Genomic DNA, 57,671 nt, shown 5'->3' with positions numbered 1-57,671 from the left:
GTAGGGTCGGCGTTGCGCACCCCGCACACGGCGGAGTGCGCAACGCGAATCCCATTGCCGCTCAGATCGCTTCAGGGCCTCAACGTGGCGGTGGCCGCGCGCACAAATCCGTTTGCGCGCTCGAGCAGAACGCGCGCCGCCGGGGCATCCACGCCTGTCAGCTGCATGACGATGGCGGTCTTCGGATGTCCGCCCGCGGCTTCCAGCAGGGCGGCCGCCGCGGCGGCATCGACGCCGGTCGCGTCCGCGACGATGCGCCGGGCCCGGTCCACGAGTTTGGCGTTGGAGGGGTTCACGTCGACCATCAGGTTGCCGTACACCTTGCCGGAGCGGACCATGGCCGCGGTCGAGAGCATATTGCACACCATCTTCTGTGCCGTCCCGGCCTTCAGACGCGTCGATCCGGTGAGAACCTCGGGGCCCGTATCGATTTCGATGCCCACCTCGACCTGCTCGCTCAGCGCGGCACGGACGTTGCAGGACAGGCCGATCGTCGCCGCGCCCACCGAACGGGCGTAGCGCGCCGCCCCGAGCGCATAGGGCGTGCGACCACTGGCGGCCAGGGCGACGACGACATCGGCGGCGGTGAGCCCGATCTCGGCAAGGTCCGCGGCGGCGCGGGGCGGCTCGTCCTCCGCGCCCTCGACCGAATGTGTCAAAGCCGGTGCGCCACCGGCGATCAGGCCGATCACCTCGCCCGGATCGGTACCGAAGGTCGGCGGGCATTCCACCGCGTCCAGCACACCCAGGCGTCCGCTGGTCCCGGCCCCGGCGTAGATCAGCCGGCCGCCCCCTGCGCGCGCGGCGACGATCAGCTCCACCGCCCGCGCGATCCGCGGAATCGCCTGTGCCACCGCCGATGCCACCCCGGCGTCCTCGGCGTTCATCACCCGCAGCAGTTCGGCCGTCGGCATCGAATCCAGCTCGGTCGTCCGCGGATTCGCAGATTCGGTGCGCAGCGCCGCAATGTCGTCCACTTCGCCTCCTCGACTGAGATTCACGGCGCGATCTCGCCGCCCGGTATCGGCCCACGAGCCCGCCGGGAGGTGGTGCCGCCGGACGCCTCGGAGCCGGTCCGCCGGTCCGCGACGGCGTCATAGGTGCGATGCAGCGCCCCGGTCGCGGACGGAGTTCGCTGCAGCACACCGATATACAGCGAATCCACGATCAGCAGCTGGCTCATCCGGCTGGCCAGGGCGGCCGAGCGAAAGCCGTCCTCGCGGCCGGCCACCAGGATCGTGTGCGCGGCCGAACGAGCCAGTGGCGATTGCGATCCGGCCGTCACGGCGACCGTCAGCGCCCGCCGCCCGGCGCGACGCACCGCCTCGACGACGGCGGCGGTCCGGCCCGAATGCGAGAAGGCCACCGCCACGTCGCCGGGCTCGAGCAGGCTGACGTGCACGAGCGCCTCGTCCTCCGATGTGCAGGCGCCACACCACATTCCGATCCTGGTGAGCTTCTGCGCCAAGTCCGCGGCAACCAGGCCCGAGGCGCCGATGCCGATCAGCACCACCCGTCGCGCCGCCGCCAGCGCCTCGGCGACGGCCGCGAGCGTCGCGGGATCGGCCAGCTCGGCGGTGGCCGCCATCGCCTCGGTCTCGAAGGCGGTGAGCTTGTGCAGCACCTTCGACGGTTCGTCGGCCACATCGATGTCGGTGGCGAAGACCGGGGATCGGTCCGCCGCCCCGACCGCCGCCAGGGCCAGCCGCAGCCGTGGATATCCCTCGTAGCCCAATGTTTTCGCCAGCCGGACCACGGCCGAGGTGCTGGTCTGCGCCCGCTCGGCCAGCTGAGTGACACTCAGCCGCGCCGCCGCGGCCGGATCGTCGCGGATCACCTCGGCAACCCGCGCGCCCGCCGGTGTCAGGCGCGGCATCGCCGCCAGCAGCCGCGTGCGCACGTCGTCATCGGGCACGAGTCGCCTCCCGAAATCGCTGCGACACTTCGACTGCCGCCTCGTCGCGGCGCGACACCACGGGCGTCCGAACCCGTTCGCCGCACCGAACACCAGGTGCGGTGGGCGCCGCGCGGCGCCAGGAGGGCGAGCGGAACGGACCACGAGCCGAGCTCAGGACACCGAGGATGAACGCGTCCACCGGCCCGACACCGAGATCAGGCATCGCTCAGCACCTCCAAGCGGCGGGGCGCAGCCGATGGCGTCGGGGACAGCGGTAGTCCGACGGTCCCCGGGGTGATCGAGCCCAGGACCACCGGCCGGGCCGCACCGGTGCGAACCGGATCGTTGCCGGGGAGGCCGTGGACGGTGAGGAAACCCAGGACCGCGAAGGCGGTGGCCTCCTTGGCCGCCGAGGGCAGGCCCAGCTGGTCCGAGGTCAGCAGGCGAGCGGCCGGGAGCCGGTCGGCCAGCATCGACATCAGCACCGGGTTGCGGGTACCGCCGCCGGACGCGATGACCTCGGTGGGCGCGAACGGGGCCAGGGCGTCGGCGATCGTGCGTGCGGTCAGGGCGGTCACGGTGGCGACGATATCGGCGGGCGACATCGTTCGGCCGCGCAACACGCGCTCGAGGTAGCCGCGGTGGAACAGTTCCTTGCCCGTGGTCTTGGGCGGCGGCAGCCGAAAATAGGGCTCGGTGAGCAGGATCCGCAGCAGGTCCTCGTCCACGCGGCCGGCCGCGGCCCGCGCGCCGTCCCGGTCGAGGTGTTCCCGGCCGTCCGTGCACAGCTCCACCGCGGCGTCGATCAGCGCGTTCCCCGGCCCGGTATCGAAGGCCGCCGCGGGTTCGCCGGTGACGGTGACGTTCGCGATGCCGCCGATATTCAGTGCGGCACATCGTTCTTCGCGCCCGGCGAGCCACAGCGCGTCGAACAGGGCGACCAGCGGCGCGCCCTGCCCGCCCGCCGCGATATCGCGGGGCCGGAAATCGCTCACTACCGTCAGCCCGGTGCGCTCCGCGATCCAGGAGGGCTGCCCGAGTTGCAGTGTGCCGCGGACGCTTCCATCCTCCACCCAATGGAAAACCGTCTGACCGTGCGAGGCAACGAGATCGGCTGTCCCGTCGAAGAATTCGCGCACGGCCGCCTCGGCCACGGCCGCGAACTCCTGTCCGACGGCGGTATCGAGGCGGCAGACCATGGCCATGTCCGCTCTCTCCGGTGGCAGCGCGTCCAGCAGGTCGCGGCGCAGCCGGGGCGGATACGAGCGGCTCAGGTGTCCCGCGATGCGCACCCGAATCACACTGTCCCGCAGCGTGACCTCCGCGCCCACCGCATCGATCGCATCGTGCGAGGTGCCCGACATCAACCCGACGACCCGCATCACACCGCCACTTCGACGGCCACCGGCTCCGGCGCGGCATGGAACCGGCTGCTGATCCCGCCGACCAGCAGCGTCACCGCGACACCGATCGGCACCAGCCACTGTGCGGCGATACCGAGCTCGGAGGTCTTGCCCGCGACGGTGACGGAAATCTTCACCCCGCGCACCACGAATGTCATCACCGCCACCGTGACCAGGAACGCGATCACGGCATCGAGCTGATTGGCCCGCGGCACGAGACGCCCCAGCAGGAAGGCCCCCAGCAGCGCGCCGTAGGTGTAGCCGGCGATGGCCAGGGCCGTGAGGTACACATTTCCGGTCGCCGCGCTGAATCCCATGGCGAATACCGCCATCAATACCGCCCAGACCACCGTCATCACCCGCGCGAGGGTCAGCATGGCCGAATCGGAGATTCCGGTGCGGGTGAAACTGCGAACAATATCGGCGACGGTCGAGTTGGACATCGAATTCAGCGCCGAGGACAGCGACCCCATGGCGGCACCGAGGATTCCGGCGACCAGCAGGCCCGAGATCACCACCGGCAGCCCGTGCAGGATGAAGTTCGGATACAGGCTGTCGGAGCTGGCCAGACCCAGCTGTTTCGGCGACTTGCCGCCGTTGTACGACCACAGCAGGGCACCCACCAGGGAGAAGGCAGCGAACTGCACGGCGATGAAGAGGCCCGATCCGATCATCGCCCGCTGGCTGTCGCGCAGCGACTTCGTGGCCAGAATGCGCTGCACGATCAGCTGATCCGAGCCGTGCGAGGCCATCGCGAAGATCGCTCCGCCGATGATCGCCGTCGGGAGCGCGAACGAGCTGGTGAGAATGTGACCGAGCCCGAAATCGGTATCGAAGACACGGAACTTGCCGGCGTGCAGGGCATTCGACCATCCCGCCGCACCGACGTGGCCCCACAGCACGCCGATCGCGATGAGGGCCCCGGCCAGGTACAGGCCCATCTGCAGTGCATCGGTCCAGATGACCGCCTTGATGCCGCCCAGGTAGGTGTAGATCACCGTCAGCAGCGTCAGCACGGCGATGATGACGTCGTAGCCGAAATGCAGCCCGAACTCGTTGAGCAGCAACTCGATCGGAATCGCGGAGGCGAACAGCCGCACGCCCTCGGCAAGCAGCCGGGTGATCACGAAGGTCACGGCCGCGACCCCCTGTAGATAGCGGCCGAAGCGCAGCTCGAGGTACTGGTAGGCGCTGACGAACCCGCCGCGCTTGTACAGCGGGATCAGCAGGGTCGCCACCACGGTACGGCCGATGATGTATCCCAGCGCCAGTTCGACATTGCCGAAGCCCTGGCCGGTGTAGGCGCCGCCGGGCACCGAAATGACGGTCAGCACGCTGGTTTCGGTCGCCACCACCGAGAAACACACCGTCCACCAGGGCATCCGGCCCTCACCGACGAAATAGTCGCTGCTGGACCGCTGCCGCCCCGACAGCCGCAACCCGATCCAGGCCACCGTGACCAGATACACGACGATGACGGCGACATTGAGTGCGTTCATCGCAACTCCCGGATAACGCGGCGAAATATTGCAAACAAGTGCCAGCAGCATCGCACATGTTGACAATCTTTGTCACAGTTTCGGCGACACGCTCCGATCAGGCGAACCGGATCACCAAGGGCTCCACGGCAGTGGCGGTGTCGGCGGCGAGCAGGGCGGCGCCGTCGAGGGGGGCGCCGAGCGCGGGGCGGCGGTCCACCGCGTCGGCAATGGCGAGATCGAGCGGGGCGAGCAACGCAGCGCCGAGATTCGTCAAACCACCGGTGATCGCATAGGGCGCCGGAAGGCGCAGCCCGGATCGGTCGACGGCCGCGAGGACGGTACGGGCCAGGGCGTTCGCGGCATCGGCGACGATCTGCGCGGCGATGCCGTCCGCACCGGCCGCGGCGGCGACCACCGGCGCGAAGCTCGCCGCGATCCGCGCCGGATTATCCGAGTCCCCAAGCAGTCTCGGCAGCTCGTCGAGAACGATCCCGTAGTGCTCACTCGCGCGCGCGGACAGCTCGGTGCCCGGCCCTCGACCGTCGTGGGCACGCAACGCGGCCCGCAACCCCGCCAGCCCGATCCACCCGCCGCTGCCCTCGTCACCGAGCAGCGGCCCCCAGCCATCGACGCGAACAAACCGCCCGGCCGCATCGACCGCGGTCGCCACGACCCCGGTCCCGGCCGCCAGCACCACTCCCGCCTCGCCACCCAGCGCCCCGGCGTGCGCGGTCACCGCATCCGAGGTCACCGCAACCGATTGCACCCCGGCCACATTCGCCAATCGGCGCGCAAGCTCGGCTGCCGCCTCCGGGGCCGCCACCGCCCCCGCCGCCCCGACGCACAGTGCGAAACCCGTTGCCGCGCCGTCGATCCGCTCGACGACGGCACGAATCACCTGCTCCGCCTCGTCGACTCCCCCGGCAGCCGCCAAACCTGCCGTCCCGGCGTCTCGTGCACCGGCCAGTTCCCGCCCGCCCACGCGCAACGACCCGCGACACCCCGTCTTTCCCAGATCGATCGCAAGTACTCGGCTGTCCATGCCCACCATCATGCTCGGTGCCAGGCCGGCGAGGCCGGGTCTACTCGGCCACAGCGAGCCGCCGCAGCAACCACTCGCGCAGCGGCCCCGCATATTCCTCCCGCTGGAGCGCGAAGTCGACAGCGACGCGCAGGTATCCGGCCGGGTTGCCGATATCGTGCCGAATTCCCCTGTGCACCACGACATGTACGGAATGGCCTCGGGAGATCAACAGGGCGATGGCATCGGTGAGCTGGTATTCGCCACCGGCGCCGGGCTCGATGTGGCGCAGAAGCTCGGGATCCTCCGCGAAATGCGCCGCGAGCCCCTGCTTTCCGGGCGAGGTGACGATGACCATGCGATCGGCCCCGGTGTGCGCGGCCTCCTGCGCGACCAGCTCGATCCCGGAGGTGTCCACCACCGGCAGCAGCTCCTTCGCCACGGTCTTGGTGGCGGGCAGGAATCGGGTTCCCAGTCCGGCGGCCGGTACCACGAGCGATCCGGGCCACACCGACAATCTCAGGCGGGATCGGCTACCGCGGAATCGCTCAGCGCGCCGATCACGCTGTCGAGGTGCTTGCGCATGAAGTGCTCCGCCTCGGCCGCGTTGCCGACGGTCACCGCATCGATGATCAGCAGGTGCTCCGCGAGCGAGACCTGCGGGCGGCCCGGCCGCAGTGAGAGCTGGAACTGGTGGCGCACGATCTGCGCGTTCAGGCGGACGAGGAGATCCGCCGCGGTCTCCTGGCCCGCGATCTCACGCAGGGCGGCGTGCAGCTCGTGGTTGAGCGCCGAGTACTTCATCAGCTCACCCCTGCGCACCGCCGCCGCCATCCGTTCGGCATATCCCCGCAGCCGCTCGACATCCTCGTCCGTCGCCCGCTCGGCGGCCTTGGCCGCGATCAGGCCCTCGAGCGCCCTGCGGCACTCGAGGATCTCGACCGCCTGCTCGAGCGAGACCGTGCGCACCCGCGCACCCCGATTGTGGATCCGCTCGATCAGCCCCTCGGCCACCAGTTCGTCGATGGCGGCACGGACGCTGCCGCGGGTAACCTCGAACCGCTCGACGAGTTCGGATTCGACAAGACGCTGCCCGGGTGCGACATCACCCTGCGCAATGGCCCGGCGCAGCCGTTCCACCGCAATCGCCTTACCCTGCGTTCCCCGTTCGAGTCCACTGCTCTGCGACACCGCAACCGTCCTGGCGCTAGGCGGGATACCTCCAATTGTCAGAGATTATGCCAACAATTCGCGGGCCACTCATCGGCGCAGTGTGCCGCCCCGGTCAGGACGGGTGCAGGTGGGTGCGCTGCCCCTCGGGATCCAGGATGGTCAGCAGCTCCGCCGGGCCGCCGAGGGCACCGAACGCGTGCGGGATCATGCAGGAGAATTCGGCGGCCTGACCGGTCTCGATGCGAATTCGCCTGTTCCCCAGCCAGAGCTCGACCGTGCCCGACAGCACGGTGAACCAGTCCCGGCCGGGATGCACGCGCTGCTCACCCGTCGGCGGTTTGGTGAGGCGCATCTTCGCGACCGAGACGCCGTGCGGGCCGTTGTCGCGGGTGAGCATCCAGATGGTGAGACCGCGGGCGCTGTCGGTTTGGGGCCGGATCACCACGTCCTCGTCGCCCACCGGCTCGACGAGCTGATCCAGCGTGGTGCCCAGCGCGCGGGCGATGGGCGCCAGCTGATCCAGCGCGATGCGACGGTGGCCGGTCTCGATGCGGCTGAGCGTGGACGGGCTCAGATAGCAGCGGGCGGCCAGCTCGTCCAGGGACCAGCCGCGCGCCGCGCGCAGACCCCTGATCCGCTTACGCACCACGCTGTCGAGATCTCCATCTTGCTCCATACGCAATATTGTATGCCCTTGACGCAATCCGCCGGTACGGTCGAGACCATGAGCCACGATCACCAGCATCACCACAGCGCCCATCACCCCGGCCACCCGTACGACGGTCACGATCACGGCGACGAGTCCGCCCTGGCCGACATGCTCGACCTGGACGCCGAGGTGCTGCACGAATACCACGCCGAGGTATTCGCCCTGATCCGCGAGCGCGCCGGGGACGGGCCGGTGCGCCGGATCCTGGACATGGGCGCGGGCACCGGCATCGGCGCGCTGGCCCTGGCACAGGGCTTCCCCGGCGCCGAGGTGACGGCCGTCGACCTGTCCCCGTTCATGCTGGCCCATCTCGAGGAGAAGGCCCGTACATCCGGCGTGGCCGACCGCGTCCACGTCCTGCGGGCCGATCTCGACGCCGGCTGGCCCGATCTGGGCGCGGTCGAGCTGGCGTGGGCCTCGAATTCGTTGCACCACATGGCCGATCCGGTCCGCGTGCTGAACGACCTGTTCGACACGATCCGTCCGGGCGGGCTGCTGGCCTTGGCGGAGCTGAATTCGTTGCCGCGCTTCCTGTCCGGCGAACTCGGTGACCTCGAGGAGCGCTGCTACGCCGCGGCGGCCGCCGAAACCGCCGAGCACGTCCCGCATCTGGGCTCGGACTGGGCGCCGATGCTGACCAAGGCCGGTTTCGACATCGAGATCGAGCGCCACTTCGAGATCGACCTGGCTCCACCGCTCCCCGCCGCGACCGGTCGCTACGCGCACAGCATCCTCCAGCGCATGCGCGCAGGCGTCGCCGAGCGTCTGTCCCCGGCCGACCTGACCGCCCTGGACACCCTGATCCTCGAGGGCCCCGACACCTTCGCCACACGCCCCGACCTCACCGTCCGCGCCGATCGCTCGCTCTGGATCGCCCGCCGCCCCTGATCCGGTCGCCCTCCAGGCTGCGATCGCCTCGGTCGAACCGCCGTGGGCTGGAGCCTGATTCCCGGCGAGCCGGCCCGCGGGACAACGCCACCCCGACATCCGCGCATATCCTGGTCGCAATTTTGCTCACGCTGATCGTGACCGGTGGTAGACGGCCCGCGATGGAGCAGAATTCGCGAAAGCTGATGCGCCGGATGCGCCATCGCACCGGAACACGATTACGGGAGGCTGGGTGACGACGTCGCTGCCGATGAAGCTCGAGTACACCAGGGATGTCCATCCCGGTGTCGACGTGCCGCTGCTGCACGAGATCCTGCGGCCCGAGCGTCCGCTCTGGTCGCCGGGAGAACTACATGAGCTCGCCGATACGGTGTCGACCGAATTGGCGCCCCGGCTGCGGGATATCGTCCGTTTCGATACCGAGCGGCGATGGTGGGCCCGGCTCGCCCTGACGATGGGCGTCGAGGTGTGGCTGCTGTCCTGGATGCCGGGCCAGGGCACCGAGCCGCACGACCACGGCGGCGCCTCCGGGGCCTTCACCGTCACCCTCGGCGAACTCGCCGAGGAGTATCGCCACATCGGCGCCCCGGTCCGCGCCGCGCGGTGGCGCCGCGGCGATACGGTTGCCTTCGGCCCCGGCCGCGCCCATCAGCTGCGCAATACCGGCACGGACGCGGCGGCCTCGGTGCACGCCTATTCCCCGCCGCTGCGTCCGGTGCGGGCGTACCGTGCGCTCACGGACTTCGCGGGCGTGGACCATCAGGAAGAGGTGTGAACATTACTGCCGACGATTTGGTTGCCGAAGCCAGGGCACAGTTCGACCGTGTGAACCCCGAGCAGGTGGCGGCACTGCTGGATGACGCCGGCGTCGTAGTCGACATCCGCCCCCATACCAACCGGCTCGCCGAGGGCGAGATCCCCGGCGCGGTCATCGTGGAGCGGATCGTGCTGGAGTGGCGGCTGGATCCCGCGGGAGAGCACCGGCTCCCGGGCCTGACGGCCGAGACGCCCGTTGTGATCGTCTGCAACGAGGGCTACGCCTCGAGCCTCGCCGCCGCCGATGTTCGCGGGCTGGGATTGCGGCGCGCCACCGATCTCATCGGCGGATTCCGCGCCTGGAAGGCCGCCGGGCTGCCGGTAGTTCCCGGCGGATCGCCCGCCATTCCCTAGCCCGCCGGGCTATCGGACGTTCCGGACGAATCGTCAACCGTTCCCTGGACCGCCGAGCTGCCGGTGGTCCCGGGCGAATCGCCAACCATTCCCTTGGACCGCCGGGATATCGGAGGTTCCGGCCGGATCGCCAACGTTTCCCTAGGCCGCCGACCGCCCCTATCCGCGCGCTGCGGCGAGGAATGCGCGGATCAAGTCCGGCGACTTCACACCCCGCTCGCTCTCCACCCCACTGGACACGTCCACCCCCCACGCACCGGTCGCCTCGATCGCCGCGCGCACATTCCCCGGGTACAGCCCGCCCGCCAGCAGCCAGCGCCCGGCCGGAGTGGCGAACTCCGGCGACGCCCAGTTCCACGGCTTACCCGAGCCCGGTTCGGGAGCATCCAACAGCAGCATGTCCTCCCCGAATTCACCACTGCGGGGCGCGATTCGGGCCGCCGCCGTGGCACGGATGAGTACCCGGCCCGGGGCGCGCAGCGCCTCGTAGTACTCCGGCCCCTCGTCACCGTGCAACTGAACCGCGCGAATACCACTGGCCTCGGTCAGCTCCCGGACCTGCGCGACCGGCTGCCCGCGGAACACGCCGACGGTAAGCACGTCGTCGGGCACCCGCTCGGCGAGCCGGCGCGCGGTGTGCGCATCGACGGTCCGCGGACTGGGCGCGAAGACGAACCCGACCGCGTCGGCGCCGGCGGCGACCGCGGTGTCCACATCCTGTTCGGTCCGCAGCCCGCAGATCTTCACGAAGAGCTCGGTCATATTCCGAGTCAACCAAACTCCGACTCCCGGCGCTGACCGGGGGCCGCACGTACCGAATGATTGCCAATGGTTAACTCTGGGTCAGACGGGTACCCAGGATCCGGCAATCGCCGGTCGCCCCGGCAACCGTCCCGCGAAGTTTCACGACAACCCTGTACCCACAGCCGCGCCGCTGAGGAGGAATACCGTGAACAGCATCGTTTCCCGGGTCGGAGGCGGCCAGGCGACGGTCACGCTTGTGGAGGCGAATACGTTCTGCCTGTCCGACCAGCTCGGCGACATCCACCCCGGCACCGCACAGGGACTGTTCTACCGCGATACCCGCGTGATCTCGCGCTGGCAGCTGCGGGTGGAGGGCCACCACGCGGACCAGCTCACGGTGCTGACCCCCGACGCGCTGGAGGCGCAGTTCGTGCTTCGCGTACCGCCACGCCCGGGCGTTGCCGACAGCACGCTGCTGCTGGTGCGCGGCCGCGCGATCGGCGAGGGGCTCACCGAGACGATCACCGTGCACAACCTCGGTCACGAGGACACCGCGCTGCGGCTGACGCTGCATGCCGAGGCCGATTTCGCCGACCTGTTCGCGGTCCGCGAGGAGCGCGGGCACCACGGCGCTGCCGAGGTCGCCGTCGCCGGTGCGGAACTGCGCTTCACCGACCATTCCGATCACGGCCGCGGCGTAATCGTCGGGGCCACAGACGATCCCGTCGTTCTCCCCGGCGCGATCAGCTGGCGGATCGTGGTGCCCGCACACGGCCGGTGGAACACCCGGGTGGTGGTGCAGCCGGTGGCCGGGCATCGCAGGATCCAGGCCACCGGACCGGATCACGACGGCCCCCGCGACCGGATGCAGGCGTGGCACGCGACGGCAACCGGCCTGACCAGCACCAATCCGCTCCTGAGCTATGTTTTCCGGCAGACCGAGAGCGATCTGGGGGCTCTGCGCATCGACGACGGCGACGAACGGACGGCCTACGTAGCGGCCGGCGCGCCCTGGTTCATGCGGCTGTTCGGCCGCGACAGCCTGCTCACCTCCTGGATGGCGTTGCCGCTGGATTCCGCGCTCGGGGTCGGCACTCTCGCCCGGCTCGCGAAACTGCAAGGTACGACGGTGAATCCAATCACCGAGGAGGAACCTGGCCGCATCGTGCACGAGATGCGCCGGGGCTGTGCGGGATTCGAGCACGGCGGAGCCTACTACGGCTCGGTCGACGCCACACCGCTGTTCGTCATGCTGCTCGCCGAGTGCCGCCGTTGGGGCGCACCGGAATCCGAGATCTCCGAACTGCTCCCCGCCGCGGATGCCGCGCTCGACTGGATCGACCACTTCGGCGACTGTGACGGTGACGGATTCGTCGAGTATCGCCGTAAGACGGACCGCGGCCTGGCCAATCAGGGCTGGAAGGACAGCGGCGACGCGATCACCGACGCCGCGGGACGCGCGGCGGACGCGCCAATCGCGCTGTGCGAGGTGCAGGGCTATACCTACGCCGCGCGGCTGGCGCGCGCCGAAATAGCCCGCGCCGGAGGCGATCTGTGCAGGGCAGAACGACTCACCGAGCGCGCCGCGGAGCTGAAGGAACGCTTCGACCAAGCGTTCTGGGCGCCCGAGCACGGCTGGTACGCGCTGGCCCTGGATCAGGGCAAACGCCGCGTCGACGCCCTGACGAGCAACCTCGGGCACTGCCTGTGGACCGGGATCGTGGCGGACGAGCGCGCCGAAGAGGTCATCGCGCGGCTCGCCGATGAGGATATGGACAGCGGATTCGGGCTGCGGACGCTGTCGTCGCGGATGCGCGCCTACAACCCGATGGGCTACCACAGCGGCTCGGTCTGGCCGCACGACACCGCACTCGCGGTCGCCGGTTTGATGCGGTACCGGCATGTGCCCGGTGCGTGTGAGCTGGCCGGACGACTCGCCGAGGGCCTGATCGCCGCGGCGGTGCACTTCCGCGGGCGGCTGCCCGAGCTGTTCTGCGGGTTCGGCCGCGACCAGTTCGGCGCGCCGGTCCCCTACCCGACCTCGTGTTCACCGCAGGCGTGGGCAAGCGCCGCGCCGCTGCTGCTGGTGCGTGCCATGCTCGGCCTGGCCCCCGACGTGCCCAATCGCACCCTGGATGTCGCGCCGCTGCTGCCGCGACGGTGGGGCCGGCTGGCGCTGACGGATCTGCGGCTGGGCTCGGTCACGGTCGAGATCGAAGCCGAGGGCGACACCATGCAGGTGCGGGGTCTGCCCGCCGATTGGACTCTGAACGGCGAGGGCTCCAAGGTCGCGGAACGGGTCCCGGCGGTCGCCGACGCGTGATCCGCCGGGGAGTCGAGGGGCATGTCTCGAAACCGGCTGCACCCGCGACCAATTCGCGGGTCCGGCCGCACCGACGCCGCTCACCCCGTCAAGCGGCCCGTTCCTGGGTAGTGTGCCGATAATCCGCTTGGCGGCGCAGCTCCTCGCGTTGGGTCCGGTGCTCGGGACACAGGTGGCGGTGCCCGCGGCGGATGTAGGCGGGGTCCAGTCGTTGTGCGAAGGTCAGGTGGTCGCGGCGCCAGCAATCGCCGCAGATGGGCTCGTTCATCTCGAACCTCCTCATTCCCCCTCGTTCGGCTGGTGGACCGGGAGTTCCCGGTCCGGATCGGACTCAATCCCCCCTATATCCATACTCATCCACAATGGCGGCGAACCGTTACCAGTGTGACCGTCCGGGACGCGCAAGGCGACCGATGATTCCATCTGGATCTTGTTGCGGGCGGCACGGTGTACGAATCCTCAACGGCGCAGCGCGGTCTCGTGTTCCAGGTGCGACAGCTTCGCGGGATTGCGCACGGCGTACAGCCCGGTGATGAGGCCGTCGTCGATACGCAGCGTCATGACCGTGTCGATCTCGCCGTCCACGCGCAGGATCAACGCCGGGTGACCGTTGATCCGGCTCGGCTCCAGCGCCGCGGCGACGATCCTGACCGGGCGGGAAACCAGCAGCCGGGCCACCGTGGCCGCACCCGAAATCGGCCGCACCGCAGCCTGTTTGACGCCACCCCCGTCACCCAGGAACACCACGTCCGGCGCGAGAATATCCAGCAGGCCCTGCATGTCGCCGGTCGATACCGCCCGCTGGAACGCCTCGAGCGCATCCCGGGTCTGCGCCGCCGAGACCTCCCCGCGCGGCCGGCGCGCGGCAACGTGCGCCCGCGCGCGATGGGCGATCTGGCGGACCGCGGCCGGAGTCTTGTCGACGGCCTCAGCGATCTCGTCGTAGCCCAGGTCGAATACCTCGCGCAGCACGAATACCGCGCGCTCGGTCGGGGCGAGCGTCTCGAGCACCAGCAGCATCGCCATCGAGATGCTGTCGGCGAGCTCGATGTCCTCGGCCACGTCGGGCGCGGTGAGCAGCGGTTCGGGCAGCCAGGGACCGACGTAGGACTCCTTGCGGCGCCCGAGCGTCCGGAGGCGATCCAGCGCCTGGCGGGTGGCGATCCGCACGAGGTAGGCGCGCTGTTCCTGGACGGTGGCAAGATCCACCCGCACCCAGCGCATCCAGGTCTCCTGCAGCACGTCCTCCGCGTCGGCGGCCGAGCCGAGCATTTCGTAGGCAACCGTGAACAGCAGGTTGCGGTGGGTGACGAAGGCCTCGGTCGCGGCGTCCGGGGGTGTACCGGTCATGGGCGGCTCCTGTCTCTGCTCGGCTCCTGCGTTGCTCACCAGACGCCGGTCCCCCTCATTCTGTGACACCCCGTTCGTATGACCGTCGTCACCCTGGCGAGATGTCACAGCAAGCACGGCGCCGCCATCTCATGGGCGACCGATCGCACCCGGCCCACGGGTGCCGCTCCCCGAGGAGGACCCGATGAACATCGCGCTGTGGATCGCCGCCGGACTGCTGGCCACCGTCGCCCTGACCGGTGGCATCACCAAGATGTTCGTGCCCCGGACGAAGCTGGCCGCGATGCCCAGCGCCGGGTGGACCGCGAATACCGACCCCGGACTGATCAAGGCCCTGGGCGTGCTGGAGATCCTCGCCGCGGCCGGGCTGATCCTGCCCGCGGCACTCGGCATCGCCCCGGTCATGGTCCCCGTCACCGCGGCGTGCTGGATCCTGCTGATGATCGGGGCGATCATCACCCACCTTCGGCACGACGAGGCCAAAGTCGTTGTGGTGAACCTGATCTACCTCGCCCTGGCGGTCTTCGTCGCGGTGGGCCGCCTCTGATCTGCGGCGCGGCGAACATGTCGGATGGGCCTGGCAGACTGCCCGATGTGGCAGGGATTATCACGATCGACGACATCCGTGCGGCGGCGGGGCGGCTGGCCGGGGTGGCCCACCGGACGCCGGTGCTCACCTCCCGGGTGCTGAACGAACGGGTCGGCGCCGAGGTGTTTCTCAAGTGCGAGAACTTCCAGCGGGTCGGCGCGTTCAAGTTCCGCGGCGCCTACAACGCGATCTCGCAGCTGACCGGGGAACAGCTCGCACGCGGAGTGGTGGCATGGTCCTCGGGCAATCACGCCCAGGCCGTCGCGCTGTCCGCGCGGTTGCTCGGGACATCCGCGGTCATCGTGATGCCCGAGGACACACCCGCGTCGAAGATGGCCGCCACCAAGGAGTACGGCGCCGAGATCGTCACCTACGACCGCTACACGCAGGACCGGACCGCTATCGGCGAGGCCCTGGCCGCCGAGCGCGGGCTCACCGTCGTTCCGCCGTACGACCACCCCCAGGTGATGGCCGGGCAGGGCACCGCCGCACTCGAGCTGTTCGACAGGACCGGACCGCTGGCCGCCCTGCTCGCCCCCGTCGGCGGTGGCGGTCTGATGGCGGGCTGCGCGACCGCGGCGACCGCACTGTCCCCCGGTATCCGCATCATCGGCGTCGAACCGGACGCCGGTGACGACACCAAGCGCTCGCTGGCGGCCGGTCACCGCGTCCGGATTCCGGTCCCCCGCACCATCGCCGACGCCCAGGCCGCCGACATCCCCGGCGAGCTCACCTTTACCGTCAATCGTGAACTGGTGGACGAGATCTGCCTGGTCACCGACGATCAGCTGGTGGCGGCCATGTCGTTCCTGTTCGACACGATGAAGATCGTCACAGAGCCGACCGGCGCCGCCGCCGTGGCCGCGCTGCTGTCCGGACGGGTCCGGCTGCCCGGCGCCCGGATCGGCGTCATCGTCTCCGGCGGCAATGTCGGCGCGGCGCGGTTCGCCGAACTGGTCGGCGGCTGACCACCGCCGTTACGAGGCGCGATACGCGCTGACATCGAAGGTTCCGTTCCGGTTCCGGAACGATGCCGCCGAGTCCGGCCACAGCAGCGTCACCCGGCCGGTCCGCTCGTCGCGGTACCAGCTGGTGCAGCGGCCCTGCGTCCACACGGTTCCGCGGGCGCGCTCGTCGATGTCGCGCATCGACGAGCGGACCGCCTCCGGCGTCACCTCGAGGACCGCGGCGGCCGTCGCGGCCAGGTGATCCAATGCGCCCAGCACGTAGTCGATCTGGGTTTCGATCACGTAGATGGCCGAGTTGTGGCCCAGCGCGGCGTTCGGGCCGTCCAGCACGTACATGTTCGGGAAGCCGTCCACGGCGGTCGAGGCGTGCGCGACCATGCCGTTGCTCCACCGCTGCGCCAGCGGCAGCGAATCGCGGCCGTGGATGTGCCGGGCGATCGACGGGCGGGTCGCGTTGAAGCCGGTCGCGAATACCAGCACCTCGACGTCGTACGCGTTCCCGCTCGCGGCGACGGCCGTCCCCTCGCGCACCCGCGCCAGCGGGGTCGATTCCAGCCGGACGTGCCCGGCCTGCAAGGCCGAGAAGTAGTCGTCGGAGAACAGGATTCGCTTGCAGCCGATCTCGTAGTCCGGGGTCAGCTCGCGCCGCAGCCGCAGGTCGGGCACCTGCACGGCCAGATGGTCCAGCGCGCGCTGGCGCAGCAGGTCGATCTCGGGATGCTGGCGTCTGCGGGCCGCGATGCTGAGCTCGGCATCGGCGAACAGCTCGTCCCGCAGCGCGGTGATCGCCTGCGGATCGGCGGCGAAACGCAACAGTTCCTCGCGGGTGTAAAAGCGATCGCCGCGGGGCAGCACGTACGGCGCCGAGCGCTGAAAGACCACCAGCTCACCGGCCTCCCCCGCCAGCCGCGGCAGGATCTGGATCGCCGAGGCGCCCGTGCCCACCAGGCCCACTCGCTTGCCGACGAGCGAGACCTTCGGATTCCACCGGGCCGAATGCCATTGGCGGCCGGTGAATTCCGCCAGATTCTCGACCGGGGGGATGTTCGGCTCGGTCAGTCGTCCGGTGGCGACGATCAGGTTGGCCGCGGAGAAGTCGCCGCGGGACGTGCGGACCAGCCACCGCGCCTCGGCCTGGATCCACTCCGCCCGCTCCAGCGCGCAGTTCAGCAGTAGGCGTTCGCGCAGCCCCTCCCGCTCGACGCAGGACCGCAGATACGCGTGGATCTCCGCGCCCTCGGCGAAGACGCGGGCCCAGTGCGGGTTCGGCCGGAACGAGAACGAATACAGATGTGAGGGAATGTCGCACGCCACGCCGGGATAGCGATTGTCGCGCCAGGTGCCGCCCACATCGTCGGCCTGCTCGATGATGACGAACGACTCCCGGCCACGTCGAGCGAGCTGAATGCCCATGCCGATGCCGGCGAAACCGGCGCCGACTATCAGCACGTCGACGCGGACCGCATCCGCCGGCATCCCGGGGTCTGTCTGGTCCGGCTGTGTCGGATCAGACATCGGAGTACCGCGTCGTGCGCTGGCGCAGCGGTCGGCCCAGCCGCTGCGCGACGGCCCGCACCTCATCGACGGTCAGGGTGAGTCCGGCCTCGGCCCCGGCATCGGGCGCGAGTTGCCCGTCGAGCAGCAGTCCGCCCAGATCGTTGGCGCCACCGCACAGCAGCGTCGTCGCCTCCGCCAGCCCTACCTTGGGCCACGCGGCCTGAATGTTCCCGATGCGCCCGTGCAGGGCCAGCCGCGCGACCGCGTGCAGCGCCCGGGTCTGCCGCGGGGTGGGGCCGAGTCCCGGCACGTCGCGAAGTCCGGGCGCCGGAACCCCGGGACCGAAGGGCATGGCGATGAATTCGGTGAAACCGCCAGTGCGGTCCTGGATCTCGGCGAGCAGGCGCAGATGTGCGACCTGCTGGGCGGGCGTCTCGACGTGCCCGTACACCATGGTCGAGGTCGAGGACAGGCCCGCGCGGTGCGCCGCCTCGATCACCTCGACCCACCGGCTCACCGGCAGGTCCGCGCCGCCCTTCATGCGGGCGCGCACCTCGTCGTCCAGGATGCGCGCGGCGGTGCCGGGCACCGATCCGAGCCCGGCAGCGCGGGCCGCGGCGACGAACGCGTCCAGGGGCAGGCCGCGACGAGCCGCGCCGTCGAGCAGTTCCTCGGGGCGCAGCGCGTGCAGGTGAATCGGCGCGGCGCCGGTGATCGCGGCGATCAGCGCCAGGTAGTCGTCGTCGCTGTCGGCGGGCAACGGTCCCTGCATGCAGATCTCGGTCGCGCCCAAGGCATATGCCTCCGCCACCAGAGCCGCAAGCCGTTCGCGCGCCGCGGTGCCGGTGCCCGACACGTCGGCCGTGTCCAGGTTCCGGTTCACGACGTACGTCACCGCGTCGCCGACCGCCTCCCGCCGCACCGAGTCGGCCAGGCGGCACAGTTCATCCAATTCGGGGCCGTCGGCGCCCAGCAGCGCGACGTATCCCTCATCCGGCAACGACGCCGGAGCCTGCGCGGCCTCGGCCACCCACTCCCGCACGAGGCCCGCATCGGGCACATCAACGCCCGCGACCGCACGATCCACCGGCCCACCATACCGCCGGGCGGGGACATCCCAGTTCAGGGCGCTACGCGCCGGCGGCCTCGGGGCGGACGCCGGAGGCAACGTAATAGGAACCGCCCTGATACCACTCGAGCTTCGTATTCAACAGCTCCGAGGACAATTCCTCCGCGAATGCCCGGCTGCGGGCCGGGCTGCGGTGCGTATTGCCGGCGATCAGATCCATGACCGTGCTGATCGGGTTCAACGCGGACCGCAGGCCGGTGAACGAGCAGACGTCGCCGATCACGATCCGGCCGCCGCCCCGCACGGCACTCTTCAAGGCCTGGAAGGCCCGCTCCGGCTCACTCACCATCGATAGCCCGAGAGTGCATATGCCCGCGTCATAGGACGACGCCCGGAGCACGCTCTCCGGTATCGCGCTGACGTCTCCCCGGTACAACTCGACGTTCTTCCATCCATTGTCCGAGATTCTGCGCCACGCCTGCAAAAGCATGCCCTCGGACCAGTCTATGCCGAGAATCTCCCCCTCCGGCCCGATGCGGTCCCGAATGAACGGGAATTCCAGGCCGGTCCCACAGCAGAATGCGATCACGCGGTCGCCACGATGGAGATCCATCTCGTGCACGGCTGCCCGCTTCAAACTGATCATATTATGCTGCCCACGGTCGTAGAACCTCGACGCGCGGTCATAAATGAAACGGGTCCGCCGAACCCACTTGGCGCTGATCACGGGAACGTTCGCTGGGGTGCTCATTCCGGCCTCGCAGATCGTGGAGAAGGAAGGTCGTCGGATTGCTGCTTTCGGGCTATCGCCAACTCGCGACCCCCGAGTGCCGGACGGCCACGATTGCCGCCCGCGCCGGTGGACCGTCACCGCGCGCGAACGGGTGTATACAGGATAGTTCTCCCGCCTTCGCGCCACCGGCGATTCGCGCACCCGCCCCGGCGCCCGGGCGAAATTTGCAAGGATGCACAGCGTTGCCCCGAGCAATGCGTCCGCGATCAAAGAATAAGGGTCGCCTACGCCTTCTCACTTGGGACTAAATACCCCTAGACAACCCATAGCCAGCATCTATGCTGCTAGGTATAGCCACTTGCCGCACGTCCAGTCGGGGGTCGTGCAGCATATTCAGCTTGCCGTGTAGTAGCCACACCGGCAGGCGGAGGAACGGGGTAGATGGAAGTGGGACGCACGGAGACCCGGCAGCAGATTCGATCCGCCGCCCTGGCAGCTGTTCGCCATGAAAAATCGCGACGGCACCCCCTGCGGAAAATCTCCGGATGCCCGGACCGGGCGAGTTCGCCCATAACCTGCGGATCAGCGTCGAACACGTAGGCACATAGACCGGGCGCGGGACCGCCCACACCACCGCATTCCGGGCAGCCCGGGGGCCTGTCCGTGTCGAATTTCATGATCTTCGAACACTGGATTGATCATGCGTCAAATTTTGATTCCCTCCATGCCGTCGAGTTCGGGGAAGTCCGACGGCGCGTTTGCCCTGTCCGCAGCGCAGCAGGGAATATGGTTCGCCCAGCAACTGGCCGGAGATATGCCGATCTCCATCGCGCAATTCGCCGAGCTCATCGGACCGGTCGATACCGAAATGGCGGCGAATGCGGGACGTCAGACCGGCCGGGAATTCGGAACTGGATATGTGCGGCTGATCGAGACCGAAAATCGGGTGATTCAGGTAGTCGACACCACCCTGTACGACGGCTATATTGTGCTGGACCTTCGTCACGAGAAGAATCCCGAGGCCGCCGCGTACGCGTGGATGCGTGCGGAATATTCCGCGCCGCTCGATCTGCTGGGTGACCGGCTGGTTTCGTCGGCCCTGCTGCGTTTGTCGGACGAACGGTCTTTCTGGTATCTGCGCTTTCATCACATCGTGATCGACGGAATGGGCGCCCTGGCGATGGTGCAGCGCACGGCCGAGCTGTACAACGCCGCGCTGCGCGAGGTCCCGGCGCCCCCGGCGACCGCCGACGATCTGGCGCGGATCGTCGAGGACGATGCGGCATATCGGGATTCGGACCGATTCCGCGCCGACCGGGAGTATTGGCGCGAGCACCTGGCCGGGATGGCCGATCCCGTCAGCCTCGCCGGCCGGGCCGCGGTCGCGGACGCACACCCGATCCTGGCCGGCGGCGAGCTGCCGCGCGAGACCGCGGAACTGATGCGCACGGTCGCGACCGCACAATCGTCGAGTGTCGCGCCCATCGTGGTCGCGGCGTTCGCGGCCTACCTGGGCACCATGACCGGTGCGACCGAGATCGTCCTGAGCCTGCCGGTCTCGGCACGGACCACGGCATCGATGCGGCGCTCGGGCGGCATGATCGCGAATGTGGTTCCGCTGCGGTTGCGGTTACGGCCCGACGCGACGGTGGGCGAGGTGATCGGCCTGACCCAGACCGAGCTGACCGGCGCCCTGCGCCGCCAGCGGTACCGCCAGGAAGACATCATGCGCGACCTCGGGTGGCGCATGGACGAGATGGCCTCCTTCGGCCCCACGGTGAACCTCATAATGGCGGACACCCGGATCCAGCTCGGCCCGGTGACCGGGCGCCTGCACGTCTTGACCTCCGGGCCGATCGACGACCTTTTCGTCAACATCTATCCGGGCATCGGCGGCGAGAGCACCCACATCGATCTGCAGGCCAACCCCAACCTGTATCGCGACGACGAACTTCACGCCTACCGGTCGCAGTTCCTCGACTTCCTGCACCGATTCCTGGCCGCCGACGCCACCGCGCGGCTGGTGACCCTCGACGCGCTGTCCGATCTCGAGCGCTCGCTCGTGCTCCCCGCCCAGGGTGAAGCCGAGGAGACGCCCCGGACGTTCGCGGAGATTCTCGCGGCCGGAGCGGCCATCGATCCCGAAGCGATCGCCCTCGTCGGAGCGGTCGATTCGGCCGCGGACGACACCGCGACGCACCGCAGCATGACCTATCGCGAGGTGGACGAGTATTCCAACCGCCTGGCCCGGGTACTCATCGCGCAGGGCGCCGGGCCCGGCCAGACGGTGGCGATCGCGATCCCGCGCTCGGTCGAGTCGGTGCTGGCGGTGTGGGCCGTGGCCAAGACCGGGGCGGCGTTCGTACCGATCGACCCGGCCGATCCGATCGACCGGATCGAGTACATGGTCGCCGACAGCGGCGCCACCGCGGGCCTGTCCGTGACCTCGGTACGGGACCGGCTGCCGGACCGCGTGCGGTGGTCGGCCGTCGACGAGCGAGCCACCCAGGAGCGGATCGCGGCGAGTTCCTCCGCACCGCTCGAGGATGCCGAACTGCTCGGCCCCCCGACCGTCGACGAACTCGCCTACATCATCTACACCTCCGGCTCCACCGGGCCGCCGAAGGGCGTCATGATTCCGCATCGGGGGCTCACGAGCGAGATCGCGAGCTGCCGCGACGCACTCCGGGTGTCGGCCGATTCCGTTGTCGCGCACGTCGTTCCGCTGAGTTTCGACGTGTCGATCGAGGAATTGCTGATCGCCTTCGCGACCGGTGCGAGGCTCGTGGTGATCCCGCCGTCGGCCTACGGCGGGCAGGACATGACCCGGCTGCTGCGCACCCATCACGTCACCCACCTCGATACGACCCCGGTGGTCGCCGCCACGCTCGACCCCGCCCAGCTGCCGGACCTGCGTGCCATCGCGGTCGGCGGTGACGTGTGCCCGCCCGAGCTCGTGGGCATGTGGTCCGGACGCCGGCTCGTGAACGCCTACGGAGCCACCGAGACGACCATCACCTCCACGTTCAGCGGCCCGCTGCGTACCGACCGGCCCATCACGATCGGCGGCCTGGTGCACGGCGCGACCGCGATGGTGCTGGATTCGTGGCTACGCCCCGTTCCCCTCGACACCCTCGGCGAGCTGTATATCGGCGGCCCCGGGGTGGCCCGCGGATATCGTGACCGCCCCGCCCTGACGGCCGGCCGATTCGTCGCGGATCCACACGGCTCCGGCGCTCGCATGTACCGCACCGGCGACCTCCTGCGCTGGTCGGCCGAGGACGGTGCGTTGACGCTGAAATATGCGGGCAGGAACGACTTTCAGGTCAAACTCCGCGGCTTTCGGATCGACCTCGGCGAGATCGACGCGGCGCTGCGCCGGCAGGCCGACATCGTCGACGCCGTCACCGTCGGGGTCGAGACGCGCGCGGGCGGCAACGCCCTGGTCTCATATGTCGCCGGAACGCCTGGCGCACAGGTGCATCCGGAGCGGCTGCGGGTGACGCTGGGCACCATCCTGCCCGCGTACATGGTGCCGACCGTCATCACGGTGCTGGACGCCATCCCCTACACCCCGTCGGGCAAGGTGGACCGCGCCGCAATGCCCGCAGTGGATTTCGAGGCGCTGACGACCACCGGGCGAGCGCCGTCGACCCCGCACGAGATCACGCTGGCGCCGCTGTTCGCCGAGGTGCTCGGGCTCGACTCGGTCGGCGTCGACGACAGCTTCTTCGCGCTGGGCGGTGACAGCATCGTGGCCATCGCGCTGCTGTCGCGGGCCCGGTCCGCGGGCCTGCAGATTTCCGCGCGGGATGTGTTCGAGCACAAGACAATTGCGAGACTGGCGGCGGTGGCGGTGGACATCGGCGGCCGGGGGCCCGAGGAGTTGCGGGGCGGCGGGGTCGGACCGATCGACCCGACCCCGGCGATGCGGGAGATGCTCGCCCCGGACGACCGCCACACCTCGCTCGGCCAGGCCGTGCTGGTCGCTCTGCCGGCCGGAATCGACCGCGCACAGCTGGCGGCCGCCGTGCAGGCGGTGACTGATCACCACGACATCCTGCGGATGCGCCTGCACGGACAGGACGACGGATGGGCGGTGAGCGTGCGGCCGCGCGGTTCGGTCGATACCGACGCGTTGATCACCGTCGTCTCGGCGGTGGCGGACCTCGACGAGGTGTGCGAGCGCGAGGTACAGCGCGCGGCCGACCTGCTGGACCCCGCCGCGGGAGTGGTGGCGCGGTACGCGATCGTCGAACAGGACGACGGCCCGTCGCTGCTGTGGATCGTGCTGCACCGCTGGGTAGTCGACGCGGCATCCTGGCGCATCCTGCTGTCCGACCTGGCCGCCGCATGCCGGAACCGCGGCGGGGCGAACGCCGGGCCTGCGCCACTGCCTCCGGTCGGCACGTCGTTCCGCTGCTGGGCCCACAGGCTGACCGAGCGGACCGCAGAGCACACGATCGAACTGCCTGTGTGGCACGGGATTCTGCAGACCGGTGCGGCGCGCGCTCACACCCTCGAGCTGGATCCGGACCTCGACACCCTCACGACCGCTGCGCGGCTGCATACGATGATCGGCCCGATTCCGACCTACACCCTGCTGCACACCGCCGCGGACCGATTCCATTGCGAGCCCGCGGATATCCTGCTGACCGCCCTGGCCATGGCCCAGGGCTCCCGGCGAATCCGCAAGTGCGACGGCCGGACCGCGACGCTGGTGACGGTGCGGGGCGACGGCCGGGATCTCGACGCGGTGCCCGGCGCCGACCTGACCCGGACACTCGGATGGTTCGGATACGACTATCCGGTCGTGGTCGATCTCGCGGACATCGATCTCGACTCGGCATTCGCCGGCGGCGCGGCCGCCGGCGCCGCGATCAAGACGGTCAAGGAGCAGTTGCGCGCCGCGCCGGCCCGGGGCATCGGCTTCGGCCTGCTGCGGAATCCCGCGGTGGAGAACGGAATTCCGCTCGAGGCCGCACCCACTCCGCCGATCGGATTCAGCTACCTGCACCGCGGCGTGACCGGCGACCTCGCCGACCACCCGGACGAACAGCCATGGCTGCCACGTCGTTTCGTGACCACGGGCGACGACCGCGCGCCGCTGTCGGCGGCCCTGGACATCACCGCCGCGGTGTGCAACACCGCCGACGGTACATCTCTCGCGGTGACGTGGACCTTCGCCACCCGGCTGGTGAATCGGGCGGATGTCGACGAGCTGGCCGAACTGTGGGAGTGCGCGATCATCGCGCTGGCCGATCACGCGCGATCGGCCGGCGCCGGCGGCCACACCCCCTCGGACTTCGAGCTCGCCCCGGTTCCGCAGGCGCAGATCGACAGGTGGGAGCCGGAATATCCGAATCTCGTCGATGTGTGGCCCCTGGCGCCGCTGCAGGAGGGGATGTTCTTCCAATCCCGGTACGACACCGAGGCTCCCGACGACTACCTGGTGCAGTCGCGGTTCACCCTCACCGGGCCGGTCGAGCACGACCGGCTGCGTGCCGCGGCGCGGGCGCTGGTCGCGCGCCACGACGCCCTGCGGACCGGATTCGTCGAAACGGCGCAGGGTCTGCGACAGGTGGTGCTCGCCGATGCCGACATCACCTTCCACGAACTCGATTTGACGGTCATCGCCGACCGGCGTCAGCGTGAACGCGAGCTCAACGAGGCGCTCGCGGCTGACGGCACTACAAGATTCGACCTGGCCCGGCCGCCGCTGCTGCGATTCATCCTGGCCCACACCGATATCGACACGTACATCCTGGTGATGACCAACCATCACATCGTGCTCGACGGCTGGTCGGGACCGCTACTGCTACGCGAACTGCTGGTGCTGTACCGGAATTCGGCCGGGCCCTCGGCGTCGCCGGCCGCCGGGACGTACCGGCCGTTTCTGTCCTGGTTGGCCGAGCAGGATGGGGAGGCGTCCAAAGCGGCCTGGCAGCAGGCATTGTCGGGGCTGGAATCGCCGACCCACGTCGTCCCGGCACTGGTGAGCTCCCCGGACGACGGAAGCGACACTGTGTCGATCGATCTGCCGGCCGAGACCGTCACGGCCCTCGACGCCGCCGCGCGCGCGGCGGGGGCCACGGTGAACACCGTTGTCCAGGCGGGGTGGGCAATGGTCCTGGCACAGCTCACCGGGCGGACCGATGTCGTCTTCGGGGCCGCGGTATCGGTTCGGCCACCGCAACTTCCCGACGTGGAAGAGATGGTCGGGCTGATGATCAACACCGTCCCGGTGCGCATCGGCCTGGACCCGCGCGAGCCGGTGATCGAGCTGCTGGCCCGCATTCACGCCGAGCAGGCCGCGGTGGTGGACCACCGTCATGTCGGGCTCGCCGATATCCAGCGGTGGACCGGACAGCCCGGATTGTTCGACACCATGGTCGCTTTCGAGTCGTATCCGATCGACCTGGCGGCGCTGACGGGGGCGATCGAGGCGACCGGGATTCGGCTCACCGATGCCGTGACCATCGATGCGCCACCATATCCGTTGACCCTCAGTGTCATTCCCGCGCCGGGTGAGGCGGGAACGATCGCCGGGATCCGGGTGATCCTGCGCGCCAGGACCGATCTCCCGGTGCGGCCCGACGTGCGCCAGCTGTGCGATCGCTTCGTCCGGACGCTCGGCCGGCTTGCCGAAAACCCCTCGGCCCCGGTCGCCGTCGCGGGATACTGCGAAGACGCCGATCTGCTTGCACGGCAGGGGCTCCCGTCCGTTTCGCCACTGCTGCTTCCGGACATTCTGGCCGCCGGTGCGGCGTTCGACCCCGACGCGATCGCGGTCGGATGCGGAGATGTCGCGCTGACCTATCGTCAGCTGGACGCCGACAGCAACCAGTTCGCCCGCATGCTGATCCGCCGCGGCGTCGGACCGGAGGTCTTCGTGGCGCTGGCGCTGCGGCGTTCGCCCGAATGGGTCCGTGCGGTGTGGGCGGTCGCCAAGGCGGGCGGGGCATTCGTGCCGGTGGACCCGAACTATCCGGCCGAGCGGATCGACCACATGGTCACGGACTCGGCGGCGCGTGTCGGAATCACCCTGAGCGCCACCGGCCGGACCCTGCCGGACACGACCGACTGGTTGCGGCTGGACGACCCGGACATCGTGCGCGAAACGCGCGCCTGCGCCCGCAGGCCGATCACCGACGCGGACCGCCGGGCACCGCTGCGGATGGCCCACGCGGCGTATCTGATCTACACCTCGGGATCCACCGGGGCCCCGAAGGGCGTGATCACCACGCATCGGGGGCTCGCCGATCTGGCTGCGGCCCAACAGGAATCGCTCGGCCTCGACGCGATGGCGAGCGTGTTGCAGGTCGCCTCACCGAGTTTCGACGCCTCGGTGTTCGAGCTGCTGACGGCACACTCCTGCGGTGCGCGATTGATCGTGGCGCCACCGGATGTCTCCTCCGGGCCCGCGCTGACCCGGCTGCTGCGGACCGAGCGGGTGACGCACGCCGTGATGACCCCGTCGGTGGTGGAGACGCTGGATCCGCCCGATACCGGCGATCTGCGGCTGCTCGCCGTGGCTGGTGAGCAGACCGAGCCCGAACTAGTGCGCCGATGGACCACCGTCGTGCCTATGGTGAACCTCTACGGCCCCACCGAGTTCACCGTCTGGGCGACCGTGACCCCGCTGGCCGCGGGCGAGCACGTCACCATCGGCGGGCCGATCCGCGGCGCGGCGCTCACGGTTCTCGATCCGTGGCTGCGGCCGGTCCCCGCCGGTGTCGCGGGCGAGCTGTATCTCGCGGGTCCGGCGCTGGCACGCGGATACCTCGATAGGCTCGGTCTGACCGCGAGCCGGTTCGTGGCCTGCCCCTTCGGCGGCCCGGGCGAGCGAATGTACCGGACCGGTGACGTGGTGCGCTGGAGCGGCCGGGCTGACGGCGACTCCACGCTGGAGTACCTGTACCGCAACGACACCCAGGTCAAGATCCGCGGCCAGCGGGTCGAACTCGACGAGATCGACGCCGTGCTCACGCGCGACGATCGGGTGAAATTCGCCGTCACCGTCGATCGGATCGGGCCGGCCGGAGGCACGGTGCTCGTGTCCTACGTCATTCCCGAAGCCGGAACGGAGCCCGACCTCGCGCGGCTGCGGGAGCGAGCGGTCGCGACGCTGCCCGCGCACTTCGTGCCCACGAATATCGTTGTACTCGACCAGATTCCGCTGACACCGGTCGGGAAGCTCGACCGTCACGCGCTGCCGGCGCCCGACTTCTCCGGCAACGGCCACCACTATCGGGCGTCGGGAACCGCCGAGGAGCACACGCTCGCAAGGATATTCGCGGACGTCCTGGGCCGCGAACGCATCGGTGTCGACGATTCCTTCTTCGAACTCGGGGGCGACTCCCTCATCGCAACGCGGGTCGTCGCGCGGATCAACCTCGAACTCGGCTCGGCCGCAACAGTACGGGACCTGTTCGACGCGCCGACAGTCGCGATGCTCGCCACCCATCTGACCGTTGCCGACCGGGCTTCCGGTAGCCCCGTGCTCGCACCGCGGATTCGACCGGACCGGATCCCGCTCTCGCCCGCGCAGCAACGGATGTGGGCATTGAATCAGCTGGATCCGGTATCCGCCGCGTACAACATCGCGGTCGCGCTGCGGCTCACCGGCGAGCTGGATGTCGAAGCCCTGCAACGCGCCGTGGCCTATGTGATCGGACGGCACGAGAGCCTGCGCACCGTGTTCCCATCCGACGCGGAGGGGCCGCATCAGGTCGTGCTGCCCGCCGGTGCGGTGCCGCTCGACCTGACGATCGCCGACGTTGACGACGGTGCGCCGCTGCACCGGAGAATCTGCGAACTGGCATGGTCGGGCTTCGATCTCACCAAGGAACCCCCGCTGCGGGTGGGGGTGTACCGGATCGCCGGGACGGACCCGGCCGAGCATGTCGTCGTGCTCGTCGTGCACCACATCAGCGCGGACGGTGCGTCGACCGCCCCGCTCGCCGCCGACATCATGGCGGCCTACGTGGCCGGTCCCGAGGGCACGGACCGGCGTCCGCCCGCCGTGCAGTATCCCGATTACGCGCTGTGGCAGCGCGAACTGCTGGGTGACGAAGCGGATCCGGAGTCGTTGGCGGCCCGCCAGATTCGATTCTGGAAACAGCGACTCGCCTCGCTCGCCGATGTGATGGAGCTGCCCGTCGATCGGCCCCGCCCCGCGGTGCCGTCCCTGCGCGGCGCGGACCTGGACTTCCGGGTCGATGCCGAATTGCACTCCATGCTGGTGAAATTCGCGCGGTCCGAGAAGATCACCATGTTCATGCTCGTGCACGCCGCGCTGGCCATCGTGCTGGCCCGGCTCGGCGCCGGCCGGGACGTGGTGATCGGCACCCCGGCGGCCGGGCGCGGTGCGGAATCGCTGGAGGACATGGTCGGCATGTTCGTCAACACGCTGGTGTTGCGCACGAACGTCGATCCCGATGTCTCGCTGCGCGAATTCCTCTCCCACGTCCGGGAAGTGGACCTCGATGCGTTCACCAACGCCGATGTGCCCTTCGAGCGCATCGTGCAGGCGGTGAACCCGACCAGGTCGGTTGCCTACCATCCGCTCTTCCAGGTCCTGCTGTCGCTGCAGAACTTCGTCGAGCCGACGCTGGAGCTGCCCGGTGTCCAGCTGCGGGTGGAGGACATCGATCGCGGGTTGTCCCCCTTCGACCTGACTCTGGCACTGCGCGAGCGCTTTTCGGAGGCGGGCGAACCGGCGGGCATCACCGTGCGATTGAGCTTCGCCACCGACCTGTTCGACCTGCACACCGCCGAATCGTTGGCGGCGCGCTGGCAGCGGGTGCTGTCCGCCTTCGTCGCCGACGCCTCGGTGGCCGTCGGGGATGCCGAGATACTGGACGAGAACGAGCGCGCCTCGGCCCTGGCGGTGGCGGGGCCCGAGGGCGGGCAGCCGGTGACGCTGCCCGCGGCGCTGACGGCGACGGCCGCGGCATGGCCGAGGCGCCCGGCGGTGGTCTGCGACGGCGCCACGATGAGCTATCGCGATCTCGACGCCGAGTCGAATCGGCTGGCCCGCAGACTGATCGGACACGGTATCGGTGCCGGATCCGTCGTCGTGCTGGCGCTGGCACGGTCCACCCGGCTGCTGGTCGCGCTGTGGGCGGTCACCAAGACCGGGGCGAGCTTCGTGCCGCTCGATCCGACCCAGCCGGCCGCCCGAATCGCGCACGTGCTCACCGATTCGGGCGCGGCGATCGGCCTGACCATCCGCGCCCATCGGGCGGCACTGCCGGACGACGTCGCCTGGCTCACGCTCGACGACAGCAACTGCGGCCGCCCCGAGCCGAGCGCCGCGCCGATCATCCCCGGCGAGCTGGTGCGGCCCATCCGGCCCGACAACACCGCCTGGATGATCTACACCTCGGGCTCGACCGGAACGCCCAAGGGTGTCGCGGTAACCCATCGCGGTGTCGTCGATATGATTGCCGCGCTGCGTGAGTCACTCGACCTGGACGAGACCGCACGGGTGCTGCTGGTGGCCTCGCCCGCCTTCGACGCCTCGCTGTTCGAGATGCTGTCCGGCTTCGGATCCGGTGGCGCCGTGGTGGTTTCACCACCGGATGTGTTCGGCGGCGCCGAGCTCGATGCGCTGCTGATCAGAGAACACGTCACCCATGTGTCGGTCACGCCGACCGCGCTGGCGACACTCGACCCGGCCGGGGCGCCGGACGTGCGGGTGCTCGTCGTCGGGGGTGAGTCGGTCGGCGCCGAACTGGTCGAGCAGTGGTCTGTGGGCCGCAGCATGCTGAATGTCTACGGCCCCACGGAGTTCACGGTGTGGGCGACGGTTTCCCGGCCGTTGACGGCGGGCACGCCGATCACGATCGGCAGGCCGATCCGGGGCGCCGCCACGCTGGTCCTGGACGGGCGACTGGGCCCGGTGCCGCCGGGCGTGGTCGGGGAGCTGTATCTCGCGGGCCCCGCGCTCGCCCGCGGATATCATCGCCGCCAGGGCTCGAGCGCCGGCCGATTCGTCGCCAATCCGTATGGTGCGCCCGGCGACCGGATGTACCGCACGGGAGATCTGGTGCGCTGGAAGGTGATTCCATCCACCGACGACGACGCCGCGGTCCCGGAGCTGATCTATGCCGGGCGCGAGGACTTCCAGGTGAAGATCCACGGGCTGCGCATCGAGCTCGGTGAGATCGACGCCGCGCTCGGGCGCCTCGAGGGCGTCGCCTTCGCCGTCACCCTCGGCGTCGCCGGACCCGCGGGCTCTCCGGCGCTGGTGGCCTATGTCGTCGGTGAGCCCGGCGCCGAACTCGATCCGGGACGGCTGACCGCGGCCGCGGTACAGATATTGCCCTCGTACATGGTTCCCACGGCCTTCGTCGTGATGGACGCGATCCCGCGCAACGCCGTCGGCAAGCTCGACCGTACGGCCCTGCCGAAGCCGGTGTTCGGGGCCGATGCCGCGGCCTACCGGGCGCCGAGCACACCCGCCGAGGAGCGGCTCGCGGCGATCTTCGCCGAGGTCCTGGGCCTGGACCGGGTGTGCGCGGACGACTCGTTCTTCGCCCTCGGTGGGGACAGCGTCATGGCCATCAAGGTGATATCGCTGGCGAAGGCACAGGGCATGACGATCGCTCCACTGCAGATCTTCGAGCACCGCACCGTGGCCGGGCTCGCCGCGGCGGTCCAGGACGCCACGGCATCGGGCTCACCGATCCCGAGCACGCTGCCGCTGGATGTGCTGTTGCCGATTCGGACCGGCGGCGACGGATCACCGCTGTTCTGCATCTCCCCGGCTTCCGGAACATCCTGGTGCTATTGGGGTTTGGCGGAGACACTAGGGCCGGGCCGGCCGATCTACGGACTCCAGGCGCCCGAGCTGGGCGGGCTGGAACCGCCGCCGCGCTCGATCGACGAATACGCCGCCCGCTATGCCCGGGAGATCCGCAGCGTGCAGCCGAACGGCCCGTATCACCTGCTCGGCTGGTCGCTCGGCGGCATCATCGCCCACGCGACGGCGGCCAGTCTGCGGGCGGCCGGGGAGGCGGTCGATCTGCTGGCCCTGCTCGACGCGTCGGGCACAGATGCCGATCCCGACGCCGCCGAACCCCTCACTCCCGGAGAGATCGTGCACTCCTTCGGTTCGATGTTCGGCATCGGCGACGTACCCGTCGAGGCGACGGCCCAGGAGGCGGCCGACCTGATCTGCGACCAGATCGGCGCACCCATCGTCGACAAGACCACCATCGAGCGAATCACCCACTCCTACAACAGCTCTGTGACCGGTGCCACCGGATACCAGCGACCACTCTTCGACGGTGACATGGTCTATTTCAATGCGACCGTGGACAGTCTGGAGGTCGTGGGCCCGGACGGCTGGCGCCCGTACGTCTCCGGCACCATCACGACCTACGACGTAGAATCGACACACCGCGAGCTGACCACACCCCGCGTACTGCCGATCATCGCGCGGGCACTGGACGAACACCTGGCTGGCACCGACACCAACCATCGCGCAGACAAACCGGGGACGGCGGCCCGATCTCTACAGCAGTGGTGATCCCGGGGACGGGGTGAGTTGGGTGGTAGCCACCTCGACAATGGCGGTCGTGTCGAATCCCTCCATGTCGGCCCGTAGTTCGGGACTGGCCAAGTATCGCTCGGTGATCTCGGCCAGGTCCGCGTCCGCGGGGAACGACAGCAGCGCATACAGTTTCGGCTCCCCGGCGCTGTCGGTCCACAGGCCGTGGATACCGATGTCGAACTTCAGGAAGCTCGACAGATGCCGGGGGTAATGGATCGTCCGATACCGATCCAGCGCCTCCGCCGACGACAACGTGTACACCCGGAGCTGGTAATTCCGCATGATCAAATTCCTCTTCAACTGATGAATGCTTGTGTGCGCGAGCGGGGTTCAGACGGTCAGCAGCACTGCCGCATCGATCACCATCACCGCCGCGGTGGCGGCGTGCACACCGTAGGCGATCGCCTTGGGCCCACCACTGCGGAGCACGATCAACGCATCCGCAATCGGAATGCAGGCCAGGGCGAGTACGACCCCACCGAGCAGCGTGGGTGTACCCGCGGCGAGCATCAGGAAGATGATCAACCCGGGAGCGGCGTCGCGAATGCCCTTGACTCGCAGCCAGTACAGGAATCCGGTGTCGTGGACGGGAGGGTTCGGGATGCCGAACCCGGCCATGCTCACCGGGTTCGTGATGAAACGCGCGCCCATGACGAACACGGCGACGCCGATGAGCGCGGCAAGCGCACTGCCGATGATGTTTTGCATGTGAATTCCCTTGTCGAATAGTTGGTTCGGGTTGTGGATGGTCGGTTCAGGCCGCGCGGACGCGACGGATGTGGCGGGCATAGCGGGGGAGGCCGACGATGTGCCAGACCCCCCGGACCGGTGCAGGCAGGACGGACAGCAGCGCGGCCCGCTCGGCCGGATTCGCCTCCTCCAGCACCAGACCGAAGAGCGTGAGCAGGGTGAGCTTGGGCGTGTTGGCCACCAGATGCTCGCCGAGCGAGCCCCACTCCTTCTCCGTGATGTGCTGGGCCGCAAGCGGAAGCAGCGTCGTCTCCTCGTCGTCGAGGTGTTCCAGCAGGACCGCCCGGTGATCGGCGAGGGCCGCCACCAGGGTGTCGCGCTCGTCCGCGCCCGCGCCCGCCTCCCACGCGGGTACCGCGGAGTCCAGCCGGGTCAGCGTCGCCGCGACCCGCTCGTGCTGTGCCTCCAAGCGCAGGACGATCTCGGCCTCCAGGTCGACGCGGGCCAGCAGCGGCGGCCAGAGCAGCTCGTCCTCGCCCTCGTGGTGGTTCTTCAGTCCCAGTCGGTAGTCACGGAAGTGGTCGGCGATCACCGCCGCGCGCGCGGTGTCGCCGGGCGCGACCGCCGCCACGAGATCCACCAGCAACCGCGATTCGCGGCGAAAGGCACGGTGGACGATCACCATGTCCTGGGTGTTGACGGTCATCTGGTGCTGCCTTTCCTCGGTTCGAACGGTTGTTGTCGGTTCGATGGGTCGAGATTGCGCCCCAGCACTTGGAAGGCATTTGGAGCCGACTCGGAGCCCTGACCACGCGTACGATCTGCGAGGTCATGGTCATGATTCGGGTATTGGGCTCGTTCGCGGCCGAGGTCGGCGGCGAGCCCGTGCCCCTCGGCGGACCGCGCCAGCGCGGCGTGCTCGCCCTGTTGGTGGCGGCGCGTGGTCAGGTCGTGCCGGTGGATCGGCTCGTCGAGGACCTGTGGCGGGGCGAGCCGCCGTCGCGTGCGCTGGCGTCGCTGCAGGCTTATGTGTCCAACCTGCGGCGCCTGCTGGAACCCGGCCGTCCGCCGCGGACCCCGGCCCGGCTGCTGGTCAGCGCCTCGCCGGGATACGCGCTGCGGCTGCCGCCCCCGGCGGTGGACGCCTGGCGCTTCGGGGAACTGCTCGACGAGGCCCGCGCGGCCGGCGATCCCCGCGCCGCCCGCGATCGGCTGGCCGAGGCGCTGGCGCTGTGGCGGGGACCCGCGTTCGCCGAGGTCGCCGACGAACCGTGGGCCGCCCCCGAGACCGCCCGGCTGAACGAGCTGCGCCTGGTCGCGCGCGAGCTGCACATTGCGGCGGGACTGCGGCTCGGCGACCCCGCGGCGGTGGTGCCCGAGGCCGAGGGCCTCACCCGCGACGACCCCCTGCGCGATGCGGGCTGGCGGATGCTCGCGCTCGCGCTGTGGAGCAGCGGTCGTCAGGCCGATGCGCTGGCCGCGCTGCGCCGCGCCCGCGCCACCCTCGCCGACGAGCTGGGCCTGGATCCCGGCCCGGACCTGGTGGCCCTGGAGGAGGCGATCCTCACCCAGCGCACCGACCTGCTCCACGCGGCCGTCCCGCCCGCGCCCACCGCCCGGCCTCCGGCAACCGCGCCGCCGGCCGAAATAGTCAGCGCGCCAACGTTTGTGGGGCGCGAGCGCGAGCTCGCGGCCCTGCTGGCCGCCGCCGGCACGATCACCACCGAGCCGCGGGTCGCGCTCGTCACCGGCGAGGCGGGGCTCGGCAAGTCGGCGCTGCTGGAGCAGTTCCGCGCGCGCCTGGAACGCGACGGCTGGCTGGTGGCCGCCGGACGCTGTCCCGAGCAGGCGGGCGCACCACCCGCGTGGGCGTGGGTCGAGGCGCTGCGGCAGCTGGCCGCCCGCGTCGCGCCGGGGGAGTTCGCGCCGGACGTGGCACCGCTGCTGTCGGATTCCGCGCCCGTCGACGGCGATGCCGCGGCCGGGCGTTTCCGGCTGCGGCAGGCCGTGTGGAACTGGCTCGCCGCCGCGGCAGCCGACCGCCCGGTCGCCGTCATCCTGGACGACCTGCACTGGGCGGATACCGTCACGCTCGAGCTGCTCGGCGGCGGCATCGGCAGGCGGGCCCCGATTCTGGTGGTCGCGGCATACCGCGCGGACGAGAGCGAACGCCTCACCGAAACGCTCGGATCGCTGGCCCGCACCGCACCGCTGCGGCTGGACCTGGCCGGACTGAACGGCGAGGCCGTCGCGGAACTGGTGCGCGCCGAATGCGCGGCCGACGACGCGACCGTGGCCGGGATCGCCGAACGGACCGGTGGCAACCCCTTCTATGTGCGCGAGAGCGCGCGGCTGCTGAACGGTGAGGGCGCCCTGGTCGCACTCTCCGAGGTTCCGGCCGGTGTGCGGGATGTGCTGCGGCGCAGGCTCGCCCGGCTCCCGGAGCACGGGGTCGCGGTGTTGCGGCTGGCGGCGGTGGCGGGCCGCGAGAGCTCGGTGGACGTGCTCGTACGGGCCGCCGATACCGACGAGGACAGCGTGCTGGACGCGCTGGACGCCGGCGTGATCGCCGGGCTCCTGGACGAGCCGGGCCCGGGGCGGGTCCGGTTCGTGCACGCGCTGGTCCAGGACACCCTGGTCACCGACGTCAGCCGGTTGCGGACCACCAGGATGCACGCCCGGATCGCCGCGGCGCTCGAGGGCAGTAGCGATGTCGCGGCCCTGGCCCACCACTACGCGCGGGCCGGGTCACCGAAGGCCGTCGGCTATTGCGTGCGGGCCGCCGAGCTAGCCGAGGCGCGCTACGCCCACGACGTCGCGGCCACCCTGCTCACCGACGCCGTCGCCAATTCCAGCGACCCGGATGAGCGGGCCGACCTGCTCGGCCGGCTGCTGCGCGCGCAGGTCAGGGCCGGGGCCGTAGCCGCGGCCCGGGACACCCGCGCACGGGCCGTGGCACACGCCGAGTCGATCGGCCGCGACGACCTGATGATCGCCGCGTTCACCGCCTGGACCGAGCCCACCCCCTGGCAGGCCCGCACCTACGGCACGGTCGACCGTCCCATCGTCGAGCGCCTCAGCCGCCTGCTCGAGCGGACCGACCTCGCCCCCGACGTACGCGCGCACCTCCTCATCGCCTACACCCACGAGCTGGTCGGCGAGGAGGATCCGACCGTCGTCCCAGCGGCACAGGAAGCGGTCGATCTCGCCACCGCCCCCCGCCTCCGGGCCGCGGCGCTGCTGATCCTCGCCCGCGGTACCGGGCGGGAGGAGTACTCCCGCGAACTCGTCCAGTTGGGCGTCGAACACGACCTACCGGTCTATCGCGTGACCGGGCTGTTCAACCTGGCCGCCAACGCCGCCGCGGCCAACGACCCGGCGACCATGCGCCGCGTGACCCAGGAGGCGCTCGACCTCGCCCGCGCCTATCGAATGCCGGAGGCGATCGGCGCCGCCGAGATCGCGCTGGCGACACTGGTGCTCATCGAGGGCCGGTTCGCCGATGCCGAGCGCCTCTACATCGAGGCCACCGAGCGCATGGGACGCGCCGGATCGGTGCACGCCGCGGGCTTCCTGCCCCTCGCCCTGGCGGCGACCTGGCTGAACGACGGCACGCTCGGTGACCACCTGAACGACGTGCGATCCCTGCACGAGACGCTCGGCCCGATGGTCGCCGACCTGCTCGCGCTCGCCCTGCACGCCGCAGGCCACATCGACGAGGCCCGGCGGGCTCGCCGATCGCCGGCCCCGATCCGCCCCGACTTCTTCTTCACCTTCCTGACCAGCCTGCGTGCGCTGGCGATCGTCGCGCTGCACGACCGCGCCGCCGCCGCGGCCATCTACCTGGAACTACTCCCCCACCGCGCCGGTCCCCCCGCCGGTGCGGAGAGCGTGGCCCTGGCCCTGCGCCCGGTCGCCCACACCCTCGGCGAACTCGCCCTGCTGCTGGGCCGCGATGACGACGCGGCCGCCCACTTCACCAAGGCCGCCGACATAGCCGACCACTGGAACGCCCCGCACTGGTCCGCTGACGCCCGCGCCCGCGTCGCCCGCATCCGCGGCATCCCCGTCGTCTAGACCCGCGCAACGATCGAATCCCGCCGCGTCGACTCACCGCGGCCGTCCCGCGGCGGGCACCACCGTGCGTGAGGACGCGATGCCGAGCACAATTCAGCGATGCTCGGGTGAGTGAGCGCCGTTGGCGCCCGGCCCTCGGCGGAACATACAAGGGTGCTTCCAGTGGCCGTGATCCGGTGGTCGTGGGGAGCAGGCGGCCAAATTATCCGGCCGATGGGGTCTATGCGGCCAATCGCCGGGCTGTCCATTGGGTGAAACTGCGAGGGCGGTCCGACCTGAACCGGGGTTAAGTAACTGTACGTAATTTTACGGTGGCGCGCGGTTGGCGGGGGATGCGAGCCTTGCAGCGCGAAAGGTTATCGATGAATCGAGCCGGCGAGCCGGAGACGACACGGTCATGGCCTTTCCTCTGTCTACCGACAATGGCGTCGGGATGGTCGCCGAAGATGTCGGCCAGCAGGTGGAGGATGGCCGGACCTCGCGGCCGCGAGGGCTCGGGGCGCAGAGGGTAACGGATGAATTCTGCGGCGTGGTTTCCGCGCGACGGTGATGTTCACCTGCGAATATGGATTGATGGCGTGGTCTTCGACTACAGGGCCACCGTTGTCGCGGCGCGCAATCTCCTGCACGACTGGGCGCGGAAGCGGTGGTACTCGATCGAGCTGATCCGGGATGCCGTGGACGACGTGGGTTCGCTTCGGCGCCTACCATGCGAGCGCCTGTACCAGGGGCCATAAACGGCCAGTGTTTACGGGCCACGCCGCAGTAGTGGTCTCTGTCCTGCGAGCCCGCGCGTGCCGATCCATCGACGGCAACACTTGTGGACGTGCCGGCCAGCGGAGAGCCACAAAGCAGCAAACATCGTAGCTGACACCCATGTCGAAGATGGCCGCCAAGCACAAGGCCAAGATCGCGACACCGCATGGGCCGGGGCACAGGACCTGCGGCGGCCGGGCCGACCGGCCGCCGCGGCAGTCCGGTCTCAGCCAGCTGCGGCCAGACGGCGGATGGCCAGCTCCGCATACAGCGCGGCGCCGTCGGCCAGTACCGTTTCGTTGAATTCGGCCAGCGGGGAGTGGTTGGCCGGGGCACGCTCGGGATCGGCGCCGTCGGCGACCGCGCCGAGCATGAGCATCGCGCCCGGCACCTCTCCGAGCACCCGCGAGAAGTCCTCCGATCCCGCGCCTGGCTGCGGCTGCCAAGCCAGCCGCTCGGCGCCGTGCAGCTCGGCCACGGCCGCCGCGGCGAACTCGGTTTCGCGGTCATCGTTGACGGTCACCGGATACAGCTCGGCATAGTCGATGTCGACCGCCAGGCCGTGAGCCTCGGCTAGGCCCCGCACGGTACGGATGAACCCGTCCTTCACCCGAGCGTGTGTTTCGGGCGAGTAGGACCGCACGGTCGCCTCGAAGTAGGCCTCGTCCGGGATAACGTTGTTCTGAGTGCCGGCATGCAGCGATCCGACTGTGATGACTGCCGGATCGTGGATGTCTACGCGCCGGGTCACCAGGGTCTGCAGCGCCAGTACCATGGCGCAGGCGGCGGGAATCGGGTCCAGAGCAAGGTGTGGCATCGATCCGTGCCCACCCGCTCCGTGCACGGTCACCCGCACGGTGTCCGAGGCCGACAGCACCGGGCCCCGGCGGGTGGCGAACACCCCGGCCGGCACCCGATTGCTGGTCACGTGCAGAGCATAAGCGGCGACGGGTCGCTCGCCGGCGGCGTCGAGCACACCCTCGGTGATCATGTGACTCGCGCCGTCGTAGCCTTCCTCGCCGGGCTGGAACATGAACACCACATTCCCGGCCAGCTGCTCGGCGCGCCCGCTGAGCAGCTGTGCGGCACCGGCCAGCATCGTGGTGTGCAGGTCGTGACCGCACGCGTGCATCCGGTCGGTGGCGGCCTCGAAACCCAGCCCGGTGCGCTCGGTCACCGGCAGCGCGTCCATATCGCCGCGCAGCAGCACCGCGGGTCCCGGCCGGGCCCCGCGCAGCACCGCGGTCACCGACGAAACCGACTGTCCCGGGACGATTTCCAGAGGAAGGCCCGCCAGCGCGGTGAGGACTTTTTCCTGCGTTCTCGGCAGCTGCAATCCCAGTTCGGGTTCCCGGTGCAGGGCCCGGCGCAGCTGGACAAGATCGTCCTGCATCGCGGCGGCATCCTCACGGATGGACATCGGCGTTCTCCTTCTTCATGGTTTCGGTGAACAGACGGACCTTGGTCACGGTGTAGCTGCCGGCGAGCATCGCCAGCGCGGTCGCGAAGACGTAGATCGGAATTCCTGCGCCCAGGTGAGCACTCTGCAACGCCTCGGCCATCATCGGGAACATGCCGCCGAACACGGCGATGGTGGCGGTGGAGACGACGCCGGTGCCCAGCGCGCGGACGTCGGCCGGCATCAGCAATGCCCCGAACACGTTGGCGAGCGCGCAGAAGGTGGCGGCGCCCACTCCCAGCACGAGGGCGGCGACCTGGAACGGGATCACGCCGTGCGCCATGCCGAAACTGGCCGGTAGCACGGAGATCACGCTGAATGCGGATCCGATGCGCATGACCCGCAGCAATCCGAATCGATCGGCGAGCGCCCCCACGACCAGCATGACCACGAGCACGACCACCAGCACGACGGTCATGAACGAGGTGGCTGCGGCGGTCTTGGCGGCGTGCACATTGGCCGCGTACTTCGGCAGGTAGACAAGCGCGAAGTAGTAGGAGACCGTGCCGCCGAGGGAGGTCAGGAAGATGGTGAGCACCGCCATCGGATGGTCGTGGAACACCCGGATCAGTGGCGGCCCGGTGTTCGTCACCGCGGGCTTGCCGTGCTCGAAGTGGCCGCTCTCCGGCGCGAACGAGCGAATCCCCAGGGCCAGCAGGCCGAGCAAGCCGCCGGCCGCGAAACCCCACCGCCAAGCGCCGTGGTGTAACGCGTCGTCGCCCAGGATCGCGGTCAGCACGGCCACCGTGCCGTAGACCAGCAGCGAGCCGACCATGATGCCGCCGTAGGACACCGCGCTGAACAGGTAGCGGCGTCGCGGCGGCGCGGTCTCGGCGACGTAGGCCGCCACGGTCGGGCCCTCGCCGCCGTAGGCCAAGCCCTGCACAATGCGCAGGGCGACCACGGCCACTGCGGCCCATACACCAATCCGATGTGCGGTGGGCAGCAGCGCGATGGCGAAGCTGGCCACGGAGATGATCGACATGCACAGCAGCAGGTTGAAGCGGCGGCCGTGCCGGTCGCTGATCGGCCCGAAAATGATACTTCCGAGCGGGCGGGCGAGGAATCCGATGGCGAATCCGCCGTAGGCGGCGATCATCGAGGCCAGCGAGTTGGAGCCGAACAGGTCCTTGGCGAAGAACGCCGCGAACACCACATAAACGCTCCAGTCGAAGGATTCGACCACGGCGCCGATGGTGGCGGCGGCGAGTTCACGCCCGTGCAGCGCGATCCTCCGACGGGGGATGGATCGGACCCCGATGGATCCGTCCGCGACCAAATCTGCCATTGCCTTGGCTCCTTCCTGGCCGACCGACAGCACTGTGTGCAGATCGAAGAGATTGCGCGGAAGGCTATAGTCGGATTCACATGTGTTGGTTAATCTTCAGAAATCGATCTAACTGAAGGACAGAATGCAGGATTCGGTCGAGCTTGATGAGCTGGAGCTGCAATTGATCAATGCGCTGCAGATTAACCCGCGCGTGCCGTGGACTGTGGCCGGCAGCGTGCTCGGCGTCGACCCGGTCACCGCCGCACGGCGCTGGGATCGGCTGACCGGCGCTGGATTGGCGTGGATTTCGGTGTATCGGGCGCCGACGCTGCGGCCGTTCGTCGGCGCGTGCATCCAAGTGCAGTGCGCGGCAGGCAAGGCCAACGCCGTGGCCGACCAGCTGTGCGGCGATCATCGGGTCGGCACCGTCGAGCACATCACCGGCGACGGCGATCTGCAGCTGACCGTGTTCGTTCCCAGCCTTTCCGAGCTGTCGTCCTATGTGCTGACCTCGCTGGGCGCCATTCGCGGCGTGCGGGACTGCCGGACTCATGTGATGACCTCGATCCACACCGAAGGCAGCCGCTGGCAGTTGCGTGCGCTGACCGCCAGCCAGCGGGACCGGATCGCGGCCACCCGGCCCGAACCCGACGGCCGGCCGGACGAGTCGCTCGCAACGCCGGATCGGGCGCTGCTCACGGCGCTGGAACTCGACGGACGGGCCACCTTCGCCGTGCTTGCCGCGCGCACCGGTATCAGCGGGTCCACCGCCCGCCGCCGGGTGAATTCGCTGCTGGCCACCCGCCGCATCGTATTGAGATGCGAAGTGGCTCAACCGCTGTCGGGCTGGCCGGTGAGCGCGTCGCTGTGGTGCCGGGTGGCGCCGAGCGACCTCGACCGGGTCGTCGCCCTCCTGGCGCAGCTGCCCGAGACCAGGTTGTGCGCGACGGTGACCGGCGGGCGGGCGAATCTGCTGCTCGCGGTCTGGTTGCGCGCGACGGGCGACATCCACCGGCTCGAGGCCGCGCTGTCCGAGCGGGTGCCGGAGCTGGACGTGCTTGATGTCGCACTGGCGTTACGGCACGTCAAGCGGCTGGGGCGGCTGCTGGACGAGCACGGCCGCGCCACCGGGTTCGTCCCGCTGTCGTTGTGACCGCGCCGCCGGCTCGACGGCGTCGCCGACGGCCGCGGAGCGAACGCCTGATCAGCTACCGGCGCCGCCGTGATCGGTCCAGGCAATAGCGCGCAGCGGAAACGAGCCCATCCCGCGCACCGGCGCCGGCAATGCGACCTCGTCGATGTCGAGCGAGTCGATTCCCACCACCGCCACATTCGCAGCGACCAGCGCATCCGCGACCTCACCGACCAGGAACGGATGCCCGGGGCCCCGGGTACGCCGACGACCCCCACCGAGCCGACCATCCGGTGTGCACGAGCACCGCCTTGCCCCATAACCGTGCCGGGTCACCGAGCACATCCGGTCCCACCGCGCGAGTCCCCGCCGCGCGGATCATCACGATCGGTACGTTGAACAGCCGCTCCAGCGGCAACTCGGCGATATCGGCGCCATCGGCGTGGAAATGGAAGGGCGCATCGATATAGGTCCCGGTGTTGCCGACCATATCCACGCGCGCGATGTCATGGGCCATACCGATCAGTGGCGACTGTTGACGCGAAATATCTGTGGTGACTCGCGGTCCAGATAAGCCCGGGTAGGTGAGCATTCCGTCCGAGATCGGATGGGACAACTCCACAATCGCCTTGCTCATGCCAGGAACCGTACCGGTCACTGCAGGACCTTCAGGCTCGCGCGTCGGCGAAAGATTCCAGCAAGCGCTCACCGGGCCTATTCGATTGGTGTGGTGAGCCGGCAGGTGCGGTCTTGTGCCGGGAAGGTTCCGTCGCGGAAGTAGCGGTTGGTGGTGTCGAGGATGCAGGTGCTCAAACCCGGACGCAGTACCATGTGAATCCTGGTGTCGGCCAAGGTGATCAAGCGCGACCCTGACATTTGACGATGCAGTGCTACAGCTTGTCGGTAGGGTGTCCGGTTGTCGCCGGTGGCCTGCAGGATCAGTGCGGGCACGGCGTTGTCGACCACAGCGGGTGGTTCCACGGGCGGTGGCCAGAATGCACAGGGTTGAATGTTGTTGGCCAGTGCGGCGAAGATCGGCTGGGTCGGGCGGGCCGCCTGGATCGCATTCCAGTACCAGGCTGGGTTGGCGGGCATCGGTGCGTCCGCACACCAGATCTGCACCATGACCGAATCTTCGTCGTGCTTGTCGGCCTCGATCTGCTGGTGCAGCTCCTGGGGCACCTGCGGTGCGCATCCCTGGGCCGCGTCGGTGATGGCTCGTACCGATGCCGCCAGGGCGTCGTTCAATCGCGCGTCACGCAACATGTTCCACAGCACGGTCGGCAGGAGATGATCATCGAAGCCGAAGCCCTCGACCACGATCGGCGACAGCGCTGCTCGGTCGATCAGGCCCTGGACTCTGCGACGCACCTCGGGCGCGGAGGCGCCGAGGTGGTACTGCCGGTCACGAGCAGCGACCCAGCGGGCCCAGTCGTCGAAGGCCGCTTCGACTGCCGGCCCCCAGTCCTGTTGCAACCCAAGCCAATAACGCTGCGGATCGATGGCACTATCGAGCACCATGCGATCGGATCGGCCGGGGAACAACTGGGCGTAGACCGCACCCAGGTACGTTCCGTATGACACGCCGTAATAGCTGATGCGGTCCGCGCCCAGTGCGGCCCGGATCACGTCCATGTCGCGGGCGGTGTTGCGGGTGCTGAGCTGCCGCATCCAGGCCTGATCACCCACCAGGCAATCGGCGGCCAGCTGTGCTTGCAGAACTGTTTCGGTGACGAATCCGGGCAACCCGACACCCGCCGAGCGGATCGGGGTGGAGACCGGCCATCCGCATCGCTGCTGCCGCCCGGAGCGGGCGACACCGCGCGGGTCGAATCCGATCAGGTCATAGCGGCTGAGCACATCCGGTTCGAGAACATAGCCGACGAGACCGAACGCATCGATCCCCGGCGTGCCTGGTCCGCCCGAGTTGGTCAGCAGCACACCACGACGGTGCGCGGTGTCGCGTGCCGGGATCCGCGAGACCGCAATCGTGATGCTCGGCCCGTCCGGCCTGCCGTAATCGAGTGGCACCTCGACCTCCGTACAGGCCGCGCCCTCCGCCACCAGCGCCGCGTCATCGCACGTACGCCAGTCGAGATGTTGCTGATGAAAGCGTGTCAACGGGTCTGCTGGTGCAGCGACCGCGACACCGGAAGCAGAGGCCACCGTGACCGCGAGAACGGCAACGATCACCGTCGCGACACCACCACAGACATCACACAGCAAACCACGAGAACGACAACGCTCCCGGGACGGGACCGGGTACCGAACTCCAACACCCACGACGACCAGACCTTTCAGCAAGTCGAGACCGAATCGCACCGAGAGCCATCGCCAACCACCCAGCCGAGCAGAAATCACTCCTGGTCAGCCGCAAACCCAGGCGACTTCGGGGAAACCACGGTGTTTGCACCTCGACCGCGGATTTCGCGGCGGGTTGGCGGAAGCGAGTGTAACGTCCGATCACTGGGATCGGCGGTTATGTGAGCTCGTTGTTGAGCAGATATTCGGCGACGGTCGCGTAACACGTAGCAACCTCACGGCAAATATTCTGGTTGCCACGGCGGTCCGCAATGCGGCTGCGACCCCGGGGCCGACGGCGAAGTATCCGATCGGCAGCCGACCGCGCCGCTCTGCTGACTCAACCGACGAGTGGCCCACCCGGGAATTGCCCAGGTCTCGAATCGTTGATTTGCGCGGATTCGATATTACGATTTACGCAGGCACGTCTGGTGCACAGGAGGCGCAGGGTGCTTGCCCAAGTCGATTTTCGGCGGGTGTTCGAAGCCTCGCCGGATCTATATCTGGTGCTCGACCCCGACTTTCGGGTCGTGGCTGTGACCGATGCGTATGCGCAGGCGACGATGATCGACCGCGATCAGATCGTCGGTCGCGACGTTTTCGAGATTTTTCCCGACAATCCCGAGGACACCGCAGCGGAGGGGGTCCGTAACGTGCGGGCGTCGCTGGAGCGGGTCTTGCGCGGCGGGGTCACCGATGCGATGCCGGTGCAGCGTTATGACATCCGCAAGGCGGACGGCAGTTTCGAGCAACGGTTCTGGAGCCCGTCCAACTCCCCGGTCCACGACTCCCACGGGCAGTTGCTCTACATCGTTCACCGCGTCGAAGACGTCACCGAGTTCATGCGGCTGCAGGCTGCCGAAGCCGCACAGCAACGGGAAACCGCGCACCTGCACGCGACCACCGAACGCATGGAGCAGGAAGTCTTCACCCGTGCCCACCAGGTGGCCGAGAGCAGCCGTCGGCTCAAGGAAACCAACGCCGAACTCGCCGAGTTGTATGCGCGTACCAAGGAACTCGACGAGCTGAAAAGCCAATTCTTCGCCAACGTCAGTCACGAACTGCGAACCCCGCTGACGCTGATCCTGACGCCTGCGCAGCAACTGCTCAGCGCGGTGCCCGCCCACGATCCGGCCCGCAGCGGTCTGGAGATGATCATCCGCAACGCGCAGATCCTGCTTCGGCAGGTGAACAACCTGCTCGATGCCTCCCGGCTGGAGGCCGGTGCAGTGCGACCGGATTACACCCGGGTCGACATCGCCGAACAGACCCGCCTCAGCACCGCGTTCTTCGAATCGCTGGCAGTCGACCGCAGCACCGAATTCATCGTCGACACCCAGCCGGTGATCGCCGAGCTGGACCCGGAGCACCTGCAGCGGATACTGGTCAACCTGCTGTCGAACGCCTTCAAATGCACGGGCACCGACGGGATCGTGCGCTGCACGGTCCGGCCGGAACGAGGTCACGTCGTGATCGAGGTCGCCGATAGCGGTCCCGGAATCCCCGCAGCACACCGGGACGCCGCGTTCGACCGCTTCCGGCAACTCGACGGCGGTGCAGCCCGCTCGACTCCCGGCACCGGGCTGGGCTTGAGCATCGTCCGTGACTTGGTCAGGCTGCACCGCGGCGACATCCGCATCACAGATGCACCCGAAGGCGGCGCGTTGGTGACCATCGACCTGCCCACATCCGCGCCGGCGGGCACTCCCGTCCGCGCGAGAGCCGACCTCGAATCCGCCGAACAGCAGACCACCGCCAGCGAGGCGCTCGCCGAATTCACCGCCACCGCACCGGCACCGGACCTCGAATCCACCGCAGAGACAGCGAAGCCGGTCGTCGCCGTCATCGAGGACAACCCGGACCTGAACGCCCTGTTGCAGCGCACGCTGTCCGCTCGCTACCGCGTACTGGCCGCCTACGACGGCCGAAATGGGCTGGAACTCGCCCGCAGCCACCGGCCCGACCTGCTCATCTGCGACATCATGATGCCGAACATGGGTGGCGACGAACTTCTCACCCACGTTCGCGCCGACCCCATACTCACCAACACTCCGGTGTTGGTCCTCAGCGCCCGAGCCGACGACCAATCACGGCTGGCCCTACTGCGGGTCGGCGCCAACGACTACCTGCCCAAACCCTTCGATATCACCGAACTGCATGCCCGCGTCGACAACCTGGTCAACCTTCGCCTCGCCGAATCCCGACTCCGCACACTGCGGATCGCCGGCGAACGCGAACGCATCGCCCTGGAACTGCATCGCACCGTCGTGCATCGCTTGTTCGCCCTGAGCCTTCAACTCATCGGAACCCGACCCCTGATCCGCGGCGCCGCCGTGGCCGATCGCCTCGACGCCGCCGTCACCGAACTCGATGCCATCATCGACCAGATCCGGCTCACCATCAACGAACTGGACACCACCGCCACCAGCGGCGTCGATCTCCGCACCCGGCTGTCGGGCCTGATCGGCGATACCGCAGAAGCCCTCGGCATCCACTCGGCCACTACGTTCCGAGGTAGGTTCGACACCCTTGACGACACTCTCGGCGACGCTCTCCACGGCGCCGCCCACCACCTCGTCGCGACCATCTCCCGCTGCCGCCCGGACAAGATCACACTCAACGCCGATCTCGATGACCGCGAGCTGACGCTCGCCATCACCGAAACGGCTACCGCCAGCACAGTCATCCCACTTCCATCGGCCAGCGACACCGACCTCCTTCCCCCGGTGCTCACCGCCCGAGACGCCACGCTCGAGGTCACCGCGGCACCGCCCGGCGACACCACGTGGACCTGGAAGGTCCCGATCCAGGGCCGGCACCAGACCTGATGCGGCGGAAACGTCTGTGCCGCACCGATAGTCGACAGCATGCCCAACCTCATCAAGGTCGAGCGCTTCCCGACCGCGGTCCGCCACCCAACCGGGAGTTCCTCGGATGTGGCCTCAGGGGGCTGGTGTGAGTTCGGGGCTCAGCAGCGCCCCGAATACTTGGCTGAGATCGCCGTACCGGCCGAAGATTGCGTCGAAGAAGGCACGCAGATAGGAGCGTTGCAGTTCGATTGACTATCGCCCCGGCACAGCCGAGGCCACACACTTAGATCTCGAGCTAAGGCCGACATGGAAGCCGGCGGCCGCGGGCGGGGCGTCAGCTCACGACTTGGATGGCCCAGAGATCGCTGGCCAAATAGGCGCCATCGACCCGCGCGGAATCCTGGGTGCCGCCCGCGGGTCCGGCAAGGTAGGCATACGGCATGTGGAAGTAGCCGGCGATGCCCCACGAAGGTCCCCACGAGTTGCGCACCAACAGCGTGGACGCGCCGTCGTCATAGCCGACCGCCAAGACCGCGTGGCCGCCGACGACCCGCTCGTTCGGCCCTGGCATCGGGACCTCGCCGTTCTTGGCCACCTCGGGCGACTCGAAACTCTGGTACACAGTGAAGCCGAACACGACCGCCAGGCGGGAGGCGAGCGCGTTGCGCAGCTCGCCCATGCTGGCGATGCTCTCGTACCTGATCGCGATGTCGGTCTTGGCATTGACATAGCAACGCCTCGGCGGCTTCTGGGCGAAGAGCGCGGTGTCGTAGGGCCACAGGGCCTCCGGGCACACACCCTCCCGGTTGACGACCTTGATGCCGTCACGGATCTGGGCGCCCGAGTCCGAACCAACGGTGCCTTCCCTGGCTCGCTCGTTGTAGTAGATGAAAAGCCGGGACGGCATGAAGTCGGTTTCCCCCTGCCGATCCCGCTCGTACTCCATCGCGGCGCCGATGGCATTGGCTGTGCACGACCCCAACATGCCTTGGTCGTACACCGGCGGCATTTGTGGCCGCAGGTCGACCGAGGAGGGCCGGTCAGTCACGGTGCGGGTGAACGGGATATCTCGCATGTCCGGTTTCTGCGGTCGCCATCCATAGCCCCGCAGATAGGTTGCGCTGTCGACCATCGACTCTGCCTCCTTGATAGTTACCCATCATCCTCAGAGCTCACCGGCGGCACGCACCACATCGGCTGTAACCCAGTGTGAGCTGGAGAACACCACACCACGTAGGGGCGAAGGCCCCTGGATCCGGCTTGCCCACCGTGATAGCTTCTCGCCCTTGAAATAAATAGTCGGTTGGAAAAATGTTTGGCGAGCATTCATATTTTGGGCAGACTCGGGTGCACCGGCCCATACTGGAGAGGCACAGACGCGCCTGAGTCAGGTGTCAACCCGGTGGCCACCGTTACGGCGGCGCGCCACGCTGGAGTTCGGGAAGGTGGTCAACGATGACCGATGTCCGCGTGGCTGCCATGATCGGCATCGACGGTGTCACCGCGGTGGGTGCGCCGGCATGGAACTACTTCTTTCAACGGTCCGAGGTCCCACTGCAGGCGGGCGCGGCTGTGGTCGCCGTAACGACCTTCACCTGCGTCTGGCTCATTCAGCGCGAGGCCGGCAGCAAGAGCCCAGCCACCACTAATTCGATGCGCGATGCGATTGCGGCGGGATTTGTCGTGACTTATCTCTTGATGGTCGGCTGGTCCGCGTTTTTCGCATATTCTGTGCACACCAATTTGCAGGATGTGGACCAGTTGCAGCCCCTTACGAAAACGCTTATCGACAACTTCACCTGGCTCACAGCGGCAGTCGTCCTTTCCTACTTCGGCGCGGACGCATTCAAGCAATTCAACCAGATTCGCGGGGGGAAGGACGCTGTAGAAGCTACACAGGCGCCTGGCACCGGGACCTGAGGCCAAGGCCCGCCGGTGACCAAGAAGATGAGCGCGGCCTGCATGCTCGGGGGCCGCGCCCACCTCGTCGATGCGTCAGGGGAGCTGGTCCAGTAGCCACCATCCGGCTTCTTCGGTCATCCATGAGGAATCCGCCGGTGGTGTGGATGCGTATAGCGACTCATCGAACATCGACAAGCCTGGATCGTCCTGGGCGGTGAGGCCCTCGACGTCAATTGTGCTGTCGGTGGTGATCTTCAGGCTCCTGGGTAGGCGGGGCATGAAGCCGACGTCATTGAGTGCGGTCTGCTCGGCCGGGGTCGGTATCGTGCTGTCGAGGGAGAAGTAGGCGCCGACGCCGTGATGGACTCCCTCGTATTCCAGATCCGCCAGCACGTATCGCGCCACCAGCGCGGCCCGGCCGACGCCACCGAGGACTGCTGGCTTATCGTTCGAGCGGCGCCTTTTCGTTTCCAGCACCGCGGATCTGACCGCGCCGGCCGCGGTGTCCCAATCCGCGACAGGGCCATAACTGACGAGGATCGCGTCGCGGCCGCGCTCGGCGAGTTTCGTGCCGAACGGATAGTTGGGGCCGTTCACCGTGTCGGCGAAGGCTTCAAGTGCGGCGGCGTCCCGGCCGCGCTCGGCAACCAGAATTATCGGCGCGATCACCTGTGGTCCTGAGAACAGATACGCCCACGCGGTCCCCCCGCTATCGAGCGTCCACTCCTGCGACGGTTTGCTCTTGACGGCCATGATCGAACCCTCCTATGGGTGAGTACGAACGAACCACCGGAAACAATCCGTGAACTCTGCTGCCTCCCCGCGCGCGAAACCGGCGGAAAGACGCGCCACTACCATGCTCGCGACCGGTGACCAGCCACCTGAGCCAGTGACTACCAGACCGGAACAATGAACAACGATAGAAGACAACCCGCCCGGCCGAACAGTTTCCAGCCGAAGGGAGTGTCCGACACCGCGGCGATTCGGGGCTCTGGTTGCCCGCGCCGCGCCGTCCGACCGGGCAACCTCCGACAGCACGGTGAAATCGCAGATGAACGCGGATGGCAGGGTTAGGGTGGGGCGTCGGTGATCGTTCCCTGCACGGTTGCCGACGGCACGAAGGTTATGAAGTCCACCGCCCAGGGCCACGGGCATTCCGCACGAGGTCCTGGGCGGCGAAATGTTCGGGTGCGCTCGAAGAGGGTGCACCAGCCGGGCTGGACCGCTCTGTGATGTTCGCCGGAGATTTCCCTGTACCCCCGCATCCGTGCTGGCCGGGTACGGCATTGCGGGCTTGTTCGGTGTCACCCTCGGCGCTCGGCAGCGCCATACCGTCAGCGCGGTAAGATCAAGATGAGGAACTGATCATCCGGGGTTGAGTAACAGCTCGGGACCTCGGAGGCGGTCTCGGTGTGGCCATCGACAACTGGACGGCAGGAATCTACGGCCCATGTCCATCTCAATCGCGGGTGCGAGAAGAATGTGGGATTCCTATGTCTTCCAAATACCTGGCTCCGATGGTAAGAAGCGACCCCGCTGATACCGGCGTCGTCGGACCATCGATTCCAGAATTCGCACACAGTACTATTTCATTTTCGCCGACCGATACCGGCCGACCATCGTCTGCTTACGTCCGTGTCGTGCGAACTCGGCCTTGTGTCGGTGTCACGCTGTGCAGCGTGCTCGGTGAGGTCGATTTGGACACCGCGGCGGAGTTCGAGCGGCAACTGCTCGCAACGCTGCACAATGCTGAACCGACCATCGTCATCGACCTGTCCGAACTCGGTTTTCTCGGTGTGGCAGGACTGGAGGTGCTCGATGACGCACGGGCATGGTCGAAGCACACCCACGAGATGTACCTCGTCACCGGCACCCAGGGCGTGGACCATGTGATCGCGGCCAGCGGTATGTCGGCGGGCTTCGACACTTTCGCCAACCTCGACGACGCGCTGCGTGAAGTGGCGAAGCGACACGGTCACGGATGAGAGCGCGTCCCGTGTGCGCTTTCCGCTCGAGTCACGGACGGCCATCAGCAGGAAGCACAAGAACGTCACCGATCTGCAGCTGCTGAACCTGTTGTACGGGCGGCTGATTCTGTTGCAGGGGCGGCCGGGCGCTCGGGCCGGACGCAGACCATGCCTTCGCTGAAGCCGGCCGAGCCGATGCCGAAGGCTGCGTTCAGCCGGTCGAGGTTCACCAGGGTCAGCAGGGCGGTGATCTCCACGAGCTGCTCGTTCGTGAAGTGCTCCTGCATGCGAGCGAACAGTTCGTCGGTGACCTCCACCGGGGTGCGCATCACCGCGATGGTGTATTCGAGGGCGACCTTCTCGCCATCGGTGAACAGCTCGCTGGTACGGAAGTTGAGCAGCGCCAGCAGTTCCGCGTCGCTGAGGCCGGAGTTGCGGCAGATCTGCGAACCCAGATCGAGGCAGTATTCGCAGCCGATCAGCTGCGACCCCTTCAGCTCGACGAGATTGGCGAGTCTTGCGTCGATGGTTCGGTGCTTGCGAATGGCCTGATTGAACCGGCCCATGCCGACCATCATCTTCGGCTGGTAGGCCCAGATCTCCATCGGCTCGATCCCGCTTCCGAGCTGCGGATCGCGGCCGGTCAGCTTCCGCATCATGCGTGGCCCGAACAGGTAGGCGAGCTTCACCAGCGGTGCCGCCTTGCCCATCGGGACTCCGGGAATTCGTGCCATTTTCTCGTCCTCCTGCCTGCGTATTGCCCCCCCCTTCAACGGTAGGCGTCCGAGCTCGGCCGGATGTGACACCGCCGTGCCGCCCTACCGCCCTGGGTCGCCTGTGACCGGAGGGCCGGGCGCGGCTCCCGGCCAGCCGGGCGCCTCTGCCGCGGATCGGGTCGCGGCCATGGACGGCCGCACCTTCTTCAGCCGCCTGTGCGCACTGATGGCCGCGAATCCTCCGCCTCTACGCTCCGCGGGCCGACGGTCCTCGACGGACGCTGCCAGCCACCGAGCCTCACACCCGTTCCGTACCCCAACCCGAGCGGCAGAACATGATCACCCATCAGGACGGCAGTTTCGCCGCGATCATGTCGGTATACACGATCTCCGGCGACGCGGCGAGCAGTCGCGTCAACTCCTCGACCGACTGGCCATTGGCCTCCAGGTGATCTTGACGACCCGCGTCGTCCGCGAAGGCGTCCACGACGGCAAACGTTGTAGGCCCCAGGCGTAACGCCAACCACACGGCCGTCGACTCCTCACGCTGCACCGCAGCCAAAGCCGCGTTCAGTATCGCCTCGACCTCATCAGCCTTGTCCGCCTTGGCCTCGAGCGCGAAGAGATGCCGATGGGCCGCCCTCGCTCGTTCGACCGCGAAGCCGCGCTCGAGCGAGCCGTCGACGTGTTCTGGGAGCACGGCTACGACGCCACCTCCATCGCCCTGTTGTGCGAGCGGATGGCGATCAGCACACCCAGCCTGTACTCGGCGTTCGGTGACAAGCGCGCCTTGTTCCTCGAAGCGCTCGACCGCTACCTGCACACCTACGGCGCCTTCACCGCGCAGGCGCTCGCCGAGGAACCCACCGCCTACAGCGCGATCTCCCGACTGCTGTACGAGGCCGCGGGCGCCTACACCCGTCCCCAGCACCCGGCCGGCTGCCTGCTCATCACAGCGACCACCAACTGCACCCCGCAATCGGCGGACCTCAAGACGCACCTGAGTGAAATACGCAGGGCCGCAACCGAAGCCCTCGAGCAGAAGGTCCGCACCGGCATCACGGCCGGCGAACTCCCCGCCGACACCGATAGCCACGCACTGGCCCTCTTCTACGGCGCCACCATCCAAGGCATGTCGGCCACGGCCCGCGACGGAGGCGACCGCGCCGACCTCGACGCAATCGCCGCGACCGCCCTCCACGCCTGGCCTCGAACGCCGTCGAGACCGGACTCGCACCGTCGGTGAGCGATGCCGGCGCGCTCAGGCGGGTGTGACCGCGTAGGGCGCTGCGCCGCTGAATTCGGCGGCGTGCCGTAGCGCGAACTGCCCGAAAGTGGTCGGCTCGATGCCGAACTTCGTGTGGGTGCCGAGGTAGACCTCGGCCACGCCGAGTTCTCGCCGTTGGTTGAACAGCTGCAGGAACGCGTTGGCGCGCGCCGGCGGGTATCCCGCGTCGAGCCACTCCCGCAGCTTCTGCTCCGGCGCGACATCGACGTAGGTGACGGGTTTGCCGACGGCGCGCGAGATCCGGTCCGCTATCTCCTCGACTGTCAATGCGTCGGGTCCGGTCAAGTGGTAGGTGTGCCCCTCGTGTCCTGGTGTGGTCAGCGTGGCATAGGCCACTTTGGCGATGTCTTCGATGTCGACCGGGGCCAGTGTCGCGGCCCCGAGCGGCAAGCGGATCTGCCCGGATTCGAGGATGTCCGGGATCTCTTCGAAAAAGACCTGCATGAACTGGCTGGGACGCAGCACGGTCCACGCGACCCCGGAGCCGGCCAGGTACCGCAGGATCTGCTCGTGGCTGCGCGTGGAGCGCATGGCGTTCGGGTCCATCCCGCGCGTGGCGTCTCGGCCCGAAAACTTCACGATGTGCGACACCCCGGCATTCTTGGCAACGTCGATGAACGTCACCTGGGTCTCGAGCAGATCTGGCCCAGCGCCCGAAATCATCAGCACACGATCCACTCCGTCGAACACGCCGGTCATGGTGTGCGGCCACAACATGTCGCCATGAACCACCTCAACTGTCGGGTATTGGCTCAGGTCGACCCCATTGGACGGGGTCCGGACCAGTGCGCGAACCGGTTCGCCGCGCCGCGCGAACTCGCGTATCACGGCCGATCCCGGACGTCCGTTCGCCCCGGTTACGAGGATCATCTGCACTCCAATTGTCATTTGGTACGATATTAGTATCGTGCAGTATCAAGATGGAACTTGCAAGTTCCAAACTGGCCTCGAATCCGGGGTAGGGTGGCATTCGTGGAGTCGACACGCAGCTACGACGACGCATGCGCCGTTGCGCACGCCTTGGACCTGGTCGGCGAGCGCTGGTCGCTGCTGATCGTGCGAGAGTTGGTCTTCGGCCCGAAACGTTTCACCGATTTGCGCCGCGGCTTGCCACGCGCGAGCCCGAACCGCCTGTCCCGACGGCTCGACGAACTGGAGGCCGCGGGCGTGCTCCGCCGGCGCAGACTCCCGCCTCCCAGCGCGTCGTGGGTGTACGAGTTGACCGATCGGGGCCGCGAACTGGAATCGGTCCTGTACCACCTAGGTCGGTGGGGTAGACGCGCACCCGGGCGCGATCTCGAGGCGCACCTCAGCGCCGACGCGGTGATGCTCGCTCTGCGGGACGATTTCGCACCGGACCGCCCCGACAGCGTCGAAGCGCGGTTTGCCTTCCACCTCGGCGACGATCACTTCGATGTCCACGTCGCCGACGGCAAAATCGATGTCACCAGGGCCGTGACCGACCGCCCCGACGTGTCGGTCACCACCGACCCGAAAACCGTTGCCGCCCTTTTCACCAGGCGGATGACGATCGCCGAGGCACAAGCCGCGGCACGACTCGAGGTGGAAGGCGACCCCGACCTGTTGCAACGCCTGTTCGAGGCGGCACCCCGCCCTGCCGGCTGAGTTCAGGTCTGCGACGCGACTCCGGACAGTACCCCGAATTCCTGGATCACAGCCGATCCGGGTCTTCCGTTCGCGCCGGTTGCGAGTATCACTGTGGTTCTCCTGCGGGAGAGTCAGTCATGGCGCTGTCCGACGAGGTCGAATCGGTTGATCATCGCCGGATCCTGGTAGCTGGTGATTCGGGTGACCTGGTGTGCGTCAACCGCCAGCACCACCACAGCGAACAAGGTGAAGGGCGAGTCCGGGTGCTCGCGGCGGTAGGCCACTGCGGTGGGTTGCCCGTTCACGATCGTGGGATGCATCCGGTATCGACCGGCCGTCGTGCCGATCACCTGCGCAAGGCGCGCGATACAGCGGTCTTTGCCCGCCAGCGAGGTGCCCAGGGGTACGGATTCGAGGATGGCGTCGTCGCGCAGCAGCTCGGTGAGCGCGGGGATGTCGGCGTTTTCGAACGCGGCCATGTATCGGTCGAGAACGGCTCGGGCCTGCGGCGAATCCGGTTCGGGCACTGCGTCATCCACGGGTGCGAGTTCGTCGAGTGTGGCGCGGGCGCGTTGCAGCGCGCTCTTGACCGCCGCGACGGTGGTGCCGAGTATGTCGGCGACTTCGGCCGCGGGGTACGACAGCACCTCGCGCAGGATGAACACCGCCCGTTGCCGTGGCGGCAGATGTTGCAGGCTCGCTATCAGCGCTAGCCGCAGAGTCGATCGGGACACCGCGATCTCGGCGGGGTCATCGCCGGCAGTCTCGTAGAGCCGGTTGGGAAATAGCTCGATCCACAGCGGATCCGACGTGCCGGTGGCGAACGGTGAATCCGGATCCGCACTGGTTGGGCCGATTCCGGACGGCAGGACTCGGCGCTGCTGATGGGCCACGGCTGTCAGGCAGAGGTTGGTGGCGATCCGGTAGAGCCACGCCCGCTCCGTCGAACGTTGTTCGAATGATTCCCAGCCACGCCATGCCCGCAGGTAGGTCTCCTGAACGAGATCTTCGGCTTCGTGGACCGAGCCGACCATCCGGTAGCAGTGGGCGATCAGCTCCGGCCGGTACCGGTCGGCGGTGCGTAGAAACTCGTTCCGGTCGATCGTGCCCGAAATCATTGGCCGCATGTCAGCTCCTCCACGAACGTCACGGTTGTCACGGCTATCCGGCACCCGGAACCTCCACCTCGAGTGCCAGCACCTGCCCGGAACTCGGGGGCACCGGCGGGGTTTCGGTCATGCCGAGCCATTCGGCGGTGACGAGGTACAAGGTCTTGCGGTCGTATCCGCCGAGAACACAAGCAAAGCAGCCCCGATCGGCCAGGACAGTGTCGGCGACGGCGCCGCCCTCACGAACCCGAACGCACCGCTGGTTGGGCACATCGGCACACCAGACGGCGCCCTCGCTGTCGACACATATCCCGTCCGGCACGCCGGTGCCGAGGTCTGCCCAGACGCGTCGCCGGGACGGATCGCCGGCGGCAGACGCCCGAGCCACTCGAAATTCATCGGTGTCACACCGACCTGCGAGCCGGGAGCCCGGTCGCCAGGTTCATTTCCGGATGAATGCGGACGCGAAGCTCCGCAGCGTGTCGGGGTCGAGCGCGTCGGCGAACCCGACGATCAACTCGTCGACGCCGGCCTGCTCATAGACGGCGAGTCGCTCACCGATGGTGTCGAGGGTGCCGATCAGCCCGTAGTCGGCCAGCGAACCGGGAAAGACCAGCGGAGCCCACTCGGGAACAGCCGCCCGAGCTTGCTCGTCTGTATCGGCGATAATGCAGTAGGACGTCGAGGTTTTCGTGATGGTGGCGAAGTCGCGTCCCACATCGGTGCAGTGCTTGGCGAGGATGCCGTACTTTCGCGCCACTTCGTCCGGCGGTTCCTGCACATTGCACAGATCCCCGTACTTCGCGACCAGTCGCAGAGTGACCTTCTCACCGCCGCCGGCGATCATCACCGGGATGCGTGGTTGTTGCACGCCGGCCGGTTGATTGACCACCCCCGCAGCCCTGAAATAGCTGCCGTCGAAGGTAGTCGCCTGCTCGGTCCACATCGAGGTGATGATCTGCAGCGCCTCCTCCAGTCGGCGCAGCCGTTCGGGTGCGGCCGGGAAGTCGTAGCCGAAGGCCCGGTACTCGTCCTCGTACCAGCCCGCGCCGATCCCGAACTTCAGCCGGCCGCCCGAGATCACATCGAGGGTCGAGGCCATCTTCGCCAGCAAGGTTGGGTTGCGGTAACCGTTGCCGGTCACCAACTGCCCCAGTTTGATGTGCTCGGTCTCGCGGGCCAGCGCCGCGAGCGTGGTCCACGCCTCGAAGACATACGCGCCGGGAGGCCCGAACGGAACAAAGTGATCCGGCGCCCAGATCGTGTCGAATCCGCATTCGTCGGCGACCACCGCGAGATCACGGATCGTCGAGAACGCCGCGACCGGGTCGGTGTAGCCGTAGAACTCCTGGGTGGTCCCGGTCGGGATGTAAAGACTGAGTTTCATAGCGGGGCTGTCCTTTTCGAGATCGGTGTCATGTCCGATGGAGAGGTTTATCGCTGTTCCGTGGCCTGCTGCGGGCTGCCGTGATATGCCTCGATCAGCCATTTCCCGTCCTGCTGTACCAGCACCCAGGTCCCCCACTCCCACCGCTCGGCCGCCGGCTCGCTCTGACCCGCCGCCACGGTGACACTCCTGGAGATCACCACTGCGGCGTCCTCGAGAACCCGGACGCCAGCCACCTCGTGAATGCGTCGCGAAGACTTCAGCGGGCCCGCGAACGCGGCCCCCATCCCGGCCTTAATCGCCTGTCTGCCCGGCAGATACACACCCGGCAGAATCGCGGTAGCGGTCTCGGTGTAGCACGCGGCGAACGCGTCAGCATCACCGGCGACCCACGCCGTCGACGCCGCGTCGAACAGTGCCCGCACCGCGCTGTCGACCGCGTCCGCAGTCGGATTGGCATAACTCGTCATCGATCTTCCTCACTCTCGGCCCTCCGATCGCGCCGCTCGCGCGATCGGTGTGGGGTGTACAGAATGAAGACTCCGGCCCAGCCGAAAAGGAATCGCAAAGAATGACGAGCGACGAGTACTGACCACGGCGCGGGGCGGATTCGGTACACACCGATCCCACCGTGGGCGCCAGCGGTCTGAAGTGCGGAACGGCTCGGGCACGCGCTACGCCATGACCCCCACCACAATCATGTCGCGGGGCGCGGCGACGACGCCCAAGCTCGGCCCGCTGTTCCCGGGTGAACCCCGATCGGGCGGCGTTGCGGCCCCGGACAATGGGTTGATCTGTACATGCGTATGCGCTAGAAACAGAAAAACCCTCGGTTACCCGAGGGTTGCTGCTCCCCCATCTGGACTCGAACCAGAAACCTGCCGTTGTTGGTTCGGGGTTCTCCTGTGTTCACGGCCGATCATGAGAGGCCCCGTACACATGCGTACCTGCAAATATGTCGTAGCCTAGCGGACGCTGATTCATGGGGAATCATGCGCAGTCACCGTGAAATCTTGGGGTAAGTTTGGAGTGGATCAAATCCGCTGACTTGTACGTGGAACCAGCACATCGCCGGATCGACGTGTGGTATCAAACTTCTGCACCTATTCGACATCCAGATTCTGTAGCCACATCACTAATTGTTTGGCTCGGTCCAATTCGGTGGCATACGGCGAAGGGAGCTGTTCGGTCAGCCACCGATACAGATCGATGGCTTCGGCAGCCGCAACTAGGGCCTCGTCGCGCCTCCCCATTCTCCCGAGGTAGAACGCACGGTCGTACACGCTGGTCGCGAGGTCTGGTAGAAACGCGCTTCGATGCCCTGCCGCTAGTTGCCGCCGAATCTTGATAGCTTCGGAAACAGCAGCCAGCGCCTCATCCTCGCGATCAAGATTCATCAGCCGGATCGCGAGATTGTTCACGCCCAGCGCGAGGCCGGGTAAGTGCACATCTGGAGTCTGCCCGGCCAGCTGGCGGTAGTGGTCCACTGCCTCGGTTGCCGTCACAAGCGCCTCCTCGTGCCGACCCGCGTCCGCCAGATCGGCCGCAAGGTTGTTCAAAGCCCTGGCGAGGCCGGGACGGAACCTGTCAGGATGTTGTCTGGTCAGCTGGCGGTAGTGGTC

General features: G+C 68.3%; 45 protein-coding genes and 2 pseudogenes (1 of these 47 running past the window's edge). 16 read left to right on the top strand and 31 right to left on the bottom strand.

Annotation, left to right across the window (positions count from 1 at the left end; all coding sequences use genetic code 11):
* Window positions 1–4, top strand: a pseudogene (locus ABH933_RS43650) (hypothetical protein) (its annotated part extends 301 nt beyond the left edge of the window); the annotation flags it as partial.
* Between the two features lie 67 nt (window positions 5–71).
* On the opposite strand, the gene murQ reads toward ABH933_RS43650, so the two are convergent.
* From murQ to ABH933_RS43610, 8 genes are all read right to left on the bottom strand, one after another.
* Entirely contained in the window at window positions 72–977 is a 906-nt protein-coding gene (murQ, locus tag ABH933_RS43645; protein ID WP_429413513.1) for an N-acetylmuramic acid 6-phosphate etherase, read from the bottom strand.
* A gap of 20 nt (window positions 978–997) precedes the next feature.
* On the bottom strand, window positions 998–1,915 hold the full coding sequence (locus tag ABH933_RS43640) for a MurR/RpiR family transcriptional regulator (RefSeq protein WP_429413510.1): 918 nt from the start codon (window positions 1,913–1,915) through the stop codon (window positions 998–1,000).
* Window positions 1,916–2,112: 197 nt separating this feature from the next.
* The gene (locus tag ABH933_RS43635) at window positions 2,113–3,279 is read right to left on the bottom strand and encodes an anhydro-N-acetylmuramic acid kinase (RefSeq protein WP_429415600.1); all 1,167 of its coding nucleotides are present in this window, start codon (window positions 3,277–3,279) and stop codon (window positions 2,113–2,115) included.
* Window positions 3,279–4,799 carry a sodium:solute symporter gene (locus tag ABH933_RS43630; protein ID WP_429413507.1) on the bottom strand — a complete coding sequence of 507 codons (1,521 nt, stop codon included), beginning with the start codon at window positions 4,797–4,799 and terminating at the stop codon, window positions 3,279–3,281. The genes ABH933_RS43635 and ABH933_RS43630 overlap by 1 nt, the downstream gene beginning before the upstream one ends.
* 97 nt (window positions 4,800–4,896) lie before the next feature.
* Complete coding sequence (locus tag ABH933_RS43625; protein ID WP_429413504.1) at window positions 4,897–5,823, bottom strand: BadF/BadG/BcrA/BcrD ATPase family protein; 927 nt, start codon at window positions 5,821–5,823, stop codon at window positions 4,897–4,899.
* A gap of 40 nt (window positions 5,824–5,863) precedes the next feature.
* The gene (locus ABH933_RS43620) at window positions 5,864–6,295 is read right to left on the bottom strand and encodes a sugar phosphate nucleotidyltransferase (RefSeq protein ID WP_429413501.1); all 432 of its coding nucleotides are present in this window, start codon (window positions 6,293–6,295) and stop codon (window positions 5,864–5,866) included.
* A gap of 26 nt (window positions 6,296–6,321) precedes the next feature.
* A complete protein-coding gene (locus ABH933_RS43615; protein WP_429413498.1) occupies window positions 6,322–6,993 on the bottom strand; it encodes a GntR family transcriptional regulator in 672 nt (223 codons plus the stop codon).
* Between the two features lie 94 nt (window positions 6,994–7,087).
* Window positions 7,088–7,651 (bottom strand): helix-turn-helix domain-containing protein, encoded by a 564-nt coding sequence (locus ABH933_RS43610; protein ID WP_429413495.1) that lies wholly within the window; start codon window positions 7,649–7,651, stop codon window positions 7,088–7,090.
* A 48-nt stretch (window positions 7,652–7,699) separates the two neighbouring features.
* Between ABH933_RS43610 and ABH933_RS43605 the strand changes: the two genes are divergently transcribed.
* The 3 genes from ABH933_RS43605 (at window position 7,700) to ABH933_RS43595 (ending at window position 9,742) form a co-directional block, all read left to right on the top strand.
* Window positions 7,700–8,572 (top strand): class I SAM-dependent methyltransferase, encoded by an 873-nt coding sequence (locus ABH933_RS43605; RefSeq protein WP_429413492.1) that lies wholly within the window; start codon window positions 7,700–7,702, stop codon window positions 8,570–8,572.
* Between the two features lie 232 nt (window positions 8,573–8,804).
* A complete protein-coding gene (locus ABH933_RS43600) occupies window positions 8,805–9,347 on the top strand; it encodes a cysteine dioxygenase (RefSeq protein WP_429413489.1) in 543 nt (180 codons plus the stop codon).
* The gene (locus tag ABH933_RS43595; protein ID WP_308166675.1) at window positions 9,344–9,742 is read left to right on the top strand and encodes a rhodanese-like domain-containing protein; all 399 of its coding nucleotides are present in this window, start codon (window positions 9,344–9,346) and stop codon (window positions 9,740–9,742) included. Before ABH933_RS43600 ends, ABH933_RS43595 begins: the two co-directional genes overlap by 4 nt.
* A gap of 159 nt (window positions 9,743–9,901) precedes the next feature.
* On the opposite strand, the gene ABH933_RS43590 is transcribed toward ABH933_RS43595, so the two are convergent.
* Window positions 9,902–10,504, bottom strand: a complete 603-nt coding sequence (locus ABH933_RS43590) for a phosphoribosylanthranilate isomerase (protein WP_429413485.1) — start codon at window positions 10,502–10,504, stop codon at window positions 9,902–9,904.
* A 187-nt stretch (window positions 10,505–10,691) separates the two neighbouring features.
* On the opposite strand from ABH933_RS43590, the gene ABH933_RS43585 reads away from it, so the two are divergent.
* The gene (locus tag ABH933_RS43585; RefSeq protein WP_429413482.1) at window positions 10,692–12,809 is read left to right on the top strand and encodes an amylo-alpha-1,6-glucosidase; all 2,118 of its coding nucleotides are present in this window, start codon (window positions 10,692–10,694) and stop codon (window positions 12,807–12,809) included.
* Window positions 12,810–12,897: 88 nt separating this feature from the next.
* Here ABH933_RS43585 and ABH933_RS43580 read toward each other — a convergent pair whose 3' ends face one another.
* Both ABH933_RS43580 and ABH933_RS43575 read right to left on the bottom strand, forming a co-directional pair.
* Window positions 12,898–13,077, bottom strand: coding sequence for a hypothetical protein (locus ABH933_RS43580; RefSeq protein WP_215918521.1), 180 nt, complete (start codon window positions 13,075–13,077; stop codon window positions 12,898–12,900).
* 191 nt (window positions 13,078–13,268) lie between these two features.
* The gene (locus tag ABH933_RS43575) at window positions 13,269–14,159 is read right to left on the bottom strand and encodes an RNA polymerase sigma-70 factor (protein ID WP_429413478.1); all 891 of its coding nucleotides are present in this window, start codon (window positions 14,157–14,159) and stop codon (window positions 13,269–13,271) included.
* 184 nt (window positions 14,160–14,343) lie between these two features.
* Here ABH933_RS43575 and ABH933_RS43570 point away from each other — a divergent pair, with 184 nt between their 5' ends.
* Both ABH933_RS43570 and ABH933_RS43565 read left to right on the top strand, forming a co-directional pair.
* Window positions 14,344–14,706 (top strand): DoxX family protein, encoded by a 363-nt coding sequence (locus ABH933_RS43570; protein WP_429413475.1) that lies wholly within the window; start codon window positions 14,344–14,346, stop codon window positions 14,704–14,706.
* 47 nt (window positions 14,707–14,753) lie between these two features.
* The gene (locus ABH933_RS43565; RefSeq protein WP_429413472.1) at window positions 14,754–15,716 is read left to right on the top strand and encodes a threo-3-hydroxy-L-aspartate ammonia-lyase; all 963 of its coding nucleotides are present in this window, start codon (window positions 14,754–14,756) and stop codon (window positions 15,714–15,716) included.
* A 9-nt stretch (window positions 15,717–15,725) separates the two neighbouring features.
* Here ABH933_RS43565 and ABH933_RS43560 read toward each other — a convergent pair whose 3' ends face one another.
* The 3 genes from ABH933_RS43560 to ABH933_RS43550 are packed head-to-tail and all read right to left on the bottom strand — an operon-like array spanning window position 15,726 to window position 18,928.
* A complete protein-coding gene (locus tag ABH933_RS43560; protein ID WP_429413470.1) occupies window positions 15,726–17,231 on the bottom strand; it encodes a flavin-containing monooxygenase in 1,506 nt (501 codons plus the stop codon).
* Window positions 17,224–18,300: an FO synthase gene (locus ABH933_RS43555; protein WP_429413467.1), complete on the bottom strand. Its 1,077-nt coding sequence runs from the start codon at window positions 18,298–18,300 to the stop codon at window positions 17,224–17,226. The genes ABH933_RS43560 and ABH933_RS43555 overlap by 8 nt, the downstream gene beginning before the upstream one ends.
* Window positions 18,301–18,343: 43 nt before the next feature.
* The gene (locus tag ABH933_RS43550) at window positions 18,344–18,928 is read right to left on the bottom strand and encodes a class I SAM-dependent methyltransferase (protein WP_429415597.1); all 585 of its coding nucleotides are present in this window, start codon (window positions 18,926–18,928) and stop codon (window positions 18,344–18,346) included.
* A gap of 787 nt (window positions 18,929–19,715) precedes the next feature.
* Between ABH933_RS43550 and ABH933_RS43545 the strand changes: the two genes are divergently transcribed.
* A complete protein-coding gene (locus ABH933_RS43545; protein WP_429413465.1) occupies window positions 19,716–31,553 on the top strand; it encodes an amino acid adenylation domain-containing protein in 11,838 nt (3,945 codons plus the stop codon).
* Here ABH933_RS43545 and ABH933_RS43540 read toward each other — a convergent pair.
* The 3 genes from ABH933_RS43540 to ABH933_RS43530 are packed head-to-tail and all read right to left on the bottom strand — an operon-like array spanning window position 31,539 to window position 32,973.
* Window positions 31,539–31,859 (bottom strand): NIPSNAP family protein, encoded by a 321-nt coding sequence (locus tag ABH933_RS43540; RefSeq protein ID WP_429413462.1) that lies wholly within the window; start codon window positions 31,857–31,859, stop codon window positions 31,539–31,541. The two genes, ABH933_RS43545 and ABH933_RS43540, sit on opposite strands and share 15 nt — an antisense overlap.
* A 48-nt stretch (window positions 31,860–31,907) precedes the next feature.
* Entirely contained in the window at window positions 31,908–32,285 is a 378-nt protein-coding gene (locus ABH933_RS43535) for a DUF4267 domain-containing protein (protein WP_429413459.1), read from the bottom strand.
* Between the two features lie 46 nt (window positions 32,286–32,331).
* A complete protein-coding gene (locus tag ABH933_RS43530; protein ID WP_429413456.1) occupies window positions 32,332–32,973 on the bottom strand; it encodes a hemerythrin domain-containing protein in 642 nt (213 codons plus the stop codon).
* 131 nt (window positions 32,974–33,104) lie between these two features.
* Between ABH933_RS43530 and ABH933_RS43525 the strand changes: the two genes are divergently transcribed.
* A complete protein-coding gene (locus ABH933_RS43525) occupies window positions 33,105–36,344 on the top strand; it encodes a BTAD domain-containing putative transcriptional regulator (protein WP_429413453.1) in 3,240 nt (1,079 codons plus the stop codon).
* A 982-nt stretch (window positions 36,345–37,326) separates the two neighbouring features.
* Here ABH933_RS43525 and ABH933_RS43520 read toward each other — a convergent pair.
* Complete coding sequence (locus ABH933_RS43520) at window positions 37,327–38,520, bottom strand: M20 metallopeptidase family protein (RefSeq protein ID WP_429413450.1); 1,194 nt, start codon at window positions 38,518–38,520, stop codon at window positions 37,327–37,329.
* A complete protein-coding gene (locus ABH933_RS43515; RefSeq protein ID WP_429413447.1) occupies window positions 38,507–39,847 on the bottom strand; it encodes an MFS transporter in 1,341 nt (446 codons plus the stop codon). Before ABH933_RS43515 ends, ABH933_RS43520 begins: the two co-directional genes overlap by 14 nt.
* 124 nt (window positions 39,848–39,971) lie before the next feature.
* Between ABH933_RS43515 and ABH933_RS43510 the strand changes: the two genes are divergently transcribed.
* Entirely contained in the window at window positions 39,972–40,982 is a 1,011-nt protein-coding gene (locus ABH933_RS43510; protein WP_429413444.1) for an Lrp/AsnC family transcriptional regulator, read from the top strand.
* 205 nt (window positions 40,983–41,187) lie between these two features.
* On the opposite strand, the gene ABH933_RS43505 is transcribed toward ABH933_RS43510, so the two are convergent.
* Together ABH933_RS43505 and ABH933_RS43500 are read right to left on the bottom strand one after the other, a co-directional pair.
* The gene (locus ABH933_RS43505; RefSeq protein ID WP_429413441.1) at window positions 41,188–41,598 is read right to left on the bottom strand and encodes a cyclase family protein; all 411 of its coding nucleotides are present in this window, start codon (window positions 41,596–41,598) and stop codon (window positions 41,188–41,190) included.
* Between the two features lie 77 nt (window positions 41,599–41,675).
* Window positions 41,676–43,154, bottom strand: coding sequence for an alpha/beta fold hydrolase (locus ABH933_RS43500; protein WP_429413438.1), 1,479 nt, complete (start codon window positions 43,152–43,154; stop codon window positions 41,676–41,678).
* A gap of 557 nt (window positions 43,155–43,711) precedes the next feature.
* On the opposite strand from ABH933_RS43500, the gene ABH933_RS43495 reads away from it, so the two are divergent.
* Entirely contained in the window at window positions 43,712–46,090 is a 2,379-nt protein-coding gene (locus ABH933_RS43495; RefSeq protein ID WP_429413435.1) for an ATP-binding protein, read from the top strand.
* 39 nt (window positions 46,091–46,129) lie between these two features.
* Window positions 46,130–46,324 carry a hypothetical protein gene (locus ABH933_RS43490; RefSeq protein ID WP_429413432.1) on the top strand — a complete coding sequence of 65 codons (195 nt, stop codon included), beginning with the start codon at window positions 46,130–46,132 and terminating at the stop codon, window positions 46,322–46,324.
* A gap of 82 nt (window positions 46,325–46,406) precedes the next feature.
* Here the strand turns inward: ABH933_RS43490 and ABH933_RS43485 are convergent, their stop codons facing one another.
* Complete coding sequence (locus tag ABH933_RS43485) at window positions 46,407–47,204, bottom strand: C1 family peptidase (RefSeq protein WP_429413429.1); 798 nt, start codon at window positions 47,202–47,204, stop codon at window positions 46,407–46,409.
* 323 nt (window positions 47,205–47,527) lie between these two features.
* Between ABH933_RS43485 and ABH933_RS43480 the strand changes: the two genes are divergently transcribed.
* A complete protein-coding gene (locus ABH933_RS43480) occupies window positions 47,528–47,992 on the top strand; it encodes a hypothetical protein (protein WP_429413426.1) in 465 nt (154 codons plus the stop codon).
* Window positions 47,993–48,067: 75 nt separating this feature from the next.
* Here ABH933_RS43480 and ABH933_RS43475 read toward each other — a convergent pair whose 3' ends face one another.
* Window positions 48,068–48,727 carry a hypothetical protein gene (locus ABH933_RS43475; protein ID WP_215918505.1) on the bottom strand — a complete coding sequence of 220 codons (660 nt, stop codon included), beginning with the start codon at window positions 48,725–48,727 and terminating at the stop codon, window positions 48,068–48,070.
* A 659-nt stretch (window positions 48,728–49,386) separates the two neighbouring features.
* Between ABH933_RS43475 and ABH933_RS43470 the strand changes: the two genes are divergently transcribed.
* Complete coding sequence (locus tag ABH933_RS43470) at window positions 49,387–49,959, top strand: STAS domain-containing protein (RefSeq protein WP_429413423.1); 573 nt, start codon at window positions 49,387–49,389, stop codon at window positions 49,957–49,959.
* A gap of 65 nt (window positions 49,960–50,024) precedes the next feature.
* On the opposite strand, the gene ABH933_RS43465 is transcribed toward ABH933_RS43470, so the two are convergent.
* Window positions 50,025–50,675 carry a carboxymuconolactone decarboxylase family protein gene (locus ABH933_RS43465; protein WP_429413421.1) on the bottom strand — a complete coding sequence of 217 codons (651 nt, stop codon included), beginning with the start codon at window positions 50,673–50,675 and terminating at the stop codon, window positions 50,025–50,027.
* Window positions 50,676–51,003: 328 nt separating this feature from the next.
* On the bottom strand, window positions 51,004–51,357 hold the full coding sequence (locus ABH933_RS43460; RefSeq protein WP_429413419.1) for a putative quinol monooxygenase: 354 nt from the start codon (window positions 51,355–51,357) through the stop codon (window positions 51,004–51,006).
* Between ABH933_RS43460 and ABH933_RS43455 the strand changes: the two genes are divergently transcribed.
* Entirely contained in the window at window positions 51,343–51,903 is a 561-nt protein-coding gene (locus tag ABH933_RS43455) for a TetR/AcrR family transcriptional regulator (protein WP_429413417.1), read from the top strand. The genes ABH933_RS43460 and ABH933_RS43455 overlap by 15 nt on opposite strands.
* A 15-nt stretch (window positions 51,904–51,918) precedes the next feature.
* Here ABH933_RS43455 and ABH933_RS43450 read toward each other — a convergent pair whose 3' ends face one another.
* Window positions 51,919–52,833, bottom strand: a complete 915-nt coding sequence (locus ABH933_RS43450) for an SDR family oxidoreductase (protein WP_429413415.1) — start codon at window positions 52,831–52,833, stop codon at window positions 51,919–51,921.
* 84 nt (window positions 52,834–52,917) lie between these two features.
* Between ABH933_RS43450 and ABH933_RS43445 the strand changes: the two genes are divergently transcribed.
* Entirely contained in the window at window positions 52,918–53,571 is a 654-nt protein-coding gene (locus tag ABH933_RS43445; protein WP_429413413.1) for a winged helix-turn-helix transcriptional regulator, read from the top strand.
* Between the two features lie 113 nt (window positions 53,572–53,684).
* Here ABH933_RS43445 and ABH933_RS43440 read toward each other — a convergent pair whose 3' ends face one another.
* The 5 genes and pseudogenes from ABH933_RS43440 to ABH933_RS43420 all read right to left on the bottom strand — a co-directional run.
* The gene (locus ABH933_RS43440) at window positions 53,685–54,680 is read right to left on the bottom strand and encodes an RNA polymerase subunit sigma-70 (protein ID WP_429413411.1); all 996 of its coding nucleotides are present in this window, start codon (window positions 54,678–54,680) and stop codon (window positions 53,685–53,687) included.
* 34 nt (window positions 54,681–54,714) lie between these two features.
* A pseudogene (locus ABH933_RS43435) lies at window positions 54,715–55,059 on the bottom strand (SMP-30/gluconolactonase/LRE family protein); the annotation flags it as partial.
* Window positions 55,060–55,104: 45 nt separating this feature from the next.
* A complete protein-coding gene (locus tag ABH933_RS43430; RefSeq protein ID WP_429413409.1) occupies window positions 55,105–56,049 on the bottom strand; it encodes an LLM class F420-dependent oxidoreductase in 945 nt (314 codons plus the stop codon).
* Window positions 56,050–56,096: 47 nt separating this feature from the next.
* The gene (locus ABH933_RS43425; protein ID WP_429413407.1) at window positions 56,097–56,519 is read right to left on the bottom strand and encodes an SgcJ/EcaC family oxidoreductase; all 423 of its coding nucleotides are present in this window, start codon (window positions 56,517–56,519) and stop codon (window positions 56,097–56,099) included.
* 633 nt (window positions 56,520–57,152) lie between these two features.
* A partial coding sequence (locus ABH933_RS43420) for a tetratricopeptide repeat protein (protein WP_429455302.1) occupies window positions 57,153–57,671 on the bottom strand: 519 nt, incomplete at its 5' end.

This window comes from Nocardia sp. GP40 (genome assembly GCF_050434125.1).
In the GTDB taxonomy this organism is placed as follows: Bacteria; Actinomycetota; Actinomycetes; order Mycobacteriales; family Mycobacteriaceae; genus Nocardia; species Nocardia albiluteola.
This window is presented reverse-complemented; position numbering and strand designations above follow the sequence as displayed.

Coding starts and splice junctions, on each gene's coding strand:
- ABH933_RS43485 (WP_429413429.1), bottom strand. CDS start 47,204: ATGGTCGACAGCGCAACCTATCTGCGGGGCTATGGATGGCGACCGCAG.
- ABH933_RS43635 (WP_429415600.1), bottom strand. CDS start 3,279: ATGCGGGTCGTCGGGTTGATGTCGGGCACCTCGCACGATGCGATCGAT.
- ABH933_RS43465 (WP_429413421.1), bottom strand. CDS start 50,675: ATGGCACGAATTCCCGGAGTCCCGATGGGCAAGGCGGCACCGCTGGTG.
- ABH933_RS43505 (WP_429413441.1), bottom strand. CDS start 41,598: ATGAGCAAGGCGATTGTGGAGTTGTCCCATCCGATCTCGGACGGAATG.
- ABH933_RS43550 (WP_429415597.1), bottom strand. CDS start 18,928: ATGATCAGTTTGAAGCGGGCAGCCGTGCACGAGATGGATCTCCATCGT.
- ABH933_RS43530 (WP_429413456.1), bottom strand. CDS start 32,973: ATGACCGTCAACACCCAGGACATGGTGATCGTCCACCGTGCCTTTCGC.
- ABH933_RS43440 (WP_429413411.1), bottom strand. CDS start 54,680: ATGCGGCCAATGATTTCGGGCACGATCGACCGGAACGAGTTTCTACGC.
- ABH933_RS43580 (WP_215918521.1), bottom strand. CDS start 13,077: ATGAACGAGCCCATCTGCGGCGATTGCTGGCGCCGCGACCACCTGACC.
- ABH933_RS43510 (WP_429413444.1), top strand. CDS start 39,972: ATGCAGGATTCGGTCGAGCTTGATGAGCTGGAGCTGCAATTGATCAAT.
- ABH933_RS43480 (WP_429413426.1), top strand. CDS start 47,528: ATGACCGATGTCCGCGTGGCTGCCATGATCGGCATCGACGGTGTCACC.
- ABH933_RS43515 (WP_429413447.1), bottom strand. CDS start 39,847: ATGGCAGATTTGGTCGCGGACGGATCCATCGGGGTCCGATCCATCCCC.
- ABH933_RS43525 (WP_429413453.1), top strand. CDS start 33,105: ATGATTCGGGTATTGGGCTCGTTCGCGGCCGAGGTCGGCGGCGAGCCC.
- ABH933_RS43605 (WP_429413492.1), top strand. CDS start 7,700: ATGAGCCACGATCACCAGCATCACCACAGCGCCCATCACCCCGGCCAC.
- ABH933_RS43570 (WP_429413475.1), top strand. CDS start 14,344: ATGAACATCGCGCTGTGGATCGCCGCCGGACTGCTGGCCACCGTCGCC.
- ABH933_RS43560 (WP_429413470.1), bottom strand. CDS start 17,231: ATGTCTGATCCGACACAGCCGGACCAGACAGACCCCGGGATGCCGGCG.
- ABH933_RS43545 (WP_429413465.1), top strand. CDS start 19,716: ATGCGTCAAATTTTGATTCCCTCCATGCCGTCGAGTTCGGGGAAGTCC.
- ABH933_RS43520 (WP_429413450.1), bottom strand. CDS start 38,520: ATGTCCATCCGTGAGGATGCCGCCGCGATGCAGGACGATCTTGTCCAG.
- ABH933_RS43610 (WP_429413495.1), bottom strand. CDS start 7,651: ATGGAGCAAGATGGAGATCTCGACAGCGTGGTGCGTAAGCGGATCAGG.
- ABH933_RS43430 (WP_429413409.1), bottom strand. CDS start 56,049: ATGAAACTCAGTCTTTACATCCCGACCGGGACCACCCAGGAGTTCTAC.
- ABH933_RS43540 (WP_429413462.1), bottom strand. CDS start 31,859: ATGCGGAATTACCAGCTCCGGGTGTACACGTTGTCGTCGGCGGAGGCG.
- ABH933_RS43490 (WP_429413432.1), top strand. CDS start 46,130: ATGCCCAACCTCATCAAGGTCGAGCGCTTCCCGACCGCGGTCCGCCAC.
- ABH933_RS43475 (WP_215918505.1), bottom strand. CDS start 48,727: ATGGCCGTCAAGAGCAAACCGTCGCAGGAGTGGACGCTCGATAGCGGG.
- ABH933_RS43575 (WP_429413478.1), bottom strand. CDS start 14,159: ATGACCGGTACACCCCCGGACGCCGCGACCGAGGCCTTCGTCACCCAC.
- ABH933_RS43625 (WP_429413504.1), bottom strand. CDS start 5,823: ATGGACAGCCGAGTACTTGCGATCGATCTGGGAAAGACGGGGTGTCGC.
- ABH933_RS43535 (WP_429413459.1), bottom strand. CDS start 32,285: ATGCAAAACATCATCGGCAGTGCGCTTGCCGCGCTCATCGGCGTCGCC.
- ABH933_RS43425 (WP_429413407.1), bottom strand. CDS start 56,519: ATGACGAGTTATGCCAATCCGACTGCGGACGCGGTCGACAGCGCGGTG.
- ABH933_RS43450 (WP_429413415.1), bottom strand. CDS start 52,833: ATGACAATTGGAGTGCAGATGATCCTCGTAACCGGGGCGAACGGACGT.
- ABH933_RS43630 (WP_429413507.1), bottom strand. CDS start 4,799: ATGAACGCACTCAATGTCGCCGTCATCGTCGTGTATCTGGTCACGGTG.
- ABH933_RS43590 (WP_429413485.1), bottom strand. CDS start 10,504: ATGACCGAGCTCTTCGTGAAGATCTGCGGGCTGCGGACCGAACAGGAT.